Annotated in this window: 49 protein-coding genes, 3 riboswitches and 1 other annotated feature (2 of these 53 running past the window's edge); of the genes, 13 read left to right on the top strand and 36 right to left on the bottom strand. The window is 29.9% G+C overall.

Annotated features, from left to right (window positions below):
- From KQI41_RS11285 to yaaA, 10 genes are all read right to left on the bottom strand, one after another.
- A protein-coding gene (locus KQI41_RS11285) for a site-specific integrase (RefSeq protein ID WP_154443123.1) crosses the window boundary here: on the bottom strand, nt 1-647 show its 5' portion. Its footprint begins 370 nt before the window's first position; 647 of the gene's 1,017 nt are visible here — the first part of the coding sequence; its start codon is at nt 645-647; its stop codon lies off the left edge, out of view.
- Nucleotides 634-1,632 (bottom strand): tyrosine-type recombinase/integrase, encoded by a 999-nt coding sequence (locus tag KQI41_RS11290; RefSeq protein WP_154443122.1) that lies wholly within the window; start codon nt 1,630-1,632, stop codon nt 634-636. The genes KQI41_RS11285 and KQI41_RS11290 overlap by 14 nt, the downstream gene beginning before the upstream one ends.
- Nucleotides 1,619-2,851, bottom strand: a complete 1,233-nt coding sequence (locus KQI41_RS11295) for a site-specific integrase (RefSeq protein ID WP_154443121.1) — start codon at nt 2,849-2,851, stop codon at nt 1,619-1,621. The genes KQI41_RS11290 and KQI41_RS11295 overlap by 14 nt, the downstream gene beginning before the upstream one ends.
- A gap of 110 nt (nt 2,852-2,961) precedes the next feature.
- A complete protein-coding gene (locus tag KQI41_RS11300; RefSeq protein ID WP_216585329.1) occupies nt 2,962-4,527 on the bottom strand; it encodes an antirestriction protein ArdA in 1,566 nt (521 codons plus the stop codon).
- Between the two features lie 17 nt (nt 4,528-4,544).
- Nucleotides 4,545-5,234, bottom strand: coding sequence for a hypothetical protein (locus KQI41_RS11305; protein WP_154441226.1), 690 nt, complete (start codon nt 5,232-5,234; stop codon nt 4,545-4,547).
- 273 nt (nt 5,235-5,507) lie between these two features.
- Nucleotides 5,508-6,803: a B12-binding domain-containing radical SAM protein gene (locus KQI41_RS11310; protein ID WP_216585330.1), complete on the bottom strand. Its 1,296-nt coding sequence runs from the start codon at nt 6,801-6,803 to the stop codon at nt 5,508-5,510.
- Nucleotides 6,804-6,846: 43 nt separating this feature from the next.
- Nucleotides 6,847-7,104, bottom strand: a complete 258-nt coding sequence (locus KQI41_RS11315) for a hypothetical protein (protein ID WP_216585331.1) — start codon at nt 7,102-7,104, stop codon at nt 6,847-6,849.
- A 553-nt stretch (nt 7,105-7,657) separates the two neighbouring features.
- Entirely contained in the window at nt 7,658-9,028 is a 1,371-nt protein-coding gene (gene rlmD, locus KQI41_RS11320) for a 23S rRNA (uracil(1939)-C(5))-methyltransferase RlmD (RefSeq protein WP_154441222.1), read from the bottom strand.
- Nucleotides 9,029-9,071: 43 nt separating this feature from the next.
- Nucleotides 9,072-10,838, bottom strand: a complete 1,767-nt coding sequence (locus tag KQI41_RS11325) for a WG repeat-containing protein (protein WP_154441220.1) — start codon at nt 10,836-10,838, stop codon at nt 9,072-9,074.
- A gap of 143 nt (nt 10,839-10,981) precedes the next feature.
- A complete protein-coding gene (yaaA, locus tag KQI41_RS11330) occupies nt 10,982-11,737 on the bottom strand; it encodes a peroxide stress protein YaaA (RefSeq protein ID WP_154441218.1) in 756 nt (251 codons plus the stop codon).
- Nucleotides 11,738-11,885: 148 nt separating this feature from the next.
- Between yaaA and KQI41_RS11335 the strand changes: the two genes are divergently transcribed.
- The 5 genes from KQI41_RS11335 to KQI41_RS11355 all read left to right on the top strand — a co-directional run bounded on the left by KQI41_RS11335 (nt 11,886) and on the right by KQI41_RS11355 (nt 18,476).
- Nucleotides 11,886-13,271 carry an IS1182 family transposase gene (locus KQI41_RS11335; protein WP_154441216.1) on the top strand — a complete coding sequence of 462 codons (1,386 nt, stop codon included), beginning with the start codon at nt 11,886-11,888 and terminating at the stop codon, nt 13,269-13,271.
- A gap of 306 nt (nt 13,272-13,577) precedes the next feature.
- Entirely contained in the window at nt 13,578-14,264 is a 687-nt protein-coding gene (locus tag KQI41_RS11340; protein ID WP_154441214.1) for a response regulator transcription factor, read from the top strand.
- Nucleotides 14,254-15,270: a sensor histidine kinase gene (locus tag KQI41_RS11345; RefSeq protein WP_154441212.1), complete on the top strand. Its 1,017-nt coding sequence runs from the start codon at nt 14,254-14,256 to the stop codon at nt 15,268-15,270. Before KQI41_RS11340 ends, KQI41_RS11345 begins: the two co-directional genes overlap by 11 nt.
- 129 nt (nt 15,271-15,399) lie before the next feature.
- Nucleotides 15,400-16,068 (top strand): ABC transporter ATP-binding protein, encoded by a 669-nt coding sequence (locus tag KQI41_RS11350; protein ID WP_154441210.1) that lies wholly within the window; start codon nt 15,400-15,402, stop codon nt 16,066-16,068.
- 11 nt (nt 16,069-16,079) lie between these two features.
- A complete protein-coding gene (locus tag KQI41_RS11355; protein ID WP_154441208.1) occupies nt 16,080-18,476 on the top strand; it encodes an ABC transporter permease in 2,397 nt (798 codons plus the stop codon).
- A 42-nt stretch (nt 18,477-18,518) separates the two neighbouring features.
- Here the strand turns inward: KQI41_RS11355 and KQI41_RS11360 are convergent, their stop codons facing one another.
- From KQI41_RS11360 to metG, 4 genes are all read right to left on the bottom strand, one after another.
- A complete protein-coding gene (locus KQI41_RS11360; RefSeq protein WP_154441206.1) occupies nt 18,519-20,846 on the bottom strand; it encodes an ATP-dependent DNA helicase in 2,328 nt (775 codons plus the stop codon).
- 77 nt (nt 20,847-20,923) lie between these two features.
- A complete protein-coding gene (locus KQI41_RS11365) occupies nt 20,924-23,401 on the bottom strand; it encodes an ABC transporter substrate-binding protein (RefSeq protein ID WP_216585332.1) in 2,478 nt (825 codons plus the stop codon).
- A 130-nt stretch (nt 23,402-23,531) separates the two neighbouring features.
- Entirely contained in the window at nt 23,532-23,759 is a 228-nt protein-coding gene (locus KQI41_RS11370) for a hypothetical protein (protein ID WP_154441204.1), read from the bottom strand.
- Between the two features lie 144 nt (nt 23,760-23,903).
- Entirely contained in the window at nt 23,904-25,523 is a 1,620-nt protein-coding gene (metG, locus tag KQI41_RS11375; protein WP_154441202.1) for a methionine--tRNA ligase, read from the bottom strand.
- 58 nt (nt 25,524-25,581) lie between these two features.
- Nucleotides 25,582-25,838, bottom strand: a binding site (T-box leader).
- A gap of 131 nt (nt 25,839-25,969) precedes the next feature.
- A riboswitch (THF riboswitch) is annotated at nt 25,970-26,062 on the top strand.
- A 49-nt stretch (nt 26,063-26,111) separates the two neighbouring features.
- Here metG and KQI41_RS11380 point away from each other — a divergent pair.
- The gene (locus KQI41_RS11380; protein ID WP_154441200.1) at nt 26,112-26,633 is read left to right on the top strand and encodes a folate family ECF transporter S component; all 522 of its coding nucleotides are present in this window, start codon (nt 26,112-26,114) and stop codon (nt 26,631-26,633) included.
- Between the two features lie 314 nt (nt 26,634-26,947).
- Here KQI41_RS11380 and tnpC read toward each other — a convergent pair whose 3' ends face one another.
- The 11 genes from tnpC to thiD form a co-directional block, all read right to left on the bottom strand.
- Nucleotides 26,948-28,534, bottom strand: a complete 1,587-nt coding sequence (gene tnpC / locus KQI41_RS11385; protein ID WP_216585333.1) for an IS66 family transposase — start codon at nt 28,532-28,534, stop codon at nt 26,948-26,950.
- 65 nt (nt 28,535-28,599) lie between these two features.
- Nucleotides 28,600-28,956: an IS66 family insertion sequence element accessory protein TnpB gene (tnpB, locus tag KQI41_RS19395; RefSeq protein ID WP_154441196.1), complete on the bottom strand. Its 357-nt coding sequence runs from the start codon at nt 28,954-28,956 to the stop codon at nt 28,600-28,602.
- Nucleotides 28,953-29,273 carry an IS66 family insertion sequence element accessory protein TnpA gene (tnpA, locus tag KQI41_RS11395; protein ID WP_154441194.1) on the bottom strand — a complete coding sequence of 107 codons (321 nt, stop codon included), beginning with the start codon at nt 29,271-29,273 and terminating at the stop codon, nt 28,953-28,955. Before tnpA ends, tnpB begins: the two co-directional genes overlap by 4 nt.
- A gap of 84 nt (nt 29,274-29,357) precedes the next feature.
- Nucleotides 29,358-31,355, bottom strand: a complete 1,998-nt coding sequence (locus tag KQI41_RS11400) for a hypothetical protein (RefSeq protein WP_154441192.1) — start codon at nt 31,353-31,355, stop codon at nt 29,358-29,360.
- 476 nt (nt 31,356-31,831) lie between these two features.
- The gene (locus KQI41_RS11405; RefSeq protein WP_154441190.1) at nt 31,832-32,854 is read right to left on the bottom strand and encodes a phage tail family protein; all 1,023 of its coding nucleotides are present in this window, start codon (nt 32,852-32,854) and stop codon (nt 31,832-31,834) included.
- Nucleotides 32,855-32,875: 21 nt separating this feature from the next.
- Nucleotides 32,876-33,559, bottom strand: a complete 684-nt coding sequence (locus KQI41_RS11410) for an early set domain-containing protein (protein ID WP_154441188.1) — start codon at nt 33,557-33,559, stop codon at nt 32,876-32,878.
- 218 nt (nt 33,560-33,777) lie between these two features.
- Nucleotides 33,778-34,374, bottom strand: a complete 597-nt coding sequence (locus KQI41_RS11415; protein ID WP_195838002.1) for a HutD family protein — start codon at nt 34,372-34,374, stop codon at nt 33,778-33,780.
- A gap of 232 nt (nt 34,375-34,606) precedes the next feature.
- Entirely contained in the window at nt 34,607-35,425 is an 819-nt protein-coding gene (locus KQI41_RS11420) for a MerR family transcriptional regulator (RefSeq protein ID WP_154441184.1), read from the bottom strand.
- 147 nt (nt 35,426-35,572) lie between these two features.
- Nucleotides 35,573-36,208 (bottom strand): thiamine phosphate synthase, encoded by a 636-nt coding sequence (thiE, locus tag KQI41_RS11425; RefSeq protein ID WP_154441182.1) that lies wholly within the window; start codon nt 36,206-36,208, stop codon nt 35,573-35,575.
- On the bottom strand, nt 36,192-37,016 hold the full coding sequence (thiM, locus tag KQI41_RS11430) for a hydroxyethylthiazole kinase (protein ID WP_154441180.1): 825 nt from the start codon (nt 37,014-37,016) through the stop codon (nt 36,192-36,194). The genes thiE and thiM overlap by 17 nt, the downstream gene beginning before the upstream one ends.
- A 95-nt stretch (nt 37,017-37,111) precedes the next feature.
- A complete protein-coding gene (gene thiD / locus KQI41_RS11435; protein ID WP_154441178.1) occupies nt 37,112-37,933 on the bottom strand; it encodes a bifunctional hydroxymethylpyrimidine kinase/phosphomethylpyrimidine kinase in 822 nt (273 codons plus the stop codon).
- Between the two features lie 79 nt (nt 37,934-38,012).
- Nucleotides 38,013-38,111: riboswitch (TPP riboswitch) on the bottom strand.
- Nucleotides 38,112-38,197: 86 nt separating this feature from the next.
- A riboswitch (TPP riboswitch) is annotated at nt 38,198-38,296 on the bottom strand.
- A gap of 255 nt (nt 38,297-38,551) precedes the next feature.
- Between thiD and KQI41_RS11440 the strand changes: the two genes are divergently transcribed.
- Nucleotides 38,552-39,106 carry a sigma-70 family RNA polymerase sigma factor gene (locus KQI41_RS11440; protein WP_154441176.1) on the top strand — a complete coding sequence of 185 codons (555 nt, stop codon included), beginning with the start codon at nt 38,552-38,554 and terminating at the stop codon, nt 39,104-39,106.
- The gene (locus KQI41_RS11445) at nt 39,099-40,025 is read left to right on the top strand and encodes a DUF4179 domain-containing protein (RefSeq protein WP_154441174.1); all 927 of its coding nucleotides are present in this window, start codon (nt 39,099-39,101) and stop codon (nt 40,023-40,025) included. The genes KQI41_RS11440 and KQI41_RS11445 overlap by 8 nt, the downstream gene beginning before the upstream one ends.
- 85 nt (nt 40,026-40,110) lie before the next feature.
- Here the strand turns inward: KQI41_RS11445 and KQI41_RS11450 are convergent, their stop codons facing one another.
- Complete coding sequence (locus KQI41_RS11450; protein ID WP_154441172.1) at nt 40,111-41,463, bottom strand: aminotransferase-like domain-containing protein; 1,353 nt, start codon at nt 41,461-41,463, stop codon at nt 40,111-40,113.
- A gap of 117 nt (nt 41,464-41,580) precedes the next feature.
- On the opposite strand from KQI41_RS11450, the gene KQI41_RS11455 reads away from it, so the two are divergent.
- Complete coding sequence (locus KQI41_RS11455; RefSeq protein ID WP_216585334.1) at nt 41,581-42,807, top strand: aminotransferase class III-fold pyridoxal phosphate-dependent enzyme; 1,227 nt, start codon at nt 41,581-41,583, stop codon at nt 42,805-42,807.
- A 49-nt stretch (nt 42,808-42,856) separates the two neighbouring features.
- Nucleotides 42,857-43,114, top strand: coding sequence for a GNAT family N-acetyltransferase (locus KQI41_RS11460; RefSeq protein WP_154441170.1), 258 nt, complete (start codon nt 42,857-42,859; stop codon nt 43,112-43,114).
- A gap of 85 nt (nt 43,115-43,199) precedes the next feature.
- Here the strand turns inward: KQI41_RS11460 and KQI41_RS19300 are convergent, their stop codons facing one another.
- A complete protein-coding gene (locus KQI41_RS19300; RefSeq protein WP_216585335.1) occupies nt 43,200-43,964 on the bottom strand; it encodes a M15 family metallopeptidase in 765 nt (254 codons plus the stop codon).
- A 251-nt stretch (nt 43,965-44,215) separates the two neighbouring features.
- Here KQI41_RS19300 and KQI41_RS11470 point away from each other — a divergent pair, with 251 nt between their 5' ends.
- From KQI41_RS11470 to KQI41_RS11480, 3 genes are all read left to right on the top strand, one after another.
- Nucleotides 44,216-45,154: a DDE-type integrase/transposase/recombinase gene (locus tag KQI41_RS11470; RefSeq protein ID WP_216584757.1), complete on the top strand. Its 939-nt coding sequence runs from the start codon at nt 44,216-44,218 to the stop codon at nt 45,152-45,154.
- A 266-nt stretch (nt 45,155-45,420) separates the two neighbouring features.
- Nucleotides 45,421-46,134 carry a radical SAM protein gene (locus tag KQI41_RS11475; protein ID WP_229768631.1) on the top strand — a complete coding sequence of 238 codons (714 nt, stop codon included), beginning with the start codon at nt 45,421-45,423 and terminating at the stop codon, nt 46,132-46,134.
- A complete protein-coding gene (locus KQI41_RS11480; RefSeq protein ID WP_154442617.1) occupies nt 46,124-46,600 on the top strand; it encodes a QueT transporter family protein in 477 nt (158 codons plus the stop codon). Before KQI41_RS11475 ends, KQI41_RS11480 begins: the two co-directional genes overlap by 11 nt.
- A 21-nt stretch (nt 46,601-46,621) precedes the next feature.
- Here the strand turns inward: KQI41_RS11480 and KQI41_RS11485 are convergent, their stop codons facing one another.
- The 9 genes from KQI41_RS11485 to KQI41_RS11525 all read right to left on the bottom strand — a co-directional run.
- On the bottom strand, nt 46,622-49,270 hold the full coding sequence (locus KQI41_RS11485; RefSeq protein WP_154442615.1) for an ABC transporter permease: 2,649 nt from the start codon (nt 49,268-49,270) through the stop codon (nt 46,622-46,624).
- A complete protein-coding gene (locus KQI41_RS11490; RefSeq protein WP_154442613.1) occupies nt 49,267-49,947 on the bottom strand; it encodes an ABC transporter ATP-binding protein in 681 nt (226 codons plus the stop codon). The genes KQI41_RS11485 and KQI41_RS11490 overlap by 4 nt, the downstream gene beginning before the upstream one ends.
- 57 nt (nt 49,948-50,004) lie before the next feature.
- Nucleotides 50,005-51,192 carry a sensor histidine kinase gene (locus tag KQI41_RS11495; RefSeq protein ID WP_154442611.1) on the bottom strand — a complete coding sequence of 396 codons (1,188 nt, stop codon included), beginning with the start codon at nt 51,190-51,192 and terminating at the stop codon, nt 50,005-50,007.
- A complete protein-coding gene (locus tag KQI41_RS11500; protein ID WP_154442609.1) occupies nt 51,176-51,871 on the bottom strand; it encodes a response regulator transcription factor in 696 nt (231 codons plus the stop codon). Before KQI41_RS11500 ends, KQI41_RS11495 begins: the two co-directional genes overlap by 17 nt.
- Before the next feature lie 57 nt (nt 51,872-51,928).
- Nucleotides 51,929-52,924 carry a membrane lipoprotein lipid attachment site-containing protein gene (locus tag KQI41_RS11505; protein WP_154442607.1) on the bottom strand — a complete coding sequence of 332 codons (996 nt, stop codon included), beginning with the start codon at nt 52,922-52,924 and terminating at the stop codon, nt 51,929-51,931.
- 10 nt (nt 52,925-52,934) lie between these two features.
- Nucleotides 52,935-54,011: a hypothetical protein gene (locus tag KQI41_RS11510; protein WP_154442605.1), complete on the bottom strand. Its 1,077-nt coding sequence runs from the start codon at nt 54,009-54,011 to the stop codon at nt 52,935-52,937.
- Nucleotides 54,004-54,897, bottom strand: a complete 894-nt coding sequence (locus KQI41_RS11515; RefSeq protein WP_154442603.1) for an ABC transporter ATP-binding protein — start codon at nt 54,895-54,897, stop codon at nt 54,004-54,006. The genes KQI41_RS11510 and KQI41_RS11515 overlap by 8 nt, the downstream gene beginning before the upstream one ends.
- 1 nt (nt 54,898) lies before the next feature.
- Nucleotides 54,899-55,282: a GntR family transcriptional regulator gene (locus KQI41_RS11520; protein WP_154442601.1), complete on the bottom strand. Its 384-nt coding sequence runs from the start codon at nt 55,280-55,282 to the stop codon at nt 54,899-54,901.
- A gap of 173 nt (nt 55,283-55,455) precedes the next feature.
- Nucleotides 55,456-57,671 carry the 3' portion of a calcium-translocating P-type ATPase, SERCA-type gene (locus tag KQI41_RS11525; RefSeq protein WP_154442599.1) on the bottom strand. The gene runs 514 nt beyond the window's last position, so the window shows 2,216 of its 2,730 coding nt (coding positions 515-2,730); the start codon falls outside the window, past its right edge; its stop codon occupies nt 55,456-55,458.

Consider the following 57,671-nt stretch of genomic DNA (forward strand, 5'->3'; position numbering starts at 1 on the left):
TTTGTATCTGTATATCCTAAATCTGATAAATATTGTCTTAGTAGTAAAACAGTATTTTTCATTATTGGAACATGCCTTGTTTTTTCTCCTTTTCCAGTCAATGTGATAATTGAAGGTGCTTCAAGACGAATATCTCTGATTTTAAGGTCACATAGCTCACTAACCCTAGCACCTGTATCATAAAGTACAGTTAATATCACAAGTTCTTTTCTTTCAGATGGAATTGAACGATTTGGAAGAGTTAATAAAGATTTCATTTCTTCTGGTGTCAAATATCCAACCACTGTTTTAGGGGTTCTCTTTTGTGGAATAGCAAGTATCTTCTGGCATAAAAATAAATGCTCAGGTGCTTCGATTTGTAAATATCTAAAAAACGAATTTATCGCAGTTCTTCTATGATTCCTTGATGTTATACTGCAGCCTCGAGATTTCTCTAGCCAATCATAATATTCTTTTATGATCTGTGGTGAGATTTTGGAAAGAGTTAACCTCTCTGGTACAATATCTTTTTCTTCCTTACAAAATGTTAAAAATAACTTGAATGCATCTCGATAACTTTTGATTGTATTTATACTTGCATTTCTTTGACCAGACATATATGTTGTTAAAAAGTTGGTCAAATGATAGGAAAAATCAGAAACCTTCATATTCCTCACCTCCAGAAAACGGAATAATATCTGGGTAATATTTCTCTAAGGTTTCCTCTATCATTGGATATATTTCAGCTGTGATTCTTAGATAATAGGCTGTATATCTAAATAATGTATGCCCCATATATGCCTTTAAATATGGATAGCAAGTGTTTAAATCCTTGCCTTCTAGTACCCAATTTCTAAGACAATGAACAGCAAAAGTATGCCTAAAATCATGAATTCGTATTTGTCCATTCTTTCCACCATGAGAAATTCCTGCATTTATTAAAAATCTACGGAAGTTACCATAAACATTCATATATTTAATGGGATCATCTGTTTTTGATGGAAAGAAGTACTTGTGTGGATTACTACAATGGACTAGCTGATAATAATTTTTGCATCTTTCATGCATATCTTCTGATAGTGGAACAAGTCTTTCGCCATCATTTTTTGATTCCATAATCTTTAGTATGCCATTTTCCAAGTCTACATTATCAGTTAATAAGTTAGTTGCTTCAGAAACTCGAAGACCACAAGAATACAATAATCTAAAAAATACAGGCATTATTAAATGTCTATTTGGATTTTGATGAGTAATATGACATCTATCTGTTGCATTAAAAAACCTAGTAAGCTCATCTGTGCTGTATATATGAGGGGTATATCTTCTTTCTGGGGGTAAGGTTTTGGTTGGGAAAATATATGCTGACATACCTTTATCACATTGGTATTTAGCTAGATGACTTATGGGGGTCATATTTAATCGTAAAGTTTTTGGGGTTAGATATTTATCAACTCCCAACTTATGCCATGCCATTACTATATCCTTAGATAAAACATTTTCATCCCTAAAGTTCTCATAACAAAATTTATCAAAGGATTTTAAAACTATGGAAGGGCTATAGTATATATTTCCTAATCCATGTTTTAGTTTGATAAAAGCTTCGATATCACTTGCAAATCCACTAATAAATGTAAAGTCATTAAAGTTTGCCATCTTGTTTTACCCCCAATTTATTAACATCAAGAGCACAATCTCTAAGCCTATTAATATCAACATTTAAATAGATTGATGTAGAATCTACCGAAGTATGGCCTAATATATCAGAAATATTACTCAAGGCTATATTTTCCTCCATAAGGGTAGTTGCCAAAGAATGTCTAAGGGAATGCATACCATTTCTTTTTTTAGCACTTATGGGAAGTTTTGCTCTTATCATATACTTTTCTATTGTTTTGTAAAGATGATTTCTTTCGGAAAGTTCGGCATAAGGTGGTAAGTGTCTTAAAAACACATGTTGATTATCTACCTTTGGTCTGGCATTTTGAACATAATCAATAATTGCCCAGCCGACATCTCGCAAAAGTGGTAGCGTAAGTGGCTCTCCAGTTTTTGATTGGATAATAACTATTTGATTTTCTTTCCAGTGTAAATTTTCAAATTTTAATTTCTTTACATCACTGCTTCTAAGCCCAAGTCTAGCTACGAGCAAAATCATAGCATAATCCCTCTTCTCATTCGGATTGTTTTGGTCTATTGCAGCTAGTAATTGATTCACTTCATTTTTAGTCCAGAAGGATGGTAGTTTTTGATGGTAGGTTCCCCTTATAGTACCAATGTATTGTGATAAATCTTCCTTTATTATATTTTCTAGATATAAGTAGCGTAAAAATAGTCTTAATGAGCCTGTTTTATGCTTTATGGTAGCTTTTTTGAATTCTGAAAGTGTTTCAATATATTTAAACATAATTTCTGCAGACCACTCATCTATACATAAATACTCATTTTCCTCTAAAAATTGTATAAATCCTACAACATTTTTTAGATATCCTTCAATGGTACGGGAAGAATATTCTCCCTCTGCCAGATGTTTTCCATAATCATTTAAGATTTCAATATATTGGGGATTGTTTGATTTGGTTATAGGGGTGTAGCATCTTAAGGGAATTTCACCATAATTATTGTAGTGGTCTAAAATAAAGATAGCTCTTTTAATAAAGTTTTTACTGTGTTTTCTTAAATCTGTTTTGCTGGATCTAATTTCAAGATATTCCATCGCAATTTTAGTATTGAATTCATAAATGTTTTGACTTTCAAAATACCTAATCATGCCATTCCAGAAATATCTGAAATTGTCCCTTGTTAATTTACTGTAACCAGAAGCCTCAAGTTCATTTAAGACTTCATCAGTTAGTTCATCTAATTTCTTTTTCATAAAAAACCTCCAAAATATTTAGTGGCTTTAAAAAGCCCTAATTATATTTTAAAGGAAATGGATAGATTTATAAAAATAATATGTACCTATATTTTATGGAATGTACGTATTTACACCATTTCTATATAACTTCGTCCCATATTATTTTTGGGCACATAGCCGTCTGCAGCCTGTCCAATCACATTTTCTTTTATTTTCCCAAGCTCTTTATAGGTTAAATCATCATTTAATGTTAGTATTGCTACACCCATTAGTTCATCATCTACCATTTCAACAGAAAATTCATATTTAGCTACCTTCCCATTTACACTGTCATGTTCATCATAGTAACGCATAAGGCCTCTTTCTTTTTCTTCTGGAAGAGTATCTCTTTCTATGGCTTCAAGGATTTCATCAATATAATCAACTATTTCATAGTTTCCTAATTCCATTGGTTCATTTAAGGTTTCTCTATCGCCATAATCATTTTTAATATCATAGGTTGTAACAGTTAAAGGCATATATAACTTCAATGTCTTTAATTCTTTATCTTCAGGAATCATTATGCCTAGATTTTCGAATAATAAATTGGCAAGCTTTTGATTATATCCATGATAAATAATGTATCCCTTATTTGAAAATGCGCCATCTTCCTGTGCCATTTTTTCTCTGCCATATCTTTTAAAATCAATGTATTCTTCAAGATTTGGATCATATTCAAAACGTCCTGATTCACATATCATATATCTCCCATAGCTTTCTATATCTTTAATGCCATCAAAGAGTTCAAATTCATACATGGATTCTGCAAGTGCAAAGACTTCATCAATAGTTCGAGGCTTAATATGATCCATAAGTTTTTCAAAATATCTTGTATCTTGACTTCCCATCTCACTATAATGCTTTGATAGTTTATTTAAGGCATCTACCTTAATTACTGATGTTGTACTTGAAGAAACAATATTTAATATGTTGTCGGGAAAACTATGGCTATCAACTGCCACCTCACAATCATGGAGATAAGGTGTTTCTAATCTCATCAGTGCCTTTTCAACTTCAACATCTGAACAAGGAAGATAGATATATTCATTCTCTCCCTTTGCAGTCAGCTGTACTGCTACTATTGTTTCTTTCCATATATATGGAGGGAACTGCTTTCCGTTATATACTTGTTCAGGTACATTGTTATTTTTATATAGGACTCCATATGGTGTGATTATAGGATTGGGGTTGTTTTTTATTACATCCATTGCATATGATTCACCATCAAGTTCATCTAATTCTTTTGTCGATACTGCCTGCCTCTCAGTTAGATATAGATCTTTTCCCACCTTTTCCAGATTATTAAAGTCAGATACAAGACTATAGCAATGCATATTAAAACTTAGATTTATTAACTCTGCCATTGTCTTAGGATTTTCTGCAAAGGATGCAGCATAAAATCTTTCTATCTCCTTTTTACTAAACCCATCTAGTCTTTTCATCAAATAGTTTAGTTCATCTATATTACAGTTTTTATCATGCAGTATGTTTAGAAAGTTTCTATCCATGCTACTTTCAATATAACAATTTGATTCTGTAGTCATTTCTATTCCTAGTTCACTGCATATCTTATCTAAGTTTTCTTCTTCAATGGGAAACCATATGGATCTAGTCTTTTCATTTTCTCCGTTAGATTTTTTAATTGTTATGTTCAAGTCTTATCCCCTCCATTCTACTTTGTAATTAAAAACATATCTGTACCATATCTTGTAATTAGTGATGCATTAATAATAGTCTTAAAGGTCTTATCATCAATTAAATCTACATCAGCTATTTCATTAATCTCAATACTTTCTTTTCCTGTCCATATGGTCTTAGCCATTTGATATATGGCATAGCCTTCTGTACTTATTTGCTTAAGGCTACACTTATTAAAATCAAATCCATTTGGTTTTACTGTATGCTCTAATAGATTCCATAGAGTCTCATCAGAAGTAAAAAGAAATATGACGGCAATATATCTTGGAGATATATCATAGATATCAAGATCTTGTTCGTAAATCACACGATAGAATCTTTCTTTATGATTGGAATTTAAAAATACTTCTCCTTTAAAGCTATCAGTAAGATGTTTCAGCCTATTTTTAAATGAAAAATTTCTTATCTTTTTAAAGCATTCATTTATTAAACCTTTGTACCTGACCTTGTCCACATCGGATAAGAAACTAGAATGAATATTTTTACAGTCATTGCATCTATTACTTACATTAATCAAGCTGGAATTACAATCCTTAACACCTCCTTCACAATTGAAATAATTATTAATTACTATGCCACCTCTCCTTGGCTGAAAATTTGGCACCATAACCATCAGCTGTTCTATCCCCTCTAATGAAGTGCCATACATAAATAATTTTGACATTGTTCTCAATCCTCTCTGTTTTGTTTTTAGGCATAAAAAAAGGCGAAGTTTATTTAGTCTTTACTTGACTAAAACTTCGCCCTTTACCCTTTATTTAGTTTTTATTTAAAATAAATGCATTAAATTTTATATGAATTTCAATGCATTTATGGTTTAATTAATTATATTTTTTCTTACTTGTTAGATGAACTATATATATAATGTGTCTTAACGGCAGATTCCAATACGTTGACTTAAATCCCCACTTTTCTCATTGTTCTATTTCATTAAACTTTATATAGATAGTTTATATCCTAGATTCATTGCAAGGTTATATAATATATTTGCTTTAGATACCCTCAACCGTCTCCAAATAGATTTTATAGAATAGAATTGCTTTCTAAACCAAATATATCCTTCATAAAGTTCATCCTCTGTCATATTCTTAGGCTTAAATGCTACCCTTGTCTTTCCATTATAATATGTCCAGTCTGTGGTATTCAATCTCCCCTCATTTTTCATCTGCTCATATATGGGAGTTCTAGGCAATGGAGTTAATATACTAACTGTAGCTCCATCTATCCCTAATTCATTACATGCAATTAGGGTTTCTTTAAATATATCTTTTGTATCTGTATCAAGACCAAATATTATACCTGCTTGTATTGATATTCCATTATGATGTATTAGATTTATAATTTTCTTATATTTATCTACATTATTAATTCCCTTGTTTACACTATTAAGACCTTCTTGTGAAAAAGACTCTAATCCAACAAAAAAATATATGCATCCTGCCTCTTTAGCAATTTTTAAGAGTTCCTCGTCTTGACAGCGTTCCAATGTAACCTGTGCTGCCCATTTCTTTTTTAACTTTCTAAGTTCAATCATTAATTTCTTTGCATATTCTATATCTCCAAAAAAATTATCATCCCAAAAGACAAAATATTTACTTCTGATATTTTTAATATCTTCTATAACTTCTTCTATGGGGCGAGTCCTAAATGAGTCACAATATATCTGCTTTAGATTACAATAACTACACTTATACGGACAACCTCTTGTAGCAATAACTGCTCCTTTTGTTAAAAATCTTTTTTTAACAAGATTTCTTTTCGGAATAGGTAAGCCACGTAATGATGGTATATCATCACACATGTATTTCTCCTTAGCACAGTCATTATAGAAATCTTCAAGGAACTTAGGCCACGTCTCCTCTGCTTCTCCAACTATAATATAATCACAATAACTCATTGCCTCCTCAGGCAATAGGGTTACATGAGGTCCTCCCATTACCACTTTTGAGCCTTGTTGTTTAAAGTTTTCAGCAATTTTATAGCAGTGAACTGCATTGGGAGTATTAACAGTTATTGCAACTAAATCAAAGTGATTGTCATAGGGAATCCTTTGATTGTATTCATCAATTAAAACAATATCATATTTTGATTCATCAATAAAACCTGCTAAGTATGGCATTGTAATTTGAATAAAGTTGTTGAATTGTTTTTTTCTAAAAGAATTAATTTCCTTGTTTTCTGCTGTAATCATTAAAATCTTTTTTCTTTTTTTGACTCTATCTTGTTTTATCAACTTCTCATTCCTCCCTCTCCTAAGGAGTCTTTGCAATATTATACTATTTTCCATCACGACCAAAATCTCTGCTTAGACATGATTTTTTTAATCTTTTTGTTCTTAATAAATACTTGACATCAGAAAGATTATCATAAGAAAGTTGAAGATGGAAATAGTTAATATATTCAAGTACTGCAAATATATAAATAAATCCAGCAATCCCTAGACTAACTAAAGGTAATGATGGATACCATATGAAAAAATCAAAAGCAAAAGCAAAAATTGAAATAATTATCAGTATAATATTTAATTTTTTCAAGCTTTTATACCTCTTAATAGTTTCTATAGAAGTTTTTATTGTATTCTCTACTTTTAATCTCTTCCATTTTGTATACCAATATATACTTCCCTGCACTAGTAGAAATTCCAAAAGAAAAAAAGAAAGCCAAAAAAAGCTTAGCGAATACAATCGTAATTGGGGATAGACTTTATTAAGGAAAAAAAATACGACAATAAACATTACTACTGACATCAATTCGCCAGTATATAAATATGAAAATCGCTTTAATAATCTTTTTCTCAAATATCCATCTCCTCTCATTAAATTAAGTTAGTGAGAAAGTACCATTCATAAAATAGTTTAAGATATAGATTTTCGTTTACGTTACAATAATCTACTTATGTTCATCTATAGTATATAAATCATCCATCCATTTATCAACCTAAAATTCCCATTTTCTATCTTCATCACTCATATTACCCTATGTCATCTATAAAACACCCTATTTTAAAGGGTCGAAAATCGGTGTTTTTTAACCGATTTTTGACCCAATTTTCGTCCTCGAACCACTATATGTTGTGGTCAACCTCTGTTATTTCCCCTCCGAACCACAATGCGTCATCAGAATTATACTCTCAACGTGAGGAGTCCTTGGAAACTGGTCCATACATTTTGCTTTCTCTACCTTGTATCCCCTCTCAATAAACACCTTTAAATCCCTTACTAAAGTAACCGGATTGCAGCTTACATATACAAATACCTCTGGGTTAAAATCTATGATTTTATTTATAGCCTTCGGATGAATTCCGTCTCTTGGTGGATCTATGACTATTAGATCTGGTTTTTCCTTTAGTTCATCTACAGCCTTTAATACATCACCAGCTATAAACTCTACATTATCTAAATTATTTAGTTTAGCATTTTCACGAGCCTTTTCTACTGCTTCTTCTACTATTTCAATACCTATTACTTTTTTAGCAACAGGTGCCATTATTTGAGCAATAGTTCCTGTACCTGAATACAGGTCAAAAACCACCTTATCATCTATATCTCCTGCAAATTCTCTTACCATAGAATACAGCCTCTCAGCACCAAATGTATTGGTTTGAAAGAAGGAAAATGGAGATATTTGAAATCTCAATCCTAAGATTTCTTCTATAATATAATCTCTACCATATAATACTTCCAGTTTATCTGCCTTCACTACATCTGACAATCCATCATTTATAGTATGAATTATTCCAGTTATTTTTCCTATGGTGGAAATCTCATTTAATTTATTTATAAAGTCTTCTTTATTTAGCTCCTCTTGACTAGATGTTACTAGATTTACAAGTATTTCACCAGTTGATAAAGCTTTTCTAACTACCAAATGTCTTAGAAATCCTGAATGTAATCTTTTGTTATAGTAGCTTGTATTTAATTCTCCAAAATAATTAAGAACAGTAGTAAGTATATTAGTAAAATCTTTATCTACTATATTGCAATTTTCAACATTTACCACTTCATAAAATCTACCTTTACGATGAAGACCCAACGCCAATGGTCCATCCTTTTCTTCATCTCCAAAGGTATACTCCATTTTATTTCTATATCCATTAACTTCTGGACTTTTTTCTATGCCTAGAAAGTTTATATCTAGTTCTTCCTGTTCAAATAAGGCTTTTATTTGCTTTTCCTTTAGCTCTAATTCATTTTCATATGATAAGGATTGATAAGTGCATCCTCCACAAATTCCAAAATGTGGACATCCTTCTTCTGTTTCTATGGGAGACTTTTCCACTATATTAACTATTTTTGCCTCTATATAGCCTTTTCTTTTTCTACTTACTCTAGCCTCTACTTTCTGCCCCTCTATTCCACCTTTAAACTTAATATTATGACCTTCAAATTCTCCTCTTCCCTTATTAGGAAAGCCTACTTCTTTTATTTCAAATTCAATTAATTCTTTTTTCTTTACCATTTTTCAACCTCCAAAAATAAAACAGGAGAAAATCCCCTGTTTTCTAAAATCCTTTACTTACCATTAAAGCCCACCAAAACTCTTTACCCATGTCCAATACATCCTCTATATCTTTTTGAGGTATACTAATGGTTTCAATATCAGTCAATGGATTAGCAGATTTAAACACAATATTCAATTGATCCATAGTTGGGATAAAACTTTGTTCTTCATCTACTCCAGTAAAGTTTTCAATACCATAAATAGTACTCCCATCCATAATGCTATTTACCAATTTACCTGCTATATTTTCAGATACAATCTTCTTATAATCAGAATCATCTTTAAATAAATCTCCTAAATTAAAGAACTTTCCATTTTGTAAACTAATATTATATACTTCTCCATTTCCAACAACTTCAGTTTCACCATTATCGGAATACTGATAATATTTACTGATAGTCAATAAATCATTTATTCTATTTACATCATAAGTTACTTCATAAAACGCATGTCCTTCATTGTTCATAAATCTATTATATAGTTCTTTGTTTATTTTTTCTTCTACTTCTTTATTTTTCATCCCTTCAACATATGGATAACGTATATTTATGCCTTCTTCCACATATGTCTTTTCTTTTAAATTTACATCTTCACTAAGGACATAATCACTGTTTTCTTCCCAAATGATTTCTCCCTTTGAATTATAGTAGCTTAATTTATTAAGGGACACTTTTCTAAGAACATTACCATCAAAACTTAATTCACCTTTTCCCTTTAATACTGGTAATTCTACTTTATCACCATTAAAATTTAATATATATGTTTCTTTGCCATCAAATACTGAAATGAAATTATTTTTTATATTAATATTATTTAAATTAGAATATGTGAAGTCTGTAAGTAATTCACCCTTATTATTTGAAATTGCATATTTAATCTCTTTACCATCCATTTCCTTTTCAACACCATAATATCCATTTCCAAAACCCACTATATTCCTGTATTCAGGTTCTAATAAATATTTACCTTCTCTATCTATTAACCCATACAAGTAATTATCATCTTCTCCTACTGCTACTACTGCATTTCCATTTTCAAATATATTTCCTTTATTAAACTTTGGTTCTATTAAAGTATTGTCTTCATTATCTATATAACCAAATAAACCATTTTCATCTTTTACAAGATAAATATTGTCATCTACAGATGGAACTACTAAAGGATATTCTAATTCTTTAATTATATTTCCCTTTTTATCTATAATCTTATATTTATCTTTTCCCTCTAATACTAAAGCTTTTCCATTGTGGAAATCATAAACTCTACTATAAGCAGGTTCTATTATTTCCATTCCAGACTTATTTACATATCCCATCAACACTTCGCCACCATCTGTGATTTTACCTACTCCAAATAAGTCATCACTATAACTGCCTACATAAATATATTCTCCTGAAAAATATTCCTTACCTTTGGAATCAAAAATATAAATTAATTCTCCATCATATCCTAGAAAATATCCTCCATCTAAATCTATTATTTGCTGATATTGAGGCGCTATTATTTCTTCACCTTTAGAGTTAATCAGTCCTACTCCACCATTTTTATAAACTTCTGCAACTCCATTTTTAGAGAAATCTAATACTCTTTGATATTGAGGTTCTATAATAAATTTACCAGATTTATTGATATATCCCCAAGTTTTAGTATTTTTCTCTGTTTTAAATGCGGGATAGAGCTTTACTACTTCCTCATTCCCTTTGTTTACACAACCAACTAAATTAAATAAAATCAATAAACTTAAAGCTATTATTCCTACTTTTTTCATGGCACACCTCTCTTATGTTAATAAAACAATTATACAGAAATCATGGAATATTTACAAGAGCCATGGGCTGATGTTATTACTTCTAAATCTAATAAAATCCAAAATTCCTAATTCAATATATATTTTATACTATATATTATGGTTTATCTTTCACTGTTATTTTTAATAAAAACATATGTATTCTCATTAGATAGTTTATGGTTAAAAATATAGCCTAGTCTATCAAATCTTTTTATGTCCTTCATATCCTTAATTCGTTTTTCTGTCATGAATCGTACCATCTCCCCCCTTGCCATTTTTGCAAAAGTTCCCTTTTCAACTACCTTTCCATTAATTAATTCTCCAAATACGCAGGTAATAAATTTTACATTTTCATCTAAGTAGTTGGAAATACATTTACTGTACTCCTTTGATGCTAAATTTACAATATATTGACTTTCTGAAAAAAGATTTTTAGCCAGCTTATGACCCCAAAATTCATATAGTGAATTAAAATGCCAGTCTATAGGCTTAGCCTGCATTTCTAGTCTATATGGTACAACACCATCAAAGGGACGTAATATTCCATAAAATCCTGATAAAATTCGTAAATGCTCATCAATATATTCTAACTCCTCTTCTTCAAATACTCCAGGAGCCATATACTGGTACTGAATTCCTTCATATGATAGAATTGCAGGTGTGAGATTTCTATATAAATCCATGTTTCTAATACGATTGTAATTAAGCTCTGCAATTTTATCACTGCATTTCCATATGGATTTCACTTCTTTATAGTCTAATTCTCGTAAATATGTAAGCAGGATTTCTGCATCCTTTATAAATTCTGGTATATGGCGATGACCTAAGTCATCGGAATCTACTTTCATCTTTTTTGCAGGTGAAATAATAATTCTCATAGTTTCTTCCTTTCCATGCTATTTTTACTTTTTTATTAGATGCTTTGCATCTGAGTTCATCGAAAAAGTAAAATATTTTTAAGAAAATCCTAAATTCAAAAAGGATTTTCTTTTTTTATGTCGTATATAGTATATGAGGTGATATATTATGATGACAAGAGGCAAAAGAAAGAATCAACAATTTGAATTGGAATTAGTAATGTTAGAACAGTTAGTAAAACCAGATCATGACTTAAGAAAAATAGATAAACACATTAACTTTGACTTTATCTATGACTTAGTTGAGCCATATTATGCAGAAGATAGAGGTAGACCATCAATTGACCCTGTAGTATTGTTTAAAATGTCACTTATTCAAGCACTTGATGGCATCCGTTCCGAAGAAAAGCTAGTAGATGCAATACATCATAATATGGCTTACCGTTGGTTCTTAGGATATGGATTAACTGAATCCATACCAGACCATTCAACCATAAGCCATAATAGAGCAGTAAGATTCAAAGATTCAACAATATACGAAGATATATTTAACGAAATAGTACTAATGGCTATAGACCACGGATTTGTAGAGGGAAAAATTGTATATACCGATTCGACACATGTAAAGGCTAATGCTAGTAACTCAAAGTTTGAAAATGTAACAGAAGAACGTGTAATAGAAGAAGATGAGTCGTTACTAATGTTAATAAACGATAAGCGAATTAGTAAAGATCAGAAAGCCTTAAAGCCAGCAGATTCTAAAATAGAAGTTCATTCAAGAAAAGTAAGTAAGACCGATCCTGATAGTGGATATATGCATCGAGACAGAAAACCAATAGGATTTTATCATTTGGTTCATGGCACAGTTGATAGCTCAAATAATATACTACTAAGTGCACACGTAACACCAGGCAATGTTCATGATAGCACAGTATATATAGATAACCTAGAGGACATGTTTAAAAAACTAAATTTAGCTCCAAAGTATGCAGGTGCAGATGCAGGATATTTTAATCTAGATATAATAGAAGAACTAAGTACTAAAGGAATAACACCAGTAATTGGACCAAGAAAATATGCAGGAAAAAAAGGTAAAAAATCAAAGTATTGGTTTGAATACTACCCAGAAGAAGATATATATCGTTGCTTTGAAGGAGAAGAATTAAAATATAAAACTACAACACGACAAGGTTATGTGGAGTATGAAAGTGATAAAAACATTTGTAATAAATGTCCTAAACGCGATAAATGTTTATACGAAAGTAATACCACAGGAGAAATTTCCTCAGAGCAAACAAGGATAATTAGACGACATATCAAAGAACATTATGCCGATGAAGTTCGCTCTTTCATGAAGACAGAAAAGGGCAAAAGTCTTTATCAACGAAGGAAAGAAACCGTTGAAAGGGCATTTGCAGATTTAAAAGAATTGATGGGTATGAGATATGCACATTATCGTGGCTCACATGCAGTAAAAGCTCAAGTCCTAGTGACAGGGGCTGCTTATAATGTCAAAAAGATTGCAAGACTGCTGGACAAGCAGGAAAAGGAATAGTGATAATACCAGAAAAGCCATTAAATATAGGGTAACTTCAATTAAAATTTAATAAATTTAATTATATAAGGAGAAAAAAGCCTAATTTCTTACTTTTCTTAAGAAATTAAGGCTTTTTTCGATAGTCTCAGATGCTTTGCATCTATATTTATTATACCTCTATTTCAATAATAAAATCTACAACTAAACCTCTCCCTCAATTTCAAAAATCATTACTGTATAACCCTAGTTTTTATTTCAGTTATTTAATGTATAATATATAATATACTTAAAATAGCTCTACATTAAATAGGAGTGAAAATAATAATGAAAAGAATATTATTAGTAGAAGATGATAAGCTGCTAAATCAAACTTTAGCCTACCATTTAACAGTAGAGGGATATGAGGTTACTTCTTCTTATGATATAAAATCTGCAGAAAACCATATTTCAAAAGCTGATTTCCACTTAATTATATTAGATGTAAACCTTCCTGATGGTAGCGGTTTTGAACTAAGCAGAATGTGTATAAGTAAGACAACTACACCTGTTATATTTCTAACGGCCAATGATATGGAAAGTGATATGCTAAAGGGATATGAGCTAGGAGCAAAGGATTATATTACAAAACCCTTTCATGTTAGTGTTTTTCTAAAGAAAATAAGAGTTTTATTAAATATCAATTGTAAAAAGAATACAGAGTGTATTTATGATGATGGAAATTTATTGTTAAGCTTCACAAAGCGAACTGCTAAACTTAGGGAGAAAAATATTGAGTTGACCGCAGCAGAATTTAATCTTCTATATTTGTTTGTTGTCAATTATAAAATGGTTCTTAAAAGAAGCCTTATATTAGAAAAACTTTGGGATAGTAATGAAAAATATGTTGATGAAAATGCCTTAACTATGATGATAAGTCGAATTCGAACAAAGATTGAAACTAAAGATAAAAAATACATTAAAACAATATATGGCATTGGCTACCAATGGATTGGGGATTCCTATGAAGAGTAGAAGCCTTCCAACCATAATTAGTATTATCATAGGAGTTATATATCATATTTTTTTAACTTACTATTTCCCTAATATGGCATTTATATTATTTTCTTTAGTCTCTTATTTAGCAGTTATAGTAATCCTTAATTATAGCAAAGCAAAAGCTATTGAGAAATATCTGGCTTCCCTCAATAATATAAACGATTCATTGACTAATCTAATCAGCAGAGATTATGAAAAGCTAAATAAACTGCAAACCTTAAGAGAGACTTTCAATTCAAAAATCAATAAAAAGATAATACAATTATCAGAAATCTGGCAGGAGGAATCCCTGCGAGGATTAAAAGAAAGGAAAAACTTACAAGGCTTAATTTCTGATGTGTCTCATCAGGTAAAAACTCCCATGACCAATCTAAAAATGCTGCAAGTAACTTTGGAAAATGAAAGAATATCAAAAGAGGAAAAGGAGCAAATATTAAAATCTATGACAGGACAAATTGAAAAAATAGATTTCTTATTAGAATCTATGATTAAATCCTCAAGGCTAGAAATAGGATTAGTTCAATTAAATAAAACCTCCTACTTTTTATTTGATACTATTGCAGAGGCCATTTCCAGTATTACAGTAAAGGCTTCAAAAAAGAATATAGAAATCTTTGTAGATTGTCTAGAGAATTATCAACTAGCACATGATAAAAAATGGACAACAGAATCTCTATTTAACATATTGGAAAATGCAGTCAAATATTCTCCTGAAAACACTAAAATAGAAATTAAGGTTCAATCATGGGAGATATATACCAAAATTGATATTATAGACCAAGGTATAGGTATCTCAGAAGAGTTGTTCGGAAAAATATTTCAAAGGTTTTTTAGAGGAGATAATAATTATATTGAAGAAGGGGTTGGAATTGGACTATATTTATCACGGGAAATTATTGAGAGGCAAGGTGGTTATATAAAAGTAGCTTCCTCTGTTGGAGAGGGCTCTACTTTTTCTATTTTCTTACCAAATGAACTATAGAAATTATATTCAATATCAATTCTAACAAAAATGTTAGCATTGATATTGTTTTTTTAGATAAAAATATTTCCTGTTAGATTTCTGTTAGATTTCTTTGATAAAATCAGCTTAAGAAAAGGAGGCATAAATATGAGTATATTAGAAGCTATAGACTTAAAAAAATACTATGGGGAAGAATCCAGTCTTGTAAAAGCCCTGGATGGAGTAAGTCTGAAAGTAGAAAAGGGAGAATTTCTATCTATTATCGGAACATCAGGGTCAGGAAAATCTACTTTGCTAAATATGTTGGGAGGCTTAGATACTCCTACATCGGGGAAAGTTATTGTGGCTCAAAATGATATTTCTACTCTTTCAGATGAAGAATTAACTATTTTTAGAAGAAGAAATGTGGGATTTGTTTTTCAAAATTATAATCTAGTACCTATGTTAAATCTCTATGAGAATATTGTTCTTCCATTGGAATTAGATGGGGAAACAATTGATAAAGATTATATAGAGGAAATCATTGAGCTATTACATTTAGGAGAAAAAAAGCGAAGACTTCCTAATTATTTATCAGGTGGAGAACAACAGAGAGGAGCAATAGCAAGAGCCTTAGCAACAAAACCCTCTATTATTTTGGCAGATGAGCCTACTGGCAATTTGGATAGTAAAACAAGTTCCGAAGTTTTAGGACTATTAAAAAAGACAGGTGAACTATTCAACCAAACTATTGTAATAATTACCCATAATAATGAAATTGCTCAATTAGCTGATCGTATTATTAGAATTGAAGACGGAAAAATCTTTAATAGATAGGAGGTAAAATAATGATAGCAAATAATAATCGGGCAGTCATAGGAAAATTGGCTAATAGAAATATCAAATTTAATGGAACAAGAAATGTTTTTATTCTGATAACTATTATTCTATCTGTTTCATTATTAGGAGTTATGTCTCTTACTCAATCGGCAAGAGAACAAAATATCAGAAAACAACTAAATATGGTACAGCATGTTATGTATGAATATGTTAATGAGGAACAGATTGAAAAATTAAAAGCCTTTGATGAAATAGATTTTTTGACTCCAGCAAAATTTGGTAAGAGCTTTAAAATACAAGATAAAATGATTCATCCAATTTATTTTGAAAAAGATACAAAGAGTATAAAAACACCAGCAATAATACATGGAAATTATCCTAAAAAACTAAATGAAATCGCAGTGTATAAACCTATGTTAAATTTATTTCACAATGCAAAAAATATTGGAGATACTATACGAATAAAATTTTTAGATGGACGAGAAGAAGAATTTAACATCAGTGGATTTGTGGAAGGAAATGAGAACTCCAATGTCTTTCAAGTATTATTTTCTAAGGAGTATTCTGAAAGTGGAGAACAGTTGAAAGATTTCCCTTACACAGTTCTTTGTAAAATAAAAAATGCAGATAGAATGTCAAAAAATGAGTTTTTAGACACAGTAAGAAGAATTGGACGATATGCAGGGATTGAAAGAAAAAACATCAATCCACATAATGCTTTCGCCAATTCATTATCCCTTTCAAAACAAAATATTTTATTTATTATAGGACTATCTATAGGAATTCTATTCGTTAGTATATTGGTGGTCTATAATGTATTTTATATTTCAGTTTTAGAAAATATTCAAAGATTTGGTCAGCTTAGAACCATAGGAACTTCTAAAAAACAGATTAGAGCAATCGTAAGAAGAGAAGGGAAAATTTTGTTTTCTAAAGGTACTCCAATAGGATTGTTAATATCTTGGATTATTTCATATTTGATTAATCCAGATGGTTGGAGTTGGAGATATACGATTATTCTTAGTTTAATTGTGACAATTGCTGAATATATCACTATTATTATATCTATTAGAAAACCAGCGAAAATAGCTTCTTCTATCTCTCCTGTGGAAGCCTCCAGATTTTCTGGGAATAAACATAATGAAGTAAAAGAAACAAATAATTTACACAGAAAGCTATCTCCATATTCTATGGCGCAAATAAGTCTAAAAAGAAATAAGAATAAATCTTTTCTGACGTTGGTTTCTCTTGGAGTAGGTGGAATATTATTTATTATGAGTTCAACACTAATAGTATCAACTTCCCTAGAAAAATATTCAAGACAAGGATTATATGAATTTGGAGAATATATTATTTCCTTTGATTATAATACAGTACAAACCATAGATAAGGGAGTAACAGGAATTCAATTAGATAATCCGATAAATAAAGAGTTGATACAAAAAATAAATGAACTACCAGAGGTCAATAAAGTCATAGAATTTCATCGAACCTCCGTAAAATTTGACTATAAAGATGTAATTAATGTAGGAGATTACTTCTCAGCATTTTCTAAAGATGATACAGACACAATCAACAAAACATTATCGGAAGGAATATTTGACTACAATGAAATGATAAAAAATGATGAAATCCTTATTGTATTTAATAAAGTTGCACAAGAGATCTATGGTTGGAAATTTGAAATTGGAGATAAAGTTGATTTTAGATATTCTGATGGTAAAAAAGAAGTTGAAAAATCATTTAAGATTGTGGGTTCTATAGAGAAACCTAGTAATATCACATATCACTCTGGTTGGTTTTTGTTGCCAGTGGAAAAACTAGAAGTATTATTCCCAGGTCTCAATACAATTGATACTTTAGTAGTATCTATTAATGATTTTGAAAATGAAGGAGATATAGCGGAAAGCAAAATTTATAATTTAATAGATAGAAATCCTTTACTAGAAATTCATACATTAAAACAAAATCTAATAGAAGATAAGGAAGCCTTTAATTTATTATATAAATCAATCATAGGATTAAGTGGATTTATCATTTTATTTAGTTTAATCAATTTAGTAAATACCATAATCACCAATATAATTTCAAGAAAAAAGGAGTTTGCTATGCTTCAATCTATTGGATTAACAAATAAACAGTTAATAAAAATGATTCAATTTGAAGGGTTAGGTTTATCTTTTGGGAATTCAATAATTACTTTGATATTTGGCAGTTCCCTAGGCTACGGATTGATAAAGGTATTACAGCATGTTGGTGCTACCTATGTTCATTATCATTTTCCCATGTATTACTTTATAGTTTACATTATGATTATTGTTATGGTACCTTTAATTGTTTCCAATATTTTAGTAAAATCATTTCAAAAAGAAAGTCTTGTTTCTAGACTTCGACATGTTGATTAGCAAATATTAATTATATATAAAAGAATTCTAGGAGATTTTCAATTACCAAAATCTCTCTAGAATCCTTTTCATCTCCATATCAGTTCTTATATTTTTAGCTCCTAACCATTCATTGGGAAACAATGCCCTATATTCTCTAGTTCCATATCTATCATCTATAAGTAAAACAGCCCCTCTATCCTCTGGAGATCTGATTACCCTTCCTGCTGATTGTAAGACTTTGTTCATACCAGGGTATACATAGGCATATTCAAATCCTTCATCTAAATTATAAGTGAAATAATCCTTGATTATATTCCTTTCAAAACAAATTTGTGGTAGACCCACACCTACTATTATAGCTCCAATAAGCTTTTCTCCTGTTAAATCTATTCCTTCTGAGAAAATTCCACCCATTACTGCAAAGGCAATAAGCTCATTTCCTTCTTCAAATCTTAATAAGAATTCCTCTCTTTCTATTTCTGACATATTACCATCTTGAATAATTATATTTAAATTTTCATTTCTCTCCATCAAAATCTCATATACATTAGTCATATAAACATATGAAGGAAAGAATACAAAATAATTTCCTTTTTTAGCATAAATGAATGTTTCTATATGCCTTACAATATCTATATAGGTCCTTTCCCTATCTTTATATCTTGTGGAAATACTATTTGCCACCATTAAACATAGATTTTCCCTTGAAAAAGGTGAACTAAGTTTTATATGATAATCGTCTTTCTTTCCGCCTAATAATTCCATATGATAGTCTAATGGAGTTAAAGTCGCTGAAAAGAATATACTGCTTCTTCCCCTCTCTAAAGCTTCTCTTAATAAATAAGAGGAATCAACACAATATAATTTAAATATAATATCTTTATTATATTCTTTTATATAAGTTACATAATGACTATCATATAATTCACTGATTTTCACAAAAGTAGTTAAGTTAAAATAAAGCTCCAATACCTTTTCATATTCACTATGTTTTTTCTCTTCCATAAGCCAAGGTTCAAGAACTGTAATTACTCTTTTTATAGGATAGTATAAGTCAGATATTTCCTCTCTTTGGTAGTATTCTTTATCTATATCTAAATCATCTTTTACTTTGTTTAATATACTATTTATTTTACCTAGAGCTTTATATATAGGTGGATAATTTTCCTTAAAAATATCTCTTATTCCCAGTATACTAGATTTATTTATTTCAGTTGAAAACATTTCTCTTGACCTATCAACTAGATTGTGAGACTCATCTATTAAAAATATATAGTCTTCATTAGGATTTTCAAAAAATCTTTTTAAATATACTTGTGGATTAAAAACATAATTATAATCACATATAATTATATCTGCCCAAAGACTAATATCTAAAGAAAATTCAAAGGGACAAACATTATGCTTCAATCCATAGGAAACTATAGTATCCCTAGTGATTAAATCCTCATTTTCAAATATATCCATTATGGCTTCATTTACCCTATCATAATGTCCCTTTGCAAAACTACAGTCTCTAGGGTTACATTTTACTTCTTCATTTGCACAAATTTTTTCCTTAGCTGTAATTACAATCACTTTTACCCTAAGACCTTTTCTTATGAGAATTTCTGTAGAGGCAATTGGTACTTCTCTAGTTATGGTCTTGGCTGTAAGATAAAAAATTTTAGTTCCAGTACCTTCTCCAATGGCTTTAATGGAAGGAAATAATGTTGACATGGTTTTTCCTATGCCTGTAGGTGCTTGGGCAAATAGTTTTTTCCCTTCTTTTATGGTTTTATATGTGGCAACAGCTAGTTCTCTTTGACCTTTTCTATAGTTTTTAAAGGGAAATGATATTTCTTCTATGGATTTATCTCTAATTCCTCCCCAATAAAATGTAATACTAGCCCACTCTATATATTTATCTGTTAAATATAGAAAAAACTTTTCTAAATCTTCTTTAGTATATTCTCTTTTAAATATTTTCCTTTCCTCTGATTCTATATGAAAATATGTAAGTTGGATGTAAATATTATCTAGATTGTTTTGCAGACAGTATATATATCCATAGCATTTTGCTTGAGCCCAATGAAGTTCATTATAATCTTCTTTTATATCCTCCAAATCCTTAGTTGTACTTTTTATTTCATCTACTATTATTTCGTCTCCTAAGGTTAAAATGCCATCGGCCCTACCTTCTAATTGAATAGTAAAATCATCGTAATAGACATTGTGTTTTAATGTTACTTCCTTTTGGTATTCATAACCATAGGAATTCTGTACCTTTTGATGAGCCTTAGTTCCTTCTACTGCTCTAGACATGGACATAAAGCTAGTGTCTATGTCTCCAGTTCTTAATACAAACTCCACTAAATTTCTAACAGATATTTTAATTAAATTGCTCATACTATTTTCCTCTTATCTTTTTAAAATCATATAATATTTATTATACCAAAAGACACCCATAATAGGGTGCCTTTATATTAATTATTTGATTCCATTAAAATATCTTCATAATTTATTATACCTAAAGGGCTCATTCTAGCTCCAACTATGTCTTTTTTTGAAACTAGAGCTATTTTAGGATGAAAAATAGGTACCCATGGTGAGTCTTCTATAATAGTTTTCTGAATCTCTTTATATACTTCCATTTTCTTATTAGGATTTATTATTTCCTTTGCTTTATCCATTAACTCCATAACTTTAGAGTTATTATATCTTGTGAAGTTTGTCAGATTATTATAGTTAAATGAAGGCTGTAAATAATTGTCTGGATCTCCTGTATCTGCTATCCATCTACCAACAAATATATCACAATTTGAAATGACTTCTCTTGTATAATAGTTCTTAACATCTATTTTCTTCACTTCATAATTAATTCCCAATTCCTCTAAGTCCTTCAAAATATATTGACTCATTCTATAAAATATGGCATCTTCGGGTTCATCTCTTATAATTATTTTTAAAGCTCTACCTAAACTATATAGACCTTCTTTTTTTAATATATCCTTTGCTTTAGAAGAATTATAAGAGATATTAGTTAAACAACTATTATCAACTATTCTTGATGGAATAATCCCCTTTGCCTCTTGTCCTAACTCTCCTAATATATCATCTACTATTTTCTTTTTATTTATTGCCATATTTAATGCTTGTCTAGCTTCTTTACTCTTTGCGAAAGTTGAAGTACTTTCCATATTAAATCCTAAATAGTAAGTTCCTAAAACATCTGCCAAATAAATATTTGCATTTTCCATATTTTTAACTTTATTAAATTCATCCTTGCTATTGGCTGTAATAATATCATATTTTCCATCAACAAATCCTTCTAAATCATTATCATTTCTGTAGTTTATGACTATCTTTTCTTGATAAGGTATACCACCATAGTAATCTTTAAATGCTAGGAGACTACAATATTCATCTGTTACTTCCTCTAGAATATACGGTCCACAGCCTGTTATCTTACCTTGCTCCACATCTTCTTTTGCCAATATACAAGTACTAAACTGACCTAAGTTTAATAAAAATCCACTATATGGATTAATTAACTTAATTGATAGTCTATATCTATCTATTACTTTAACACCTATTACTTCACTGGCCTTACCAGTTGTATATTCTTTTGCACCTTCTATATGTTCTAAAAACCAAGTATTAGGAGAATTAAACCTTGGATTTAACATTCTTTCATAGGAATACTTCACATCATTGGCAGTTATTTCTCTTCCATTATGAAACTTTGTACCTTTCCTTAAAGAGAATGTCCAAGTAACTCCATCATCTTCCACATACCAAGACTTAGCCACTCCTGGAGAGATTTCTCCTGTTGAACCTATATATAGAAGTGCACCATAAATATTAAATAGAACTTGAGCACTTTCTTGGTCATGAGCTAGTTGAGGGTCAAATTCTATTGGTTTAGAATTGATACTAATATTTAACACATTTTCAGCAAGAACATCTGTATCAATTTCTTCCAACAGCTTATTTGATATACTATGCAAATCCTTCGATACTTCGGCTAATATTTTTAAGGAAGTCTTAGTATATTGAGTATTTAAAGATGCAATATCTACTAGAGATGTAACTCTTTTTGAAGTATCAGTCATATCTACAGTACAATCTATTACACTTTCTAAACTGGCAGTTTGTTTCGCTATTGCCTCGTTGATTTCTTCTGTTACCTTTGATGTAGTATTTATGGCATCGATTATCTCGTTAAAAACAATCATTGTATTATTAGCAATCTCTGCTCCTTCTTGAATCCTCAACATACTATCATCCATTGCCTTCATAGTATTTGTGATTTCTCCATTTATCTCTTGTATTGTTTTTGCTATTTGATCAGCAGAATGGGCACTGTTATCTGCAAGTTTTTTTACTTCGTTAGCTACAACAGCAAATCCACGGCCTGCATCTCCTGCTCGTGCAGCCTCTATAGAGGCATTAAGAGCCAATAAATTCGTATTATATGATATATTATTTATTACCTTTAACATTTCATCTATATGTTCTGATTTTTTATTTAAATTATTTACTACTTCTTTAGCATAAATAACGGATTTTTGAATTTCATTCATTGCATTAATAGAATTAGTCACTGCCTCATTTCCAGAGTTAGCAATATCCAATGTAGTTGCAGCAATTTGTCTTGAATTCTCTGTATTAGCAAAAACCTCTTCTGCCAATGCTGAATAAGTTCCCATTTCATTTACAACATTATTTATAGAATCCATTTGGACTTCCACATGGTCTGCTAAATCATATGTAATCTTAATTAAGTTATCTGTAGCAAAGGCTGTTTCATCTATTTTCATTGCTAATCTTTCAACAATATGCTGCTGATTCTTTTTTAAGATTCCTGCATCTTTAGAAAATTCTAATCTTGCCCCTTTATTTTCTTTTTCTACAGGCTCAATATTCCCTTGTTTTTTACCTTTTTTGATGAACTTTAACACTTGTATCCCCCCTGTGGAAAATTTGGATCATTATATATTATATACCAATTATATACCAAAACCCCCTGCTTGTCCTTATTAGTTTTGAAATATTTGAAAAAACCCTTTACCTTAATGCAGATAAAGGGTTTTATAACCATTTTTTATTTATCTTTTTTACATTGTAATCTCTATCACTTACCTTACAATAAGGACATTTTCTCACACCTAATTCCTTATCTTTTATAAATATTACTGGTTTAGAACAATATGGACACCATAATTCCTTAGGTCTTAGTTTTACATCCTTTGGAATATCTGAATCTGGGTTTTTATTGTTTATATTTATAATAGAAAACATATCTCTTTGTTCATTCACTTTATCACCAACTATATAAATTAATAAAAGAACCTATGTTCATTATTGTACTATATATAAATATTATTTACAAGTATATTTATAATTTCCATTCCTACTTTTGTGATATAACAAGCTGTAGATTTATAAAACTATCTTTATTCCCTAAAGTAATTTGCTTAATTCCTCATCTATTATACTTTTATCTAATCTTTCAAATAGAATACCAAATTCTTTTATTCTATTTCCTATTTCTATCTCTATATATTCCCAAGTATTAGAAGTACAATTTAACCAATCCTTAACCTTAACTGATGAAAATGGTAAAAAAGGCTGAAGTAGATTAGCTATATTTACTATGGCTACTAGACAATTGTAAATGGTATCAGTACATTTGATTTTATTTGTATTGATTGTAATCCAAGGAGCTGTATCATCAAAATATTTATTTATACTTCTAGTAAAATCAAATATTTTTTCTACTGATATTTTTAGGTTTCCACCTTCTATAAGAATTCCAATTTCTTTATACAAAGTATCAATATCTTCTTTTATTTTAGAATTTAACTGTCCTTTTGGCACTTCGCTATTAAAGTATTTTTTCAGAAATACCAAAGTTCTATTTACTAAATTTCCATATACTCCTAATAACTCTCCATTATTTTTATTAACAAATTCTCTCCAAGAGAAATCCGTATCCCTTTTTTCTGGACCATTGATTATGAAAAAATACCTCAGTGAATCAATATTATATTTTTCAATAATATCTGGAACCCATACTGCCCAATTATTACTAGTTGATATTTTCTTTCCTTCCAGGGTAACATATTCACTTGAAACTATATTATTAGGAAATTTATCAATATCCACACCTTTTAATAGTGATGGTAAAATTATTGTATGAAATGGTATATTATCTTTTCCGTGAATATAATATGATATAGCTTCATCATCCCAAAACCTTTTCCAGTCTTTAGGATTCTCCAGCCCCCATTTTTTGCTTAAAGTAAAATATCCTAATACTGCATCTACCCATACATAAACTTTTTTGTCCTCATATCCTTTTATTGGTATATCTATACCCCATGATAACTCTCTTGATATGGCTCTGTCTTGCAATCCTTCATTTAAATATCTTTCCGTATTATTTACTGCATTTATTCTCCAATCTTTTCTATTTTTATTTAGAGCATCTCTTATTTCCTTTTCAAAGTTTGATAGTCTAAAAAATAATTGTTTTACATTTTTAACCACTGGTTCACTGCCACAAAGTTTACATTTCCTTTCTTTAAGTTCCAGAGGTTCTAAAATAGTAGAACAAGCATCACATTGATCTCCCCTTGCAAGGTTTTTACATACTGGACATACACCTTCAATAAATCTATCAGCTAAAAACTGATTACACTCCTTACAAAATAGCTGTTCTACTTCTTTTTCATATATTAAATCATTGTCATATAATATTTTGATGATGTTTTGAACCTCTTTCTTATGATATTCATCATCAGTCCTAGAATATATATCATAAGAAAATCCTAATTTCTCAAAACAATATTTGAATTCATTATGATATTTATCTGTGATTTCTCTAGGGGATATATTTTCTCTTTTAGCCCTTATGGATATAGGTGTACCATGACAATCACTTCCCGATACATATAATACCTCCTCACCCTTTGCTCTAAAATATCTTGCTATAACATCTCCTGGCAGCAATGCTGCTATATGTCCTATATGCAGTGAGCCATTAGCATATGGCCATGCTCCTCCGATAAAAATATTCATAAATTTCCCTCCTATTATTTAAAAATAAATAAAAAAACTCTCAAACCTAAGAATCAATCCTAGGAACGAGAGTTTAATTTCGTGTTACCATCCTAATTTACCTATATCTCACGATATAGACCTCATCAAGTACGTCACAAATAATGTGATTATACTTTATCACTATAACGGGTGAACCCGTTGCAGCCTAAATCCTATGATTTCGGTGCACTACTCCAAGGCCATTTTCACTTTAATATTCTTTGCTCCTTCTCACCTAGTAGGAACTCTCTGTAAAAGTATTCTTAAAGCTACTTTCCTTTTCTTTGCATTTCAATTATTATGTGTATTATATTCTATATTATAACTAAAGTAAATAGAATCTATTTATTTTCTAGATTAGTTTCTTTTATATGTATGGAAAATAACTCCAACATATGCTATAATGGAATACGAAAATAATATATGACAGAGTAGATAACAAGCGTTAAGTGTTTGAGAATGGAACGTTGTCTCAAGACGAAAAGCCATGCTTGCGGTTTGTTATTGCGTTCACTGCCATAGGACTTCTTTCTTATGTGCAGGTCATAAAAGAAAGGAGTTTTTTTAATGGTTAAAAAAAGTATATTCACAACAAAGAAAATCGCTTACGCAGCTATTTTTATAGCAATATCTGTAGCGATTAACACCATGAGAATTGGAAGTATCAGCTTCGGAGGATTTCCAATAATATTTTCAGGATATGCTATGGGACCTTTAATGGGTTTTATAGTTGGGGGATTAGCAGATGTAGTAGGATTTTTAATTAGACCATCTGCAACAGCAGGATTTAATCCGCTGTTTACTTTGACATCTGCTTTAACTGGTGCTATCCCAGTAATTATAACAAAATTGCTAGGAGATAAATATCCAAACTACAAATTATGGAAAATTTTTATTGGTATTCTTATTGGACAAACTATAACCTCTGTAGTTATGGTACCTATATTTATCTCATTACTTACTGGTAAAAACACTGTATGGTACTATATTTACAGAGCAGCTGCAAAGCAAATAGTTTCAATCCCTATATATGCCATACTTTTAAAAGCAATAAATGATACAGTAACAAAGCATTTTGATTTTATATAATAATTGAAAATTTGAGATTTCGATTATTATATGTCAGCATATTTAAAAGAGCCCACCTCAACAGTGATGAAACAAATCACTTTTGGGTGGCTCTTTTTTTAGAGAGATTTTTTAATTAACTGCTACTTAACTTTAGCTGATAAAAAAGGTAAAAATGGATTAAGTAAATTACCTATATTTACTATGGCTACTAAGCAATTATAAATGGTAGTAGATCAATCTATTTAATTTCTATCCGTATCCGTCAAATATAGCACACCTATAAATAAAGTCCTATCTATGAGATAATTAGATCATCATAAATAGGACTTGTTCTATTTCTTGGTATTAAATAGTCTCCTACATTCCTCAGGCAATGTTTCTGACCAAGGAAGAAGGTGATCTAGGGCCTCCGGAGCAGTAAGTTTTGTATTCGGAAGCTGCTCAAATAAATATTTCAGATAGTAGAATGGATTCAGATTGTTCATTTTAGCTGTTTCTACTATACTATATATCATTGCACTAGCCTTTGCACCATGGGGTGATTTGCAGAAGAGATAGTTTTTTCGGCCTATCACAAATGGCTTTATAGCTCGTTCTGCGCCGTTATTACTTAGTTCACATTGTCCATCTTTTAGTATATTATTGAATAGTTCCCAGTTTGATAAACTATAGTTGATTGCTTGTCCAAGCTTGCTTTTCTTTACAATCTTAGGCTGAACTTCTTGAAGCCATGACAAATAGGCCTCTAATACAGGCTTTAATTCAATATTTCTAATCTTTTGCCGTTCATCAAGGGATAAATCCTTCCACTTTGATTCTAGGTGAAACATTTGTCTGAAATATTTTAATGCTTTATGGGCATTAGTGGATTCAATTTCCGCTTCCTTTGGAAGTATCTTAAGGGCATCCGTATAGTAGCGTCTTGCGTGAGCTAGGCAGCCTACTCTAGTTATGTCCTCCACAGAATTATATCCTGCATAATCATCCGATTGCAAAAAACCATGAAATCCCTCAAGAAATTTCCTTGCATGTTTACCGCTTCTGGAGGGCTGATATTCATACAATGAGATCTTTCTCCCAAAGTTACCACTTTTGTAAAGCCACATGTATGACTTGCTGTCAGTAGGTTTGCCATCTTTGGTTAGAACTCTAAGGGGACTCTCATCAGCCTGTATAAAGGTTTCTTTTAGTAACTCTTTTCTCAATCTTTCAAAGAGTGATTCAAGCCAAAGTTCAGAAGCCTTTATTATCCAGTTGGACATATTCTGTTTTGAGATTTCTATTCCAAAGTCTCTAAATATCTTCTCCTGTCTATCTAAAGGAAGTGCTGCAAAGTATTTTTGGTACATTAAATATGCGATTAAACTTGGCGAAGCAAAACTACCTGATATTACAGGAGCTGGCATAGGCGCTGTAATGATAGGAGTCTTATCAGCTGTTTTCTCACATTGTCTACAGGAATATACTTTTCTAACGTGCTCAACGATACATACCTGAGCAGGTATAACTTTAAGCTCTTTTCTTATTTCAACTGACATTTCATGAATCTTAGAATTACATTCTCCACAAACCTGTTCTTCCTCCGGAATTTGGTATTCTATTCTCTCTATCGGAAGATCTTCAAAGGATGGTTTATTGGTCCCTCTCTTTTTACTTCTTTCATAAGTAATTTTTTCAAGAACCAGTTCTTCTTTCTCAGGTCTCTGAGTAATCTCAGCTTCATTAAAAAATGAGATTTGCTCTTCATCAAAACTATCGCTGGATTTACCATATTTCTTAGCTGAATTCAGCTTAAATTGCTCCTCATACCATTTAATCTTGGCATTTGCTATTTCCAGTTCATGTTGAAGCTTTGCATTCTCATTTTTAAGGTCATCATTATTAAGTTGTAATTCTTTGACTTCAGTTATATTCTTCATACTAGTATTATACTATATCTCGAAGTACAAAAAAAGCTTTATTTGCATGGGAATTGAAGATTTTTCTAGATTAAAATACGTTCATATGAAGGTTTATGAGCATTTTCTTGGTCAATGCTTAACCCATCCAGAAGCCAACGGAATTGCCTTTCACTAATTGAGACAGACCCACCACTTCCTTTTTGTGGCCATTTAAAATTTCCACTTTCAAGTCTTTTGTAATGTATCCAAAAACCATTGTTATCCCAAACTAAGATTTTGATGAGGTTCTGTCTTTTATTGCAAAATCCAAATAAATGAGTTGAGAAAGGATCCATTTGTAGGACATGTTCTACGATGAGAGCAAGTCCATCAATAGATTTCCTAAGATCAGTGGAGCCTAGGGCAAGATGGACTTTCTCAATTGATATCTGTTTTATCATAACTTTTTAAGGGTCTTAATCAGCTTAAGAAGTAGTACCTCATCATAATCATTTGTTATGGCTAACCTTACATCTTTAATCTCAAGTGTCACAGCTGGGGAAGCTTGATCTTCTGCAATTGAAACACAGGCAAATTCAAATGCATCAGATGAATTAACAGGCTTAGTGAATGAGTTATTATCAAGCTTTCTAAGCCAATATCTAAGTGAGCTGACCTTGATATTATTTTTTTCACACCATGTAGTTTGATTAAGGTTGCTGGACTTAAACTCTTCCACACGCTGAGTCCATAGTTCTTTGTTTTCATTTAGCTTCATAAAGAAAAATACACCTCCAGTTAATATCTTGGGTGTATTATCTCATGATCTTAAATTCTATTCTATGTGGGTTATATTTGACGCTTACGATAGAATATTGGAAATAATAGCTGTACCTTTTACAACATTTTCCTTCACTCTAGGAGCCTTTGAAGGATTAGATGGATATTTTTTTCCATCAAATTTCATTCTGGCATAAGAAAATTCTGTCCCTCCACCTGCTACCTGCATTATAATATCATTCCACCCATTTGTTTTATCTTCACTTACTATAATTGGATTTCTTGCTAATGTGAATTTAGATATTATTTCATAGCCTTTTTCCTCAATTATTAAAGCTGTAGAACCACCTGAACCTGATACAGATTGTCCTAATAAGTAAACGAAGATTTCTTTTTTGCCATCTCCATTAATATCAATATAGTTATAAGAATATGCAACCTTTCCATCTTGATTTTTATCATACTTTAAATAATCTATAATAGCTTTTTCTAATTTTTCATTTCTTTGAGTTTCAGAAGATTTATATTTAATAATTGAAAAATCTATTGTATTTGATTTGAATTCTATTATCTCATCTTCATTTATTATTTGATTCATCTTATCTATTAAATCCTCTGTAATTTTATTACCATTTTTAGCTATTTCCTCTGTATAAGTCTTCAATATATCATGTAATACTAAATGCTCATAATTTTCCATTGCCTTATTATAACTTTTAAGGATATCAGAATTCATCTTATGATTTACAAGATCATGGGTGGAGAAAATATATCCTCTTAGATACCATTCATGCATTTGATTTACTTCTGGTAGATATTTAGAATAAGGATACATTAACATAAACTCTTCCATAGCTGCAATTCTTGAAGCCATTTCATCTAATGGTATTTGAACATATTCTTCAGAAAATCCTGGCTTATTCGATTCTGCTGTAAATATCTTTAAATAATCATTTATCTCACTACTTACGGAATCACTAAAATTTAAAAGTTTCTCATAATCTATAATGAAATAGTAACTTCCTTCCGCTGTAGCCACTTTTAATCCCATACTGTTGGCATTTAGAAGTAATTTTTTCAAATCTTTTTCCTTTGGAAAAATAGAAGTATTTTTAATAATATTTACATCATTTAAATCAGTAGCTTTCAATTTATATGTTTTCATGATTCCTTGATTTTCAAACATTTTATATTTTTCCTGATATTTATTGAAGGTAGTATTCATTAAACTAAGTTCTTCATTTAAAGCTGACAAATATGTCCTAACTCCTTCACTATTATCTCTTATAGAAAGTTTATCTTTATTTTCATTTAAATAATCAAATGCTTTTGATAAATTCCCTTTATTTATAAATTCATTATAATTAGATATTATTTTTTTATCTGTTTTTTCTTCTTTATATTCTCCTACTTTCTCACATTTCACAAAATTAACTCCATCTTTTCCATCCCATTTATACCATATATTAATCTTTTCTGAGTTGACAGAACTACTGTCGGCAGATTCAGGATCAATTTCTTGTATGGAAAATTCAAGTATTCCATCTTTATCAATATCTTTTATCTCTCCATTTGGATATACTGATAAAAGATTTGCCTTTTTAGGGCTTATTCTATTAACTAATTTATCATTCTCAAGAGTAAAAAGATAAAATTGTCCTGAATGGGCTCCTACATTGGAATTTATAAAAATCGCATTTTTTCCTGTTTTCCCTTCTCCTATAATTATATTTTCAACTCCATTGTCATAATTCATAGAAACTCTATCTATTTCCTTATACTCACCATCTTTATATTTATATAATACTAATGTACCTTCATCATCCATCTTGCTGAAATCTCTTTGTTCATACACTATAATTTCAGGAATGTTATCTCCATCTAAATTACCGATATTAAAATGTTTACCTATTTTTCTACTATCGTCTTTACTATATTTTGTCAATAAGCTGGTTCCTAACTTATTTGCCAATTCAATATACTTGGAATCTTTCATATAGTCATGATTATTATCATTTTTATTAATAATTGCAGATATTGAGTTTTGTAATCTGTCACTTGCTTTAGTCTGTTCTGCCATAGCTGTAATTCCATTCAAATGTCCCAGTGATACTTGTGGTAGTGGTGCAATAGCTATAGTAAAACCTAATGTAACTGAAGCAATTCTTCTTATTTTCTGTCTCGTTTTTTATTCTCCTTTTTTTATTGAATTAACTTTATTATATAACTAAGGAATTTGGAAGTATTTACAAAAAAATTACATAATAATTACATAATAGAATCAATTTAAACTAATGCTCTTTTTATCTCGCATTTCACTCTTAGAATGATAAATCCTTAACTTCTTGAATACAAAGATTGAGATTTCCAAACTGCTATAATATTTTCTAAAATCGTTTATTTCCTTTTGTATATGATCATGCTCCTCCGACAAAAATATTTATAAACTTCCCTTCTATTATTTAAAAATAAATAAAAACTCTCGAACTAAGAGTTATTCCTAGATCAAGAGTTTGATTTAATTTTACCTTTTATTATTAATATTATAAAAAACTTCTAAATCAACACAGGATTACTAACTAAATCATTATTATCAATTTTAGACTCTCTGTATATTTGTGCAACTTCATCATAGCCCTTGTTAATTATATTTTTTACATTAGATGCAGAACTTTGTACAGTATTTGCTATTTCGCTACTTGCTGATTTTACTTCAGATGCTATAGTTTTTACGGAATCTACAACTTCCTTTGCTACTGATACAATAGCACTCTTAACTATTCTAATTTTAGATTCTGAATTTTTAACAGTCTCTACTATATTACTATAATGCTCTTTTATATTATTGCTGCCTGTTGAAAATGTATTTGGTATTCTCTTTATAGGTTCCTTTATAGAGTTTATACCTGCTTTTATAAGTCCTATGGTTTCTATTCCTTTTTTCAGAATTCCATTATTCGGATTATTTATTGTTCCTTTAATATTGTTTACTGTAATTCCAATATTCCCTACTATACTTGCAACATCCTCACCTATAGAAACCGATGTTTTCAATGATTCCCCAACTATAGAAGTAGCTGAACTTAAGATTTCCTTAGAGGCTTGTTGCAACTCTGAAACTGTCGTTGATACTTCTTTATAAGTATTAGATATCTTTGAGATAGTTTCAGTTTTTTTATCCTCAATTGTTTGTACAACATTCTGTATGCTTTTACCCACTGAATTAAAAGTATCTTTTATAACATTTGAAGCTAAAAACACAGTATTCTTTACACCTTCACCTATGGATACTGCTGTCTTTGTAACATTTTTCACAGTATCCAATGTCATAGAAATAGACTCCGATATTGAATTTAAAAAAGAACCTATGGAACTTTTAGTTGTATTCTTTACATTAGTATCAACCTCTTTAATATTAACAGTATTTTTCATAATTAATTCTCTATATTCATTTTCAACGGTTTTAACACTGCTAGTCATATTTGTTTTGCAATTTTCATTATCATTTTTCTTAGGTTTATATATATTACTGTTATTTACATAGTTTAGGTCATTAATACTATTAATAGATTTTATCATCCTTTTCAACCCCTTTTCTAATCAATATTTTATTTCTCCCTGTGATGAATATGAACTTGATTCTGTAATAGTAAATTGATCCTCTAAAATAAATTCTCCATCTATAAATAATTTCATTGTCCAAACTCCACAAGGATACTGTCGTCCTTTATCCTCTAAATCCATCCAAAACCACATCTTTATTGGCTTGTCCTCTCCCTGTGGTGTAAATAAATTGTTTTCTGTAATTTGAAACAAATCCATTTTAGGGGTATACCATACTGTTGTCACTGTATGTAACCCTGTTACTTTGGTAAATTCAAATCTTGTTATTACTTTCTTATCCAAGAAGATATTGAATCTTTTCTTATTAGCAACAACTTCTTCCTTTGCAACTGAACTTATATTATATTTATCCAAATGCACCGTATATTGAGTATTATTATAAAGTCTTTCTTCTTGATCATTAATAATAATTACTGACCAAAGTTCTTCGTTATCATCAGGCAAATATATATTAGCTGTCGGATCATTAAGCTTCAACTCTCCATTTATAAGAAATTTATATCTATGTTCTCCTGGGGGAAGGTTATGTCCAAAAATCCAAGTATTGCCCTCTTTTATCATTTGTCCTTTTTTAGAATCATAGCCATTAAATTCACCTATAACAGATATAGTATGTATATTTAAGTACTCATTTTCTTCATATTTAAAATTTATTTTCATACTATTCCTCCTTCCACATATCTTATTGAATTCCATAATAAAATAAATTAAGTTATAAAGATTATCGGCAAATATTGGAATTTGTTGAGTTTATTGGTATAAAAATTGTTTAATTTATGTCATACGTTAACTTATCTAATTAAAACTAATACCCTTAACACTTGCCAGCTACGATACTCATTTGCAATGGAATATTAATACTAAATATCAAAAAACTCCTATATATATATCTTTGCTATTAAAATATTAACTGGTTTTTCAGATCTTAGTTTTAGATTTAGAATATTGTTATTAGATCTAACTAGAAGAGTCTGAAATGGGCTAATAGGCTTTGTATCTTCCTTGATATCAACATACACCTCATTATCACAAGCATATATAAAATAAAAGACTTCCTTAAAATCAGATGGAACTTCTTCTACTATTAAACACTCTTTATCTATATAAATACTCTCAAGTTGTCCTTCAACTCCGTCTCTAAGCATCAAATTAAAATCCCTTGCCATACCATAGCTAGTAGTATCTATTCCCCCATCAAATTCGTATACTTCAAAGGGTTTTAGATTGATATATTTTTTGTGATTATGTGTTAATTTAAGCCCATTATCAAGTGATGTAATAAATCTATTTACTCCTTCTAATTTAGTAAACTCTGATTTTTCTAATTCTACTGTTGCAGAGCTTAATCTGAATTTAAAATTAAGCTCTTTATAATTTGAACCTTCTGGATAGATAAATATTTGAGTAGTCTTACCTCCTGACCATTCTGTCATTATATAATCATCTTCTTTAATTAATCTTGTCTTAATCTCCATTCTATTCTCCTTATTATTTTCATAGTCTTGCACATGATACATAACTGTCTAATATGCTGAAAAACTTATAATATGTATATATTTTATAACAGATAATTTGAAATCGCCACTATAAGTTTGATTTTCAACTGATATGCCTTCAATCCCTTCTTACAATATGCCACTACACTTTTTAGCAGTGGAAAAAATCGTCTATATGTTATAACATACAGACGATTTTTATCATTTCATTTTATTTCTTTTTAACAGGGTAGCATACTTCCGTTACTAATTCTTCTGGATTCTGTGTTTCATAAGGACTAACATGGTAAATGCAGAAGGACAAACCATTAAATTCATATCCATTATCTCGAATCCAATTGGCTACAGCTTCATTCACTTCTATAACTTGGTCATAACTTCCTTTGTAAGTAGCTGAAGCAATTTGAATTGGCGCAACGGTCTTAAATTTAACATTTTCAGTGTCCTTATAGTTTCCACGGACTGATTTCTGAACTTCTATATCCACGTTGCTTTCCTTATACTCTCCATCATGAAAGATAGCTAAAGTATAACATGGGTCACCATCTTGCATATGAAGAGACGCTGTTTCTTCCATGAGAATATTCCAAAGCATTCCTTCTTGCTCATAGTTAGGAATTATCTTACGTACACTTGCCACATATCTTTCAGGAAGCTCTTTTAACGTTACATTATAATTCATTGTCTTATCATCCTTTCCAAGTCTCTGAATAGTAGTCTCAATGAGCAGTAAACGTCGATGGATTTCCTCCGCTTGTTCTTGAATTTCTGTCTGTTTTAATAATAAATATTCCTTTAGAGCTTGTGGATTTTCATAACTTTTCAGTATTTTAGAAACAGATGCCAAGCTAAATCCCATATCTTTTAGTGCATTAATACGACCTGCAAGAGGCAATTGTGCTTCGCTGTAATATCTATAACCTGTAAAATCATCTATACTCTCTGGAATAAGTAAACCAATCTCATCATAATGACGTAGCATTCTTATACTGATCATTGATAGTTTTGAAAAATCACCTATTTTTAACATTTATCTTACCTCACATATATGTGTTTTTTGAGCTCAATTATAGTATAAAGCATACCATAGTGTAAGAGTCAACAGATAATTTAAAAATTATCTGCTGACTCTTACACCATACTATCTAAATTAAATATGCAGATCTAAAAACAGTCATCAATTTTTTCCTTTCTTAAACATACTTTTTAACTCCTTAGCTGCTTCTTTTATATCTGGCTGGGAAATAATAGCTGAGACCACTGCAAGCCCATGGATATCTATACCTTCAAACTCTGGTATTGTAGTCTTATTAATTCCTCCAATTACCACAATAGGCAGTTCAATATGTTCTCGTATTCGTGCAAGTTCATCTATGGATGTAAGCTTTGCATCTGTTTTCGTATCAGTTGCAAACATTGCTCCGATACCAAAATAGTCTGCATCATCTGACTGGGCCTTTATTGCTTCTTCAAGGGTAGATACAGATACACCAAGAATTTTATTGTCGCCGATCAATTTTCTTGCAATGGTTGCAGGTATATCACTTTGACCAATGTGTATACCATCAGCATCAACTGCTAATGCAATATCAATTCGATCATTAATGATTAATGGAATCTGATATCTATCTGTAATTTTCTTTATTTTCATTGCTATTTCAAAAAATTCTAAAGATGAGCAATTTTTTTCTCTCAATTGTATTACAGTACAACCACCTAAAATAGCTTGTTCTACAGCAGTCTCCAGTTTTTCTGTACTCATAAGCTCTCTATCTGTTATAAGATAGAGTGTATAATCAATATTTGGTTTCATCTATCTTCACCCTTTCTACAAAATATGTGCTATTCATATTTGATAAAGCATCAATAATACCAATATGAAAACTACCTGTTCCCATTTCTCTAGTTTTTACAAAGGAAAGCTCACCAGCAATTCCCATTACAACAATTCCTGTAACTGTTGCTGTATAGTAATCTTTTGTTATACCACAGAAACTACCTACAAGTGCAGATGTCATACAGCCTGTACCAGTTACTTTAGAAAGTAGTTTATGGCCGTTGGTTATTTTAACAATACGAATGCCATCTGAAATAACATCTACTTCTCCTGTAATTCCTACAACACAAGAATATTTATTCGCCACTGACTTTGCAATAGCTTCTGCATCATTTTTTTCATCTGCTTTTGAAGTATCAACTCCTTTTGTAGACACACTTAGTCCAGCTATAAAGGAAATTTCTGATAAATTTCCACGAATTACATCTATTTTTATTTCTGAGAGAATTTTTTGTGTTGTTTCGTTTCGCAGTGTGGACGCTCCTGCTCCAACAGGATCTAAAACTACGGGAATATGAAGTTTATTGGCTTTTTTTCCAGCTCTAATCATGGAATCAACAGTTCGTTGATTTAAAGTTCCTATATTAATTACAAGAGCGGAAGATATTGAAACCACTTCTTCCACTTCTCCAACATCATCAGCCATAATAGGTGATGCTCCAATTGCCAAGATGGCATTTGCACAATCATTTACTGTAACATAATTAGTGATATTATGAATGAGTGGACTTTTTATCCTAATTTCATGAAGTAAATCTGCACAATTATTAGTTAAGTAATTCATTAGTACTCCCAACCTTTCTTTTATTTATAATAAAGCATATAGAACCAATAGCTACCATTACAGATAAGGTAGACACCTGTTGATTTTCATTTTCATTACAAATCTCCTTTACTTTCCTTGATGTTCAAACCATTTTTATATAGGTCATAGAAATGGTGTGTTGGTCCATTACCCTTACCAATATTTAAGGAATGTTCTATTGCTGTTGTAATATATTTTTTAGCCTGTTCTACGGCAATAGACATAGGCATACCATGTGCAAGATTGGAAGCAATAGCCGAAGAAAAGGTGCAACCTGTCCCATGGGTATTTTTCGTATTTATACGCTGGGTTTTAAAATAATAAAACTCTTTACCGTCATATAAAATATCCAGTGCATCTCCAATAGCATGACCACCTTTAACAAGAACATTTTTACATCCCATGTCATAAATAAGTTTTGCTGCTATTTTCATATCTTCTGTGTTTCTTATTTTGATATTTGATATCTTCTCAGCTTCTGGAATATTAGGTGTAAGTAAATCAGCATAAGGTAGTACAACTTTAATCAACGTATCTATGGAATCGGGGTCCATAAGCGGACACCCATTTTTCGCATACATTACAGGATCAATTACAACATTACATGGCTTATATTGCTCAAGTTTTCTTGCTACTGCCTCCATGCAAAATTGTGTAGACAGCATGCCAATTTTCACAGCATCAACTTCAATATCTTCAAATACTGCATCAATCTGACTTTCAATCATATCTGGAGTAATATCCTGTATATCCATAACACGGCTGGTATTTTCTGCTACTACTGAAACAATGACACTCATTCCAAATACTCCATGTGCTGAAAATGTTTTTAAATCTGCCTGTATACCAGCACCTCCACTACAATCTGATCCAGCAATACTAAGTACCTTTTTCATTTAAACTCCTCCTTTTCTTCTTTATATATAATAAACTAGGGTACTTCCCTATATGGAGAAGCACCCTAATCAAATACAATAATGTAAGTGATTTGCTTCCCTACGTTGGTATTAACCAACAGGTTCAAAGGGTCAGGTTTTACCTTCTCAACTATTTCTAGTCCCCCCGCAAATATTAACTATATTCATTTTTTACTTAATAATCCTATCTTAAATAATAATAGGGTACTTCTCTACACGGAGAAGCACCCTAATCAAATACAATAATGTAAGTGATTTGCTTCCCTACGTTGGTATTAACCAACAGGTTCAAAGGGTCAGGTTTTACCTTCTCAACTACTTCTAGTCCCCCCGCAAATATTAACTATATTGAGTATATCTTATAATAATAACATAATCAAGGTACAAAATATAATTTATTCTCTAACTTTATTTATATAATGATTGCTGTCTTCAACAATTATAGTCATACTATCATCAGATATTAGATTTAAAAAATTATCTAAAAAAGTATAATTACTCTTTAAGATATAATTCAATAATCACATATATAAAAATAATATATAATTTAATAAAACTTTTTCAGCTATATAATTGTCTAATAGACAGATAATAAAAATGAGCTCATATTTTATTCTCAAGGAGGTGGTTATACTGGAAAAATTAGTTCTTAAAGCAATAAAGGGAGATGGTGAGAGTTTTGGCCTTCTTATAAATAGCAAAAAAGAAGATTTATATAGAATTGCATATAGCTATGTACACAATGAACAGGATGCACTTGATATTATAGGGGAAGCAGTCTATAAATCATATATATCAATAAGTAAGTTAAAACATCCAGAATATTTTAATACATGGATCGTTCGTATAGTCATCAATTGTGCTATTAATTTTATAAACAAATCTAAAAGAATTTTATATCTAGATAATAAGACTATAGAAAGTTTAAATAATGAAAAAAATGATATTGTGGAATCCATTGACTTAAAAGAAGCCTTAGAAAAGTTAGACCATAATTATAAAATTGTCATAATATTAAGATACTCTCAGAACTTAAAGTTGAAAGAAATAGCTGAAATTCTAGAACTTCCTTTAAGTACAGTAAAAACTAGGCTTTATAAGGCAATAGAACTTTTGAAAATAGAACTTAAGGAGGGCGAAGATTTTGAATAATAATATTGATGATTTGAAAAAAATTTATTCAGATATAAAAATACCTGATGCCTTAAACGATACAATTAACAATTCAATAATAAAGGGAGAGAATTATATGAAAAAAAATAATAAAAGCAAGAAAAAAATAATTAATAGCTTTATATCAGTAGCTGCGGCAGTTGGAATATTTACTCTTAGTATAAACATTTCCCCATCCTTTGCAAATAGTCTTGAAGGTGTTCCCGTTTTAGGCACACTAGTTAATATACTTCAATTTAATAATGGAAGTTCTCAAGGAGGTAAAATAACTGACGGCATTGATGTAAATTTTATATCTCTAGACCAAAAAAAAGATTCTGATATTATCACAATAAACTTTGATGGCTTTAATAAAGAAAACCAAGAAATTGCACCATTTTTTAATGTGGATTATAAGGAAGCACCTTTTACAATGACATTTTCTATATCTGGTGCAAGAGGTCTTTCTGCCAATAAGTACTTTGAAGAGTTAAAAAAGAGTGAATATATCCAAGATATCTATGAATTAATGACTTTAGATGACTCTGCACAAAGATTCAACATAGTATTTAATCAACCAATTGATTTCAAAGTAGAGGAATATAAAAATCCTGCTTATATAAAAATACAAATTTCAAAAAATACAGAAAAAACTTCAGAACAAAAAATATATTCCATAAGAACTAGTTCTTATGAAAAAGGAGAAGAATTTGCTTTTCTTGAAGAAATGTTATTTGAAATAGAAGACCTTAGAATTTTAAAAGATAGCAATGAAACATACTTATATGAACTGGGTCAATATAATTCAGATAAAGAAGCACAAGAAAAATTGAAAGAGTATAAAGATACTTTTAATAATAGTATAGATATATACGTTGAAGAAAGGACTATGGACAAAGTCCCTCAAAGTATAAAATAGTAAAGAAGTAATATTTAAAAACATATACCATATTTAGGGATGAGGCTTAATTAAACTTCATCCCTTGATTTACTTGTACACATAGTTATTCAGCTTCCATAACTGAAATTATAGTAGCCAAAGCATCTATATTTTCTTCTGGAACACCAGATATACAAAGCCTTATGTAGTTGCAATCCTTCCGATTTTTCTTTTCAAACCATTCTTCGGGGAAGAATTCTAATGCTGTTTTTACCAAAATCCCATGATCTTTAAGTTTCTTTTCAAGTTCTACAGCCTCTATATCTTCAGGAAGATGAAGCCATATGAATATTCCATGCTCTGGAACATACCAACTGGAATCTAGTGAGCTTAATGATTTAACAATTTCAGATGCCTTCTTAAGTTTGGTTTCATAAGATTTTTTCACCTTTTTAATATGTTTTTCATACATTCCTGATTTTATGAAAATATCCAGTGCTGCTTGTGGAATTTTTGATGTATTCAAATCACTAATATGCTTAATATTAATCACTTCTTCAATCATGGACTCTGGAAGTACTGCTGCCCCCATTCTTATTCCAGGCATGAAAGCTTTTGAAAAGCTTCGTATATAAATAGTACTTTTCCTTATATCATAATAATGTATTGGCATGGAACCTTTTTTTGAGCCTATATCTGCTAAATAGTCATCTTCTATAATAAACACATTATATTTAAAAGAGAGTTCGGCAATTTTCTGTTTGTCTTTTTCAGAAAGAGTATAACCTGTGGGATTATGATGTCTTGGTATAATATAAAAGGCAGTAATTTCACCTGACTTAAATATCATTTCCATTTCGTTATAGTCAAAACCATCAACCCTCCTTTCAATTCCCATAATATCAATCCCTAAATGATCTGCCAATTTTAAAGCAAGATTGTATGTAGGAGATTCAACAAGTAATTTACCTTTACTTTTCCTAAATAGATATTGGAACACTAGCCCTATGGCTTGTTGGGCTCCATGGGTAACTATTATCCTTTCAGCAGTAGTATATATTCCATCCTTCTGGAATTCATACTTCAATGTATCCCTTAAAGAAGATAGTCCTCCACTAGATTCATATCCAAACAATGTATTTTTATACATATCAACTGCCTTATTCATTACATGAGTAAATTCCCTATATGGAATAAGTTTTTCATCTGGCTTAACTGTCCTGAAATCAACCTCTTTCTGTACTACTTTTAAACTTTCTTCAGAATCAACCAAGTAAAAACCTCCACGGGGAATACTATATACTTTATGCTCTCTTTCAAGTTCGTTATATGCTTTATTTACAGTTATTTTATTGATAGAAAGATATGAAGATACTTCTCTGCAACTGGGAAGCCGCTGACCATTTTTTATTCGCCCATCCTTAATTTCTCTAAATATAAAATCCTTTACTATCTCAACTTTGCTTTTTTTCATCATTTCTCACCTCCATCCCATATTCTGTAATAGTACAGAATAGATTTTGCATAATTGAACTACTATATTTTTCATTATATACTTAATTTACAATAATTCAATATATTGGAGGTAATAAAGGTGGATGAACTATACAAAGATAAGTGCATGAAAATGTTTGTAAGTCCAAATGTTTCTCTAACAGTCATGGGAACTTTAGGTACCCGAATCAAAACTAAGGAATATGGAGAATTGATTGACTTTGAATCAGGATGTTGGGCTGCTGTCCTAGGTCATAGCAAGAAAGAAGTGGTAGATACTATAGTTGAAAATGCAGGACATTTATTTCATACTCATCAATATTTTGATACAGAACACCCAGGTGCCTTAGTAAAAGAACTTACTGCAGCATCTAAACTTAAAGGAAATTATAAAGGTACCTTTATGTCATCAGGAAGTGAAGCTGTTTCTCTAGCTGTCTTACTAGCTGAACTTGTTACTGGTAGACTAAAGAAGCTCTCCTTATCAATTTCTTATCTTGGTACATCAACAGAACTAAGGATGCCTAGAAATCCTAATCAATGGATGGATCTAGATGTATATGAGTGCCTTAACTGTACAAAAGATTCTAACTGTGGAGAATGTGGCAAACATAATCATATAGATTTCTCACATATGGCAGCATTTGTTTTCGAACCTGGAAATTCAGGAGGTCTTGTTCTGTGTCCACCCGATAAGCTAATTACATTTTTAGTTGAAAATATTAGAGATGCAGGAGGTTTTGTTATAGCCAATGAAGTTACAACAGGCTTCGGCAGAACTGGTAAATGGTTTGGATTCCAACACTATAGGGTCTTTGACAGTGAATCAAGCTCCCCTGATTTTATTGCACTAGGTAAAGGTCTTGGAAACGGCTATCCCATAAGCGGCGTGCTAGTTCGTTCAGAATTGGCAAAGATAGTAGAGTCAATGGATTTTAGATACGTCCAATCCCATACAGACGATCCTCTAGGTTGTATTGTAGCAAGAAAAGTAGTTGAAGTCATGTTAAATGAAAACCTCATTGAATATGGAAATAAAATAGGCGAATATTTTCGTTACAAACTAGCTGAAATAGGAGAACGTACAGGTGGAATAACAGAAGTACGCGGAAGAGGAATGATGAACGTTGCAGTTCTTAATAGAAAACATAAGGCATTAGAAGTATTTAAGCATCTCCTTAAAAGAGGTTTTTTCATTGGATATTCAGAGGCTCATAATTATCTGCATTTCTATGCTCCTTTAATAATTAAAAGTGAAGAAATCGATAGCCTATGTAATTCTCTTGAAATCATTCTAGAATCTAATTCAGTTATAATATCTAAATAACTTATATGGGATTGTATAAATTATTATTTAAAGTTATGGAGGTAGTAAAATGAACAACCTTGAGTATTATATCTCTACTGATAAATCAAAATTAAATATTGAAGCAGTAAATTCATTACTCAGACAATCTTATTGGGCTAATGAAAGAGCTGAAAAAACAATATTCAAATCAGTTGAAAACTCCATCTGTTATGGGGTATACCAGAATGAAAAATTAGTTGGATTTGGTAGAGTCGTTACAGATTTCTCTACAGTTTATTGGATTTGTGACATAATCATTGATATAAATCATCGTAACAATGGTTAGAGATATAAAAATAATCCATAGATTTTGCAAAATCTATGGATTATTTTTATCTTATTGCCAACCAAATAAAAGGTATACTAAATCCCTAATTATTAGGTATTTTAAATTCAAAATGTTGATAATCCTTTAATGACTTCCATTCTCCACCCCATTCCCATCCTCTACTTATAAAGGCATTATAGCAGTTGTCTCCTTTAACTATCATACCTTTTCTAATATTTTCTCTGTCTAGATATTCTCTACTACTTTCAGGTGATACTATGTTGTTTTTAACATAAGGATTCTGTACTGGGTTAATATCTATGGCCACTCCATAACCATGGTTGGATATTTTTTTACTGCCTACAATTTCTCTATAGCAAAATGCTGAAGTATTATTGTCTAACATGGATAATTCATCATTTGCATTATAATCATCAATTAATCTTATTTTTTCAATAGGAAATTTAGCCTCATATAATTCTTTAAAAATCTCAATAACATCCTCTGATACTACTTTATTTACAATAAGTTCTCCTACATGTTCTTTATCATCAAATCCCCAATAAGTTACTTGAATATAAGCTAAATCTTCTATTTTTATATTGTTATTTTCTTTAAATGATATTCCTAAAATCTTATCCTTTATTTCTTCTGACAACGGATTAAAAGTAAATATAGTTTCTGGTTCCTCTATATCATCAGTTTTGCCTTTTTCTATACTTAGATTGTTTTCATCGTCTTTGATGAAGGTTGTTACTGAATAATCATATCCCTTATGTATTACATTGTTTGTTTTTAAAGCATATATCTTATATCCTATAAAAATCATAAATACGATTATAACTGCCATGCACTTTTTAAATTTCACAATCATTCCCCCGTTCATAAAATAAAATACTATATTAATAAATTTAATAAAGTAAGAAGCTAGTTCTACTAACAAATCTATGAATATATCCAAATGTTATGACTTTTATTTCCATTTGTCACAACTGTTAATATAAAAACCTATTTTTGATATGAGACAATACATTTGTGACAAGTAAATATGAAAAAAGGAAAGACCTCTGATATAATGTTGTTTACCATAACAAACAAAAATCGGAGGGATCTTTCCTTATGAAAACAATTATAACAGAAGAGATGAGATTTCGTCAAAGGGTAGTTAAATATGCAATTAAACATGATAATAATGCTAAAGCAGCTAGAAGATACCACACTAGCCGTCAGCAAGTCCAACGTTGGAGAAAAAGATATGATGGAGATGTAAGATCTTTGGCAAATAAAAGCAGAAGACCACAATTTCATCCTAACCAACATACTCAAGAAGAGTTGGACTTAATAAAGCATAAACATAGATACCATCAGCATGAAGGATATGCACAAGTGTATCGGAAGTTAAGGGATGCAGGGTATAAAAGAACTTATGACTCTATGTGTAGACAGCTAAGAAAAATGAAATTAAACGTAGCCAAGAAAAGAGCTAGTTATCCTAAATCTAATTATCGTAAAGATGCTACTACTTATCCTGGAGAAAGAGTGCAAATAGATGTAAAATATGTTCCAAATGAATGTATTGGTTTTGCAAGTAATCATAGTAGATACTACCAAATAACAGCTATTGATGAATATTCAAGAAAGAGATATTTAGAATTAGTTAATGAACTTAGCACATATAGTACATCTAACTTTTTAACACGATTAGAAGATAAATTAGGATTTAAAGTTGAATTGGTTCAAACTGATAATGGAATCGAATTTGTTAATGATCAAGATATTACAAATAAGAAAACTAGATTTGAAAAGTATTTAGAAAAGCTAGATATAAAACACAAACGTATTCGTCCATATTCACCATGGCAAAATGGTATAGTAGAGCGTAGTCATAGGATAGATAATGAATTATTCTACAGCAGAAGACGGTTTAGTAGCTATAAAGAAATGGAGAAGTCATTTAGAAGATATAGTAACAAATACAATAACATAGCAAGGAAAATTCTTAACTTTAAGACGCCAAATGAAATAGTTGAGGAGTACTTCTCTAAAAATGCTGCTTAAGATGGTATTACTAATAATTATTTAATCAAGGATCGCTATCGCTTTCCTCCTTGACAAAATAATTACTAGCAATTTAAGAAAACCACAGCATTATTCAGAGAAAATTTTTCAGAGGTCTGTGTCACATATGTTTGACTTCTCTAGAAAACTGTTAATATAAAAACCTATTTTCCTCTTGTAATTTGGATTAAAAAATGATAGACTATCATGGTCTATTTATATTGTGAGAGTGTTTCCTTGGAACCCACTTTAAAAAAATCAAGGGAGTGATAAAAATCATAAGATACAGTAGGATTTTAGAAAAAAATCCTAGAGAAATCGTACTTTTAAAATCGCGCCCATGTACATGGGCGCGATGTTTTTTTTGTGATTATATCCATGATAATTGCAAAGATGACACAAGCATAATACAGTTTAATAAAGAGATTCTCAAAGATATAACTGGAAATTTTAAAAAACTAGAGGTAATAAATTCAGCAAGTGTATTTGAATTACCTAAGGAATGCTTACAGGATATAAAAGACATAGTATATGGAAAGGATATAAAGGAACTTTATTTTGAAAGCCACTATATGTATAAAAATAGGCTTCAAGAGATAAGAGATTTTTTCCCAGACATAGATGTGAAATTTAAAAGTGGAATCGAAACTTTCCATAATGAATTCAGAAATAATTATCTTAAAAAAGGTGTGAACTTTAATAGTCCACAAGAAGTGGCTGCCCACTTTGACAGTATTTGTCTTCTTGTTGGAATAAAAGGTCAAACAAAGGGAATGGTATCTCAAGATATTGATTTACTTCTAAAATATTTTAAAAGAGGATGTATAAATATCTATATGGAAAATTCCACACCCGTAAAAGCTGATCTTGAGCTTATATCTTGGTTTAAAAAAGAGTATTCCTATTTAAAGGATATGGATAATATTGAAATTCTTTGGAATAATACAGACTTTGGAGTAGGTGAAAAAGATGAATACTAAAATGATTACAAGAGGTGCTGTAGTTGCTGCACTATATGCCATTTTAACTTTGACTTTACCTGCCTATGGTCCTTTACAATTTAGGTTATCTGAAATAATGACACTTCTTGCATATTTTGATCCCTTTTATGTAATACCCCTAACCATAGGATGTGCTTTGGCAAATTTGGCTAGTCCTTTTGGTGTAGTCGATGTTATATGTGGAAGTCTTGCAAGTTTTTTAGCTTTAAAATCCATGAGTAAAACTAAAAATATTTACTTAGCAAGTATATATCCTTCACTTTTTAGCTTCATCATAGGACTAGAAATAATGTTTTTATCAACTGAACCTGTAAACTTTTTTCTAGTAACAGGTCAAATTATGATTTCAGAATTTGTTGTAGTCACTATAATAGGTATACCAGTAATTAAATATATAATGAAAAATCAATATATAGAAAGACTAATCCAGCCTCTACATATGTAGAGGCTGGATTATATTATAATACTAAATGCTTTCATCCTTTAGTATATCTACTATATTATCCTTTTCAATTCTTTTAATTCCAAAATAATATGCAGAGTAAATACTCATTACTATTATTATAATATATACAACCATAATTTTATAATCTAAATATACTAGAAAATCTTTGATACCAAATAATCGATTGGTCTTAACAATTCCAAGCAAAATAATTATACATAGAGGAATAGAGTATATAAAAGGGTATATGCTATAATATATTCCTTCCGTCTTAAGCATTTTCTTTAATCCATCTTTTGTCATACCCATAGATTTTAACATTGCAAACTCACGGCTTCTATTTCTTAAATTATTATTTATACTTGAATATGAATTGGATACTCCAATTATCCCCATAAATAGTACAAATGAAAAAGCTGTTAAATACATTACTTTTCTTGAGTTTTCTACTTCTATGGCATAAGAAATTTCATCCGAAAGATAGTAATCACTCTCTGGTATATAGTATTTAGCTATATCCTTTATTTCATCTTTTACCTGTTCAATATCTTCGTTATCTACTAGTAAATTAACATACTCCGTGTGACTATAATGCCCTGGTAGATTAAACTCTCCCATCATTGAATTTAATACTTCTTTAGGTACTATTAATGCAATATTATAATTTACTATATAAAAATCTTTCCAAGGTTTTTCAGAAGTTTTATACGAAATATCTATATCATAATTGTACCCATTATCACCATATTCTCCAAATGATAAAGAAGTGATATTATCATTTAAATACGGAATATAATTTGTCCTAGATATAGGTGTATTCATATCTTCTCTTACTAAATTTAGGAAAATAGCCTTAGGATTTTCCATGTCATAATATTTTTCTGGATCTTGACCTAGTGACTTAGCATATAAGTTGAAATTATCATGATCCATACCAATTATCTCACCTGCAACCTCATAATAATCATCCACATATCGTACACTAAATTTCCTACTATCAATATCCTTAAACCCTCCCATTTCCCTAAAATTATTAGATTCACTTTCAGATTCAATCTTAAATAACAGATGTGAACGTTTATACATGATGTTTTCCTTAATTTCAGATATCTCACTTATTTCATTAAATAGATTTTCATCAATTATTTCGTTGCTATTTAGATGTATACTTATATTATAATAAGTTTTCAAGCTATTTAATATTTCATCTGCATTTACACCTGACATTACAACTAGAAATGTAAATAATATAGTAAAGCCAATTCCTATAGCTATTATAGTAGTCCTAAAGCCTTTTTTATTAGCCTTTAATGAATCTTTAGAAAGACTTTGGATTATCTTTGCAGGATTATAGTCTTTATTATGTCCTTTAGTAGCTTTAAAACTATCATAGTTAACTCCATTATATTTTATAGCCTCAATTGGAGATATTTTACTTAGTTTCTTAGCAGTTCTACTAATTGACAGCAAAATCATTAGAAATGATAGAATTAAAATAATAAAAATAATTATAGGAGATGTTTTAAATGTCATATTAAAAATACTTCCATCCATATTAGAATTCGCAATACTTTTTACCTTTTCTATAAATAAATAGCAAAATAAATGCCCTAGCCCTACTCCCAATATAATTGGTATTATAGATAAATATATTGCCTCAACTTTTACCGTTCTCTTTATTTGCTTAGGAGTTGCACCTATGCTTTTAAGTATACCTAATTGCCTCAATCTATTATTAGACCATATGGCAAATACATTATAAATTATTATAGAAAACATAAATATTATTAGGAATATAAAAACAGAGGATACAAATATAGCATTTGATTTTTCCTCCCATATCTTAATTGAAGGAGGATATATTCCTTGAAGCAATAAGTATCGTGAATTATATCTTGAACTATAGGAATATTCATTCCCTACTTCTTCCCCTAACTCAAATCCCAATATCTTTCCTATTTGTGGTAAGTCTTTATATACTGACCTCGGGTTTTTCATCCTTAGAAATACATTTAGTTTAATATTTTCATTCATAAATTTCCTATCTAAAAAACCTAACCCTTTATAATAAGGCTCATAGGACAAGCTTTGTCCTGAAACAATGCCAACTATAGTATATTCTCTTATATCCTCACTTACAAAATTTTCATCTTCATACAGAAAGTCAAATACATCTATATCTTTACCATCTTTTTCTCTATGCCCATGATTTATTTTTATCTTGCTTCCTATTTTATAGGATGGATTTTCTTTAATCAGATTTCCCATTACTACAATTTCATTTTGATTATTGGGAATTCTTCCTTCTAATATTAAATTCTTATCTTTCATATTATCCCAATACCCTTTATCCATATATGAAATATTTATATAGGGCTTTTCCATATCTATTTTTCCTGTATAGTATTCTGATTTTAAATAGACCTTATCTACCTTCTGATTCTCTTCCAAATATGGAATCTGAGCTTTGTTGATATAGGATTTAAATGTTCCATGATAGTTTCCATTATTGTATATTGCTTTATCAACTTCATAATTCCAATTCATATACATGATTAGTACCATAGTACTTAACAATATAACAGCTATGGATATAACAATAATTATAGATATGGTATTCTTCTTATTTTTATTTAAATAATTCAAAGTATATTCAGTGAGGATTTTCATTGCATCACCCCATCTGATATTATATTTCCATCTTCCAACGTAATAATCCTATCTGTTTCCAATGCCATTTTTTCATCATGAGTTACTAAAATTATGGTTTGCTTATACTTCTTATTTGTTAATTTTAATAATTCTATTATCTCATTTGAATTATTTCTATCTAGATTTCCTGTAGGCTCATCTGCCAATACAATTGCTGGTCTATAGATTAAGGATCTGCCGATTGCCACTCTTTGTTGCTGTCCTCCTGAAAGTTGACCTGGATAATGATTAAGTCTATTTTCCAAACCGAGAATACGAACTATTTCATTAAAATACTCCATATCCACAGTTCTACCATCTAAAAGTAGTGGAAGCAATATATTCTTCTTCACATCAATTGTTGGAATCAAATTATAGAATTGATAGATTAACCCTACTTTTCTTCTTCTAAAAAGAGCTAATTCATTTTCTTTCAAAGTAGATATTTCCTTGTCTTCAATAAACACTTTCCCCTCTGTGGGTTTATCAACACCACCTAATATGTGTAGTAGTGTCGACTTACCTGATCCACTGGAACCAACAATAGATAGGAATTGTCCCTTTTCCACTGAAAGATTTACTCCATTAAGGGCTATTACCTTCGATTCACCTTTACCATAGGATTTAATTAGATTTTCTGTTCTCAATATTTCCATATTTATCCCTCCCATGGTTATAATTCTATAATCCTAAAGTGACATTTAAGTGACATTTTAAGAATAGAATTTAATCCTAAATCTAGCTCCCCCATCCTTTTTATTTTCCACAGAGATTTCTCCATTATGCTTTGTAAGTATTAATTTTGACATGGCAAGACCTATACCAATACTATCTTTCTTCGCATTTTTCCCCTTATAAAATCTATTAAATATATATGGAATATCTTCTTTAAGAAATCCTACGCCACTATCCTCTATTATTATCTGTTTAAATATGGGATTAGAACTAATCAAAACGTCTATATTTCCATTGTCCTCCATATGCTCCACAGAATTTTTTATAATGTTTAAAAATGCTTCACTTAACCAATATATATCTCCTTCTATACTTGAGTTATCGTCTAATATGTTTATTGTTATATTCTTTTTTTCAATCAATGACACTATAGGCTCAATTCCTAAGTCTATAATATCCTTTAACTTTACCATTTCTTTTGTAAATTTTATAGTATCAGCATCTAACTTTGACATGGTTAATAAAGAACTAGTTAATAACTCTAGTCTTTGTATTTGTTTATTTAATCTATGTATATACTCTTGCTCTTCATCTTTAGAGCAGCTGTCCTCCATTAGTTGAGACATAATATTAATAGAAGTAATCGGTGTCTTTAACTGGTGGGATATATCTGCTATATTATCCTTTAAGCTCATTTTATCTTTAACAGCTTTTTCTTTTAATTCTCTTAAGGTTACAACAGTCTTATATAATTCATCTGAAACAATAGCAAAGTCTTTATCCACATTAATATTTAGGGAATAGTTGCCTTTGTTAATATTCTCCAGATATTCCTTTAACTCATTGACATTCCTTCTTTTATTTCTACTTAAAGTCTCCATACATATTCCACATAAAATAGTAATACAAAATGAAAACATAATACTTAACAAAAATATATTTTTTTTATCTTTTATAAATATAAATTTTCCATGACTATATCCATATTTATCTAATGTGTCTTTACCAATAATAGAGTATTTGTCAAAATTTGATTTTAGTTGATTCATGGCAAGTATCTCCAATTCCTTAGAATCTTCTGATATTACTCCAACTACAGTAGACAATTTATCAAACAATATATTTTCGTAATAATTATATAAAAAAATAGAAAAGAAAAATGATAATAGCAATACCATAACCAACAATAATGCTTTATACCATGGAGATTTATTTAATCTTGCCATTATTATTCTCCATTCTATATCCTATTCCCCTAATGGTTTTTAATATCTTTGGATTATTTGGATTATATTCAATCTTTTCTCTTAGCCTTTTGATTGCCACAGTAAGGGTGTTGTCATTAATAAAATCTCCATCTATATCCCAAAGCCTTTCTAAAATAAATCTTCTCGTTAAAGTTTGGTCTTTATTCTCCATAAACATTTCCAGCAATCTATACTCTCTACTGGTTAAAAATATTTCTTTATCCTCTTTTAATACCTTTGTTTGAGATTTAATTAGCTTTATATCATTTGAAAATATTACATCATCTAAAGATATATCTCTTTTCACACGTCTCAAAACTGTATTTATCCTTGCCTCCAATACAGATAATTTAAAGGGTTTGGTAATATAGTCATCTGCTCCCAATCCTAAGCCTTTGACTATTTCCTCATCTTCATTTTTTACAGTAAGAAAAATAACAGGGATATGGGATTTTGATTTTATAAACTCAAGAAAATCATATCCGCTTCCATCTGGCAAGTTCATGTCTAATACAATCAAGTCATAGTCCGCTTTAAACTTTTCTTTTCCTGTAGCTATATCACTTCCTATTTCTACATTGAAATCTCGTTTATCTAAATATCTCTTTATACCAAAAGATATATTTTCATCATCTTCAATTAATAAGATATTTTTCAATTTCTTCACCTCTGTTAGTATAATTCCCTTGAATACTTTATTATAATTATACTACAATTAATAGAGATTATATTTTTCAATTGAAAAATATATAAGATTCTCACTTCCTTCTCCATATAGATTTCCTTTAGTGAAGTTTATAAATACTTTATAATTATCAAGGGTAATTTTCTTCTTATTTAGCTTTTTATTAAATATATTTTTATACTCATTTAACAATAATTCTTTTTCATCTTCCCTTAATTCTAAAGTATTAATTAGGTTAGTAAAAACATAAATATCATCAGATTCCAAATCTGCTTCACGCTCTCCTCGTATAAGTATATTTATCTTCTCCATCTCTTTATCCTTTAAAAACATACTATATCTTGTTCTTGTACTATCTGGTTGAGAATAATGATAATAGCCCTCAGAGTCTACAAATTCTATTAGACTAAATTCTTCTCCCATTATAGCATTATCTAAAAAATATTTATCATGAAAAATTTCATTACAAAGTTCCCTATGATAGTCATTCTTTATATCTAAAAAGTTAACCTTAATAGCTATAGAGTTGCCAGCACCTCTACTTCTATTTTCAGTATATACCAGAGTTCTTCCTATTTTCTCTGAAATAATTTCATCAGGCTGTAATTTTTTATATTTCATATCTGAAACATAATCCTTTAAACCTTCAGCTATACTCTTATCTAAAATTTCAACTATATCAGCAAAATATTCATCTAGGAGTTTATCATTATTATTAAATACAACATTTTTAAATTTAGAAACGCTAGTTTTATATACTTCCAAATATGGTGAAATAGAATTTCTTTCATCAATACCATCTTTATATTTTTCTTTTAAACTGCTTATATCCATAATAACCTTTTTCATATCATCGTTTATATACATTTGGTCTTCCAAAGCATATTCTAAATGTATTTCATTTTTCTTATTATACTTTATATAACCTAGTTCTTCTACTAATACGGTCTGTTCTTCTATATTCATAGTACTAGAACAACCTGTTAATATCAATAAAGCTCCCAATATAAATATAACCTTTCTCATAATATCCCTCCTATCTAATACCTACTTTAGTTATCTTTTTGCTTATGAAATATCCTATGGCTCCTCCTAATAATATAAATAGGATATATATACTATTGTTTATTTCTATCCTTATTATTTCATTTAATATAATAGAGACCAATAGACCGCTACAAATAGTTACTCCTATTTTAAATATTTCTCTAATGACTTTAAATGGTATTATCATATTTTCATTTTCAACTTTTGAATCTTTATTAAATTTATTTCCTATTATTATATTTATAATAATTAAAGCCAAAGATATTATATATTTAATCTCTAGGTTTTCTATAATCTTAATATTGGCAAAAACCATTCCATTACCATCATAAATCCATATAGTATTACGTTCAAAAGCATATAACCAAGGTATTAGCCATCGAGAAAAATTCGTTAAATCGTAGAGAGCTGATATTCTTATGAACTCATTTAATATATAAGTTGATGTATACAAAATAAACCCTGGAGCTAACCATACTAGTATTCCTGTAACTATACCTCCTACTAAATTTGTAAAAGTATATTGAACCATAAACAAAAATGTATAAAAACTAAGAATTATTAAATATATAATCCCTATTTCTTTTAACAAACTTGCTACACCATCAGCCTTTATAAATGGCTCCGATATAATACTTATACCATAGACATCTTTTATCCAAAACATATTGTTCATTCTTACAATTATTATTCCAATAGTTAAAATCATAAAAGCCAAAGTTATATTAATTATTCCAGTAGATAATTTAACCTTAAAAAACTCTCCCTTACTTATTGGTAAAGATTCTAAAAATCTTTTTATTTCTTCATCCTTTTCTGTTCTAAATTGAATAAATACCTGTATTACAGAAACTATTGTAAATAATATTAAAATCATAGGAGATATATCTCTAAATGCATTTTGAACTATGGAAGTATTTCCCTCCAATCCTTTTACAAACATTCTTCCATACATTTCGTTTAAAATTATACTAAACATTATAATTAAAAATAAACTGACTAAAATAGATAATAATAATATCCATTTCATAGATCTGGTTTCATGTTTTAATATGGATTTATTCATCTATTCCACTCCCCTCCTTAATTTTACTAGTATATACAAATACTTCTTCCAAAGTAATTCCTATGTTCTCAATAAGCTGTGCCCCTATTTCTTTTAAATCAGCTATTAAAACCTCACCATAATTATCAGTAACCAAATAATATACACTACCAATCTTCTCAATATCTATAATATTTTCTAACTGATGTATTTCTTTTTCCACATCCCCTTCAAATACTACTTGTAACTTTTTCACGTTTTCTTTTATCTCATCTATATTAGATTGATATTTGATTTTCCCTTTATTAAGTATTGTAATTTCATCACAGATTTTTTCTAATTCGCTAATATGATGGGAACTTATTACTATAGTTAATTCTCTTTCATGAACTTGGTCTATAAGTATATCCAGTAAATCCTTTTTTACAATTGCATCCAGACCTGATGTTGGCTCATCTAAAATTAATATTTCTGGTCTAATTGAAAGGTTTAGCATAAGAGATAGTCTCATTTGCATACCTTTAGATAGTTGCTTTATTTTTTTATCCAAATTTAATCTAAATATCTTATTATATATCTGAAAATCTGTCTTAGAAAAATTCTCATAAATACCAGAATAAAATTCTACTATTTCCCTTATCTTATAATCCTTAAAATATTGATTTCTATCTCCTACATATCCTATTTTATGTTTTACCTTATTATTATCATAAACTTCTTCCCCTTCCACAAGGACTTTTCCTTCTTTAGTATCATATATACCAGCTAAAATTTGTAAAAGAGTAGTTTTACCAGCACCATTTTCTCCTATTATTCCATGAATAGTTCCTTTTTTTATCCTTATATTTATATCATCTAAAGCTGTAAAATCTCCAAAGTCTTTTCTCACATCCAATACTTCTATCATTTTAACCCTCCTTTTCAATATCACAATATATCTTTTCTATTTCCTTAAATATCTTTTCCTTATGAAATCCCAAATGTCCTAACTCTATACATATAGTTCTAAGACTTTCTAATGATTTGATTATCCGATCACTATCTATAGGATAATCAGCAGGTATACTTATAAAAGTTCCCTTTCCCCTTACTGTATGGATAATTTTTTGTCTTTCTAACTCTTGATATGCTTTACTGACTGTATTAGGATTAACAGAAAGCATACTAGCCATTTGCCGAACTGAAGGTAGTTTATCATCAGGTTTTAATATATTCTTTAAGGATAATTCTTTTATATTATCTATAATCTGTTCGTAAATTGGTTTATCACTAGTAATATTTATATTAAACATAGATTTCCTCCTTTCAGTGTATTAAGTGTATTATATATAATAGTACACTAATTGTAAAGTATATATGCCAATTTTTTTAAAATTTAAATGACATATTTAATATTAATATTTAAAAATTCCCTTATAAGCCAAAGAACTACTGACAAATTATATAATTTGCCAGTAGCTCTTTATTATGTTCTTTCTTTCTGAACTTTTAATTTTACTTCTTTTTTAAATTCCTTTTTACCAAATAATACTTTGTATAATTCTCCTATTATTAAGGGGAAAAGTGCAAAGCTCATTATAACTCCCCAGTCAATTAAGCTTAAAGATACAGTATAAAATATTGGCTGTAAAACTGGTATATATATAACTGCTAATAAAAGACAGAAGGAGAATGTAGTTGCATATATCATAGTTGGATTTGAAAATATACCTATTTCAAAGAGAATATGTCTTTCTGATCTACTAGAGTATGCTCTAAGAAGTTCAGCCACAATCAATGTTGAGAATGCTATGGTTCTAGCTTTTACCAAATTATCTGGAAATGCTCTAAGTCCCCATACATAAGAAATCAAGGAAGTAATACCTATTGCCACGCTTTGTATAAGTATATTTGTCATCATAGCTCTATCAATTATAGGTGAGTCTGGATTTCTAGGTTTTATCTTCATTATATCTTCTTCGCCTTTTTCTACCCCCAACGCTAATGCTGGAAAGCTATCAGTCACTAGGTTTAACCATAATAACTGTATTGGTAAAAGTGGTATAGGTAAATTAAACAATATACTACTAAAAACTATAATTATTTCTCCAATGTTGCAGGATAGAAGAAATAATACAAACTTCTTAATATTACTATAAATTATTCTTCCCTCTTCAACTGCTGATACAATACTTGCAAAGTTATCATCTGTAAGAATTACTTCAGCAGTATTTTTAGCTACATCAGTTCCAGTAATTCCCATGGATATTCCTATATCTGATTTTTTTAGTGCCATGGAGTCATTAACTCCATCTCCTGTCATTGCAACAATTTCACCATTTGATTTAAGAGCAGAAACTATTCTAACTTTATGTTCTGGTGATACCCTAGCATAGACTGTAGTATTTTTCACTATTTTTTTAAGTTCTATATCTGAAATTCTATCTAGTTCTTCTCCTACTATGACTTCATTTATGGATTTAGCAATTCCTAATTCCTTGGCAATTGCATAGGCGGTTTCCTTATAATCACCAGTTATCATAACAGTTTTTATTCCTGCACCTTTACATTTTTCAATGGCTTCCTTGGCTTCAGGTCTAGAAGGGTCTATCATACCTACTAAACCCACAAATATCATTTCTTTCTCAATATTATCTGAAGAAATATCCTTTGGAAGATCATTATATTCTCTATAGGATAATGCCAAAACCCTTAAAGCATCTTTAGCAAAAAAACTATTAGTATCTAGAGCTTTTTTTCTTAAAGATTCGTCAAAATCTTTTATTTCTCCATTTATATTAATATATTTACATCTTTTAATAATTACATCTGGTGCTCCCTTAGTAAAAGATACTACCTTTCCTTTAATATAGTTTTTATGAAATGTAGTCATCATCTTTCTATCAGAATCAAAAGGTATCTCCTCAATTCTAGGATATTCCTTATTCATACTGCTTTTCATTATATTTCCTTTATGAGCCAATGTCACTAATGCACCTTCTGTTGGATCTCCTATTATATTAAATATTCCATTGGTTCCATTTATATTTGCATCATTTGCCAATACTCCTATTGATAATAATGTTTTTAAATCAGCTATTTCATTGGGATCTACTTCTTTATTATCTATTTTAAATTCACCTTCAGGATTATATCCAACTCCAGTAGCATTATAAATTTTGTTGCCAGTGAAAACTTTTACTGCTGTCATTTCATTCTGAGTTAAAGTACCAGTCTTATCTGAACATATAACTGTTATACTTCCAAGTGTTTCTACGGCTAAAAGTTTTTTGACTATGGCATTTCTTTTAACCATTTTATCCATACCTAGAGCTAGTACAATTGTTACTATAGCTGGTAGCCCTTCAGGTATAGCTGCAACAGCTAAACTAATTGCCACCATAAACATTTCCATTACTTTTCGTCCTTGTAATATCCCCACAGTAAATACTACTATACATACTGCTATGGTTAATAGACCTAAATACTTTCCTAACTCATTTAATTTTTTTTGCAGTGGAGTTAATTCTTCTTCAAAGGATTGAATCTGAGTTGCTATTCTTCCAATTTCTGTATTATGACCTGTTTCTACTACTATACCCTTAGCTCTTCCATAGGTCGCAATAGTACTCATAAATACCATATTATCCCTATCTCCTAAACTCATATCCTCTTTATAAACCTTATGACATTTCTTTTCTA

Origin of the sequence: Tissierella pigra (assembly GCF_018917845.1) — a bacterium.
GTDB classification, from domain to species: Bacteria; Bacillota; Clostridia; order Tissierellales; family Tissierellaceae; genus Tissierella; species Tissierella pigra.

Coding starts and splice junctions, on each gene's coding strand:
- KQI41_RS11515 (WP_154442603.1), bottom strand. CDS start 54,897: ATGATAGAAGTATTGGATGTGAGAAAAGACTTTGGAGATTTTACAGCT.
- KQI41_RS11355 (WP_154441208.1), top strand. CDS start 16,080: ATGATAGCAAATAATAATCGGGCAGTCATAGGAAAATTGGCTAATAGA.
- KQI41_RS11290 (WP_154443122.1), bottom strand. CDS start 1,632: ATGGCAAACTTTAATGACTTTACATTTATTAGTGGATTTGCAAGTGAT.
- KQI41_RS11505 (WP_154442607.1), bottom strand. CDS start 52,924: ATGAGAAAGGTTATATTTATATTGGGAGCTTTATTGATATTAACAGGT.
- yaaA (WP_154441218.1), bottom strand. CDS start 11,737: ATGAGAATTATTATTTCACCTGCAAAAAAGATGAAAGTAGATTCCGAT.
- KQI41_RS11350 (WP_154441210.1), top strand. CDS start 15,400: ATGAGTATATTAGAAGCTATAGACTTAAAAAAATACTATGGGGAAGAA.
- KQI41_RS11440 (WP_154441176.1), top strand. CDS start 38,552: ATGAGCTCATATTTTATTCTCAAGGAGGTGGTTATACTGGAAAAATTA.
- KQI41_RS11325 (WP_154441220.1), bottom strand. CDS start 10,838: ATGAAAAAAGTAGGAATAATAGCTTTAAGTTTATTGATTTTATTTAAT.
- KQI41_RS11490 (WP_154442613.1), bottom strand. CDS start 49,947: ATGGAAATATTGAGAACAGAAAATCTAATTAAATCCTATGGTAAAGGT.
- KQI41_RS11495 (WP_154442611.1), bottom strand. CDS start 51,192: ATGGCAAGATTAAATAAATCTCCATGGTATAAAGCATTATTGTTGGTT.
- thiD (WP_154441178.1), bottom strand. CDS start 37,933: ATGAAAAAGGTACTTAGTATTGCTGGATCAGATTGTAGTGGAGGTGCT.
- KQI41_RS11295 (WP_154443121.1), bottom strand. CDS start 2,851: ATGAAAAAGAAATTAGATGAACTAACTGATGAAGTCTTAAATGAACTT.
- KQI41_RS11510 (WP_154442605.1), bottom strand. CDS start 54,011: ATGAATAAATCCATATTAAAACATGAAACCAGATCTATGAAATGGATA.
- KQI41_RS11480 (WP_154442617.1), top strand. CDS start 46,124: ATGAATACTAAAATGATTACAAGAGGTGCTGTAGTTGCTGCACTATAT.
- KQI41_RS11485 (WP_154442615.1), bottom strand. CDS start 49,270: ATGAAAATCCTCACTGAATATACTTTGAATTATTTAAATAAAAATAAG.
- thiM (WP_154441180.1), bottom strand. CDS start 37,016: ATGAATTACTTAACTAATAATTGTGCAGATTTACTTCATGAAATTAGG.
- KQI41_RS11305 (WP_154441226.1), bottom strand. CDS start 5,234: ATGTCAAAATTATTTATGTATGGCACTTCATTAGAGGGGATAGAACAG.
- KQI41_RS11380 (WP_154441200.1), top strand. CDS start 26,112: ATGGTTAAAAAAAGTATATTCACAACAAAGAAAATCGCTTACGCAGCT.
- KQI41_RS11415 (WP_195838002.1), bottom strand. CDS start 34,374: ATGGAGATTAAGACAAGATTAATTAAAGAAGATGATTATATAATGACA.
- KQI41_RS11450 (WP_154441172.1), bottom strand. CDS start 41,463: ATGATGAAAAAAAGCAAAGTTGAGATAGTAAAGGATTTTATATTTAGA.
- KQI41_RS11470 (WP_216584757.1), top strand. CDS start 44,216: ATGAAAACAATTATAACAGAAGAGATGAGATTTCGTCAAAGGGTAGTT.
- KQI41_RS11405 (WP_154441190.1), bottom strand. CDS start 32,854: ATGATAAAATCTATTAATAGTATTAATGACCTAAACTATGTAAATAAC.
- tnpC (WP_216585333.1), bottom strand. CDS start 28,534: ATGAAGAATATAACTGAAGTCAAAGAATTACAACTTAATAATGATGAC.
- KQI41_RS11335 (WP_154441216.1), top strand. CDS start 11,886: ATGATGACAAGAGGCAAAAGAAAGAATCAACAATTTGAATTGGAATTA.
- KQI41_RS11460 (WP_154441170.1), top strand. CDS start 42,857: ATGAACAACCTTGAGTATTATATCTCTACTGATAAATCAAAATTAAAT.
- tnpB (WP_154441196.1), bottom strand. CDS start 28,956: ATGATAAAACAGATATCAATTGAGAAAGTCCATCTTGCCCTAGGCTCC.
- KQI41_RS11400 (WP_154441192.1), bottom strand. CDS start 31,355: ATGGCAGAACAGACTAAAGCAAGTGACAGATTACAAAACTCAATATCT.
- thiE (WP_154441182.1), bottom strand. CDS start 36,208: ATGAAACCAAATATTGATTATACACTCTATCTTATAACAGATAGAGAG.
- KQI41_RS11410 (WP_154441188.1), bottom strand. CDS start 33,559: ATGAAAATAAATTTTAAATATGAAGAAAATGAGTACTTAAATATACAT.
- metG (WP_154441202.1), bottom strand. CDS start 25,523: ATGAATATTTTTATCGGAGGAGCATGGCCATATGCTAATGGCTCACTG.
- KQI41_RS11360 (WP_154441206.1), bottom strand. CDS start 20,846: ATGAGCAATTTAATTAAAATATCTGTTAGAAATTTAGTGGAGTTTGTA.
- KQI41_RS11340 (WP_154441214.1), top strand. CDS start 13,578: ATGAAAAGAATATTATTAGTAGAAGATGATAAGCTGCTAAATCAAACT.
- KQI41_RS11345 (WP_154441212.1), top strand. CDS start 14,254: ATGAAGAGTAGAAGCCTTCCAACCATAATTAGTATTATCATAGGAGTT.
- tnpA (WP_154441194.1), bottom strand. CDS start 29,273: ATGAAGCTAAATGAAAACAAAGAACTATGGACTCAGCGTGTGGAAGAG.
- rlmD (WP_154441222.1), bottom strand. CDS start 9,028: ATGGTAAAGAAAAAAGAATTAATTGAATTTGAAATAAAAGAAGTAGGC.
- KQI41_RS11520 (WP_154442601.1), bottom strand. CDS start 55,282: ATGTTTAATATAAATATTACTAGTGATAAACCAATTTACGAACAGATT.
- KQI41_RS11420 (WP_154441184.1), bottom strand. CDS start 35,425: ATGTTAAAAATAGGTGATTTTTCAAAACTATCAATGATCAGTATAAGA.